We start from the raw sequence: 43,216 nt of genomic DNA, 5'->3' as shown, positions 1-43,216 counted from the left end.
TTCAGAGCAAACCGCAACGCCGTTTGCTGCGTTCTTCGGCCTCCTGATAGAGCGTAAACTCATCCAGCACCGGGCAGCCGAGGGCCGCTTCAAAGGCATCCCGACTGGCGTTGCCGTGGGTGCGGGCCTGGGTTTGATTGCCGAGGTTGGACTGGAAAATCCCCGCCGCGCTCACCGGCAGGAAGTCCTCATAGGTGATGGGCTGGGCAACCACCCAGCCGCGCTCAATCAGCGGCTGCGGATCGTCACCGGGGCTGAACGCCTGACGGTGTGACTCCCCGGCGGGCGTCAGACGATAGCGGAAATAGGCCAGCGCCTGCCGACGCAGGAAGATGTCGCTGTCCGGAAACGCCTGAAACACTTCCTGCAAATGCATCTGATGCAGCAGGTTGTCCTTCCCGGTTCCGGCCTCTGCCAGCAGGCGGTCGTACAGGTCGCGTCCTTTCGGGGTTAAGGCCACGCCGCGCTGTTCAATCTCACCAAAGCGCGCGGTGTGGGTACCCTGATGCTCCCCGGCAAAGAACACCGGTTCTTCCAGCGCCTTAAAGCTGGTCTGGCGCAGCAGCAACGGCGTCTCCCGGCGCGGTGGTCCCTCGATCAGGGCTTTCGGCTCGATTCCGTATTCCGGCATCAGGGCCTGCACGCGGTCGATATCCAGCGTGCGCGGGGTGAGGTGATTAATATGACAGCCGGGGAAGCACACCACGTCGGCAATCAGCCGGTGCTCGTTGTGTAGCGCCAGATAGGTGGCCTGATCCACCGTGGCGTGGCGATGCCAGCGGAAAGTCTCCAGCGCCTCCGTCACAAACTCCTGCGCCTCTGCGTCAGTAAATTCCCCTTCCGTTTCGTGCAGGGCGATAAGCCGCAGGCAGCCCGGGGTGAAGATATTACGTTGGGCGAGGATTGCTGCCGCCTGCTCGCGCAGGGGAGCATTGTCAATCAGCTCCAGGCGCAGCAGCGAGGTAAAGATGCGAAACGGATTGCGCGACAGGGCGGCATCGTCCACCGGACGAAACGCGGTGGAGTGAACCGGCACCCCGGCCTGGGAGAGATCGTAATAGCTGACCGGATACATGCCCATAATGGCAAACATGCGGCGCAGCGTATTCAGTTCCTGAGCACTACCGACGCGAATAGCGCCGTGGCGTTCGACGTTAAGGCGGGCCAGTTCGTCCGCGTTGGCCAGTTGTTCATGCAGCTTCGGGTTATTCTCCAGCACCGCCAGATTCACGTCCGCCACCAGCTCCAGTAAGGTGCCGTACTGCGGAACTTCCTGCTGGTACATCGCCGACATTGCCTGCGAAAATTGTTCCCGAATATCATCAGCCGTGATGGTGTTCGCCATGATGTCATGCCTCCAGTGAATATTACCTGGAGTGTAGAGAAGGCCATCGACGGCGGCGGGAAGAATTTACAAACTGTGATCTGGATGGAGCGATTCTCATTTGCAGATTTATCGGGTATTCGCCGGTTAGGGCACCAGCACGAATAAATGCCGCTATTTCCAAAAAAATTCTTGTTACTCAAATAGATCAAATGTTAATAATATTTTGCTAGCTGGTTAGCAAAATTAAACAACTTAACTTGTCACCCTGGCCTCTCTGTTCTTAACATCGCCTATGGAAAAAAATGGTTTGTTTAGTCAGCGCATTCGTCTGCGCCATCTGCACACTTTTGTGGCCGTCGCTCAACAGGGAACGCTGGGGCGTGCGGCTGAAACTCTTAACCTCAGCCAGCCTGCGCTTTCCAAAACCCTGAACGAGCTGGAACAACTGACCGGCACGCGGCTGTTCGATCGTGGACGGCTGGGCGCACAGCTGACTCTCGTCGGCGAGCAATTTCTGACCCACGCCGTCAAAGTGCTGGATGCCCTGAATACGGCGGGCCAGTCCCTGACGCGCCGCATCGATCAGCCTGCAGATGTGGTGCGCATCGGTGCCCTGCCGACTGCTGCGCTGGGCATTTTGCCCGCGGTAATTGGCCAGTTTCATAAGCAGCAGCGCAACATTACCCTGCAGGTTGCCACCATGAATAACACCATGCTGCTGGCGGGGCTGAAATCCGGTGAACTGGATCTGGGGATCGGCAGAATGTCCGACCCGGAGCTGATGAGCGGTCTCAATTACGAACTGCTGTTTCTGGAATCGCTGAAGCTGGTGGTTCGTCCGCGTCACCCGATCCTTCAGGACACCGTCACCCTCAGTCGGGTAATGGACTGGCCGGTGGTGGTGTCGCCAAAAGGCACCGTTCCGCGTCAGACCGCAGAGACTCTGCTGCAGGCCCAGGGGTGTAAACTGCCTGCAGGCTGCATTGAAACCCTGTCGGCATCTTTATCGCGTCAGCTGACGGTCGACTATGACTACGTCTGGTTTGTCCCGTCCGGGGCGGTGAAAGACGATCTGCGTCAGGGCTCGCTGGTGGCTCTGCCGGTGACTACGCCAGGCCCCGGCGAACCGATTGGGGTGCTGACGCGCGTGGAGGCCTCCCTTTCACCCGCCGCCCAGACCCTGCTGAGCGCGATACGTAAATCTATGCCGGTGTGATCGCACTTCCCTCCTGCCCGTCTTGATGACGGGCTTTTTATTTGCCTTACTCAAATAATGCGAAATCATTCATTAACAATTGCATCAAACAATTTAACAGATTTATCATACCCGCCGATTTCACCAAATGGTTCACTCGAATAACAACCCGGTGACTATCATGCCGCTTCATGGCGGCTTACATCGCATATTTCATCATAACCCTTTTCGATTGTTATCCATTTGGTTCGGATGCCGCCACGAAAAGGGTGTTTCAGGAGACAGAAATGGCTTTAGGTAATTCGCTACGTGGGTTCCCCCGGATCCTGCAGTGGCTGCTGGTCGGGCTGATGGTCATCATCGGTCTGGCCGTCGGGGGGCTGGGCTTTAAGCTCGCTACTGTCGGGGGAAGTTGGTACTTCCTGATCATGGGCGTGGTGATGCTGATTGCCGCGTTCCTGATTGCGCGCAACCGCCTCAGCGGGATTGTGCTGTACGCCGTGGCGTTTATCGCCTCGCTGTTCTGGGCGGTGAGCGACGCGGGCTGGGATTTCTGGCCCCTGTTCTCGCGCCTGTTCACCTTTGCGGTGCTGGCGTTCCTTGCGGCAGTGGTCTGGCCGTTCCTGCGCGCGGTTAACCGCAGCGAGCCGGTTAACAAGACCCCGGCGTTTGCGCTGGCCGCCGTGCTGGCAGTGGTGATGCTGGTAAGCATGGGCTGGATGTTCAAACCGCAAACCCTGGTCAGCGCCAGCGAGCCGGTGCCGGTTAAACCGGTCGCAGCAGGCGAGCAGCAGAAGGACTGGGCACACTGGGGGAACACCACCCACGGCGACCGTTTTGCCGCGCTGGACCAGATTAACAAGCAGAACGTTAACCAACTGAAAGTGGCCTGGACGGCGCACACGGGTGACATCCCGCAGAGCAACGGCTCCGGCGCGGAAGATCAGAACACCCCGCTGCAGATTGGCGACACCCTGTTCGTCTGTACCCCGTACAGCAAGGTGCTGGCGCTTGACGTCGATACCGGGAAAGAGAAATGGCGCTACGACTCGAAGGCCACCGCGCCAAACTGGCAGCGCTGCCGTGGTCTGGGCTATTTTGAAGACACCCCCAGCGTGACAACGTCACAGGGCGATACTCAGCCTGCGGCCTGTTCGCGTCGCCTGTTCCTGCCTACCACCGATGCCCGTCTGATTGCCATCAATGCCGATACCGGCAAGCTGTGCGAAGACTTTGGCGACAAGGGTTCGGTCGATCTTGGCGTGGGCATGGGTGAGATCAAACCTGGCTACTATCAGCAGACCTCGACCCCGCTGGTGGCGGGCAATGTGGTGGTCGTCGGCGGACGCGTGGCGGACAACTTCTCCACCGGCGAACCGCCGGGCGTGGTGCGCGCCTATGACGTGCACACCGGCAAACTGGCGTGGGCCTGGGACCCAGGTAACCCGAACATCACCGGCCTGCCGCCGGAAGGCCAGACCTACACCCGCGGGACGCCAAACGTCTGGTCAGCCATGTCTTACGATGCGAAGCTGAACCTGATCTACCTCCCGACCGGTAACGCAACGCCGGACTTCTATGCCGGGGAACGTACCGCGCTGGATGATAAATACAGCTCCTCAATTGTGGCGGTGGATGCGACTACCGGCCAGGTGCGCTGGCATTTCCAGACCACCCATCACGATCTGTGGGACTTTGACCTGCCTTCCCAGCCGCTGCTGTACGATCTGCCGGACGGCAAAGGCAATACCACTCCGGTGCTGGTGCAGACCAGCAAGCAGGGCATGATCTTTATGCTTAACCGCGAAACCGGTGAGCCGGTCGCGAAAGTGGAAGAGCGTCCGGTGCCGGCCGGAAACGTAGAGGGCGAACGTTACTCCCCGACCCAGCCGTACTCGGTGGGGATGCCGATGATCGGCAACCAGACCCTGACCGAAGCCGACATGTGGGGCGCAACCCCGGTCGACCTGCTGCTGTGCCGTATCCAGTTTAAAGAGATGCGCCATCAGGGCGTCTACACCCCGCCGGGCCTGGACCGCTCCCTGCAGTTCCCGGGATCGCTGGGCGGCATGAACTGGGGCAGCGTCTCGGTTGATCCGAACAATAGCCTGATGTTCGTCAACGACATGCGTCTGGGTCTGGCGAACTACATGGTGCCGCGCGCCAACGTGGCGAAAAACGCCAGCGGGATCGAGATGGGGATTGTGCCGATGGACGGTACGCCGTTTGGTGCAATGCGCGAGCGCTTCCTGTCGCCGCTGGGCATTCCGTGCCAGAAACCGCCGTTCGGCACCATGTCAGCCGTGGATCTGAAGTCCGGCAAGCTGGTGTGGCAGGTACCGGTGGGTACGGTTGAAGATACGGGCCCGCTGGGAATTCGCATGCACATGCCAATCCCAATTGGTATGCCGACCCTCGGCGCGTCGCTCTCGACCCAGTCCGGCCTGCTGTTCTTTGCCGGAACCCAGGACTTCTACCTGCGCGCGTTTGATACCGCCAACGGGAAAGAGATCTGGAAAGAACGCCTGCCGGTAGGCAGCCAGTCTGGCCCGATGACCTACGTGTCACCGAAAACCGGGAAGCAGTACATCATCATCAACGCCGGGGGCGCACGTCAGTCGCCGGATCGCGGTGATTACATTATTGCGTACGCACTGCCTGATAAGCAGTAATGACCCAGCCGGCCACCTTGTGTGGCCGGTTTTTTGTCTATGGGGTCTGATGCTAAGTGGAACGAAAACTCACGTTAAGAGATTTTGGTTATGCGATTACAAAAGACTTCGCGCCAAAAAGGATCTCAAGAAGATCCTTTCAGCTGATTATTTATTTCAACAATAATAATCTTTGATAATCGGGATTAACCTTCCGAACATGCTCTTCATCTCCTCCCGGATAGGTTATAACCATCCCGAAACCTCGTTTTTTATCAGCCTCAATTGACACGCTTTTTTGGGCATGAAACATCGGGGCTATTGTAATAAATTCCGTATTTATGAGTTGATAACGTCGACTCCACTTTTCTGAATCCGTTTCCCCACCAAAAAGTTTCAGCGTAGTCTTGTTAAGCATATGACTTATATATGTGATAGGGAAAAAGTTTGTCTTAAGTTCCAGTCTCTCCCCGCTGAATACTCTAGCCCGCCCAGTCCCATAGCCGTCACTGAGACCATAGTCACCGAAATCAAAGATATAGCTGGTATCGATAACCTCTTTCCCCTTCACAAGTGGAACATCATCCGCAATCCTGAAGCTCACCATCAGCGAGTTCAACTGCCACTGGCATGGACCGCCGCCATCCACTGCAACTTGCAGACGCCGGACATTATTGCCATCAGGCACACCGAATGGCCGCTCAACATCGTTATAGCCCGGTATATCATGCGGTTCATTACTTGAGTTATAGCGGACAGACTTACACTGCGCCGAACGATATACCAGCTCAGCGGGCTGCAGCGAGATCCCTTCAGGGACCCAGAAAGTCACGTCCACCCACTTTGCACCCTCCGGAGGAGAAATTGTTTTATCAGGACGGTTATCACACCCGAAGAGCAGCGTCACAGCGCATGCAATAAAGGCGGTTTTACTGAGAGAGTTCAACTTCTTCCTCCGTTACCGCCGCAAAACGCAGCAGAGCATTTTTTCCTGTTTCTTCCGCCTGTGTCCGCCTCAGCGCCACCGGCAGCATGTCTTGCAGCGCAAGAAACTCACGGTTACGTTCAACCTCATACGGGTTGCTGTAGATTGCCCCTTTCTCAACCTCTTTCCGGAACATGACCCGCATCTCTTTCCGGTTCATATCGCGGGCCGGATCGGCCAGTTCCAGCACCTGATTGTGAATATAGGGCAGGTAGCGGTGCGCCATAGAGTGGCTACGGGGATCGGTTCCGATGCCGTTCAGCGCCGGATTAGTATTCTGCGGGAAGGTCTTTGCCAGGCTGGCCGGGTTCAGGCACTGGATAAACGAGGCCTGATGTTCACCGGTGGATTTCAGGCACTCCTCATTCAGGGACGGCACCGCATACAACTTGGTGGCCACAAAATGCCGGGAGTAGGCTTGCCCGTCGACCAGGCTACTCTGGTACGGACTGGCGGCCCGCATCACGCACTGCTGCGCCCGGAAAAATATCACCGTGCTGCCGTGATGCCAGTACGGCTCTTTTTTCTCTGCAAGCCCTGTTGACTGGTACGTCAGGTCCCGCACGGCAACGCTGAGTCCGGCAGCCGAGGTCAGTGACCAGTCAAATCCCAGCTTGTCGCCCAGAGGCCCCCACGTTCTGTAAAATTCAATATCGAGATCGGCATCCGGCGGGATCTGCGTGATAGTGTCATTGTCGTTAACGTGCCGGTAATGTTTGATATCCCCCAGAGAGGCTATCGCCGAACGGGTGAAGGTCCGGGGCATCCCGTAGGTGTATAGCACGGGGTTAAAGGATTTCATTTCGGCGGAATACAGCAGTGCCAGCGCCCCGCCCAGACTATGGCCGCAGACAAATAGTTTTTTCGCACCGCCACTTTCTTCCAGAGATTTATTAACTCCATCCAACTTATCCCCAAACTTCCTCTTTGCCAGCTGATAGGCTTCCAGAAAACCGCCGTGAACATTTCCCGCTCCGGCCAGCTCCGGCAGACACCGCTTCGGGGCGAAGGACAAATCGGTCAGAATGTTCAGCAGACTGTCTGTACCGCACCAGGCGATCAGCACGTGCGAGGCACATTCCACCGTAAACAGGCGGGTATCACCTTCTCCCGTGTCACCCTCTCCGGTGTTCATGTACACCGGTGGCAGGTAGTGATCGCGGAACGGTACATCCACCGCCAGTGTGTGAAAATAATTAGGATATTCCGCAAGCTGCGGGAGGCATGACAGATCCTGGCACTGCCGCCGGAAAAAATAATCGATGGTCGGGTTACTCGCCTCTGCGGCATACACAAGATCGGCCATGATGCCGAGGTTCAGCCCATTGGCGAGGTCATACTCTTTTGTATCGTGTAGCGACAGCCCCCATGCCCGGAACGGGCAGATTTCTATCACATGGCGCTGTTCCAGCGCCTCCCGCGCGATTTCCGTCCCTTTCAGCCTCGTCCCGGTGGGAAAATGAAACACCGGGGGGGCAGGCTCGGTCCAGCCCGGCATATCCGGTAGCCGGTCGCACAACTCCCCGATGGTCACATAGTGATGACGGTAACCGGCGGCTTCAGCTTTCTCCTGCACGTCTGAGCGCCATGTGATATCACGGGTTTCCGGCCGGAAAATATTATTACTCACCGGCTGGCTGTTCGGGTTACGCCGGATACCCAGCGGACGCTGTTCCATCTCATCAGCCAGTTGCTGGCCGTGTGTTTTCACGTCTACCCCTATCCAGTACAGGTCATCGAACCGCACCAGTCCCTGACTGTCGGTGACGCCAGCGGGCGGATTAGGCGGTGGCGTGGGATCAAACCGGGTTTGCCCGCCCCTGGCCCACAGCGCCAGCTCCGCCTCCGTTGCCAGCTGATGGTATTCCAGCTGTACCTTCACGCCGGAAACGGGGTGGTTGTTCTCATCCACAAACTGCAGCTCCAGCCAGTGCATCCGCTGCTTACCGCAGGCGACCTCTTTGTACTTCATTTTGTGGCTCAGACAGGTCACTGTCGTGTTGTCACCAAAAAAAACCATGCGTGTAATTCCTTTCACTTTGAGCGGTTAAATATCGGCCTATCATACACAGGTCATGACTTAACCAAAATTATGGCGATAACTGACAGGCACATGACCACCATAAAAAGATGGTTATTGTCTTGAGATTCACACATAAATCCCAAGATTAAAAAAGATATAAAATGATAAAAAGCTCAAGCGGATGGTGGCATTAACTTGACTCAAATGGTTGATTTCTTCATATGAAACAGTCACTCAGCTTTCAGACTGAATCGCCACGGGTTTAACAGACATCTCAGAGTCATTTAAGATGACGTAAAAAGAGGTGCCCATGAGCGGTAAGCGTTATCCCAAAGAGTTTAAAATTGAAGCGGTAAAGTAGGTTGTTGATCGCGGCCATTCTGTTGCCAGCGTGTTAACACATCTCGGTATTACCACCCACAGTCTTTATGCCTGGATAAAGGCATATGGCCCGGATTCCGCCACCAATAAAGTCCAGTCAGACGCTCAGGCAGAGATCCGATGGCTCCAGAAGGAGCTGAAACGGGTTACAGACGAACGGGACATATTACGCGGCGTACTTCGCAAAGCTGTCCGACTGAGGTACGCCTTTATCCGTGACAACAACAGTTGCTGGCCTGTCCGTTTGCTCTGTCGGGTGTTGGATGTTCATCCGAGTAGTTTTTATGCCTGGCTTCAGCAGCCGGAGTCACGGCGGCATCATGCTGACCTGAAGCTGACGGGGCAGTTAAAGCAGTTCTGGCTGGAGTCAGGTTATGTTTATCGCTATCGCAAGATCCGCCTCGATCTGCGGGATACCAGATAACAGTGCGGAGTTAACCCTGTCTGGCGGCTAATGAAGCGTGCCGGGATAAGGGCTCAGGTCGGGTACCGTAGCACACGGGCACGTAAGGGTGAAACCAGTAGCTCCGGGATGGGCAGGCTACATGGCATCACTATCAGGGAACAGGTCCGCACCTAAGAGCGGAAGAAATGGAAGCCTGGATAGATACCTGTGGAACCGAGAATGAGCAGGATGCTCCATGCCCCAGGTAATCGTCTCCGCACTGTCACAGCGGGATTTACAGCGCCTGCCGGACTTTCTCTCAACCTAAAACCGGCTGGCGGCCAGAAAAGCCGATGAGGTAATCGTCCTGGGTATCCAGCAACTGAAAACGCAGCCGGATATGGCAGCCAGGTTTCTCTTCTCTCATTCCACTGAGCGTCAGCCCCCTCTTTATGGCGTGCCCGATAAGGCGTTCTGAACCCAGGTCGCCGTCTTACCGCTCTGGTAATTGATGACCCAACTCTGCCCGACGCCCGCTGGCCAGCAGCTGCGCATAACGGCCCGTTTCGTCTCTTCAAAGAAAGGTTTATCCCCCGCCGCTTCGTAATCCGCTGCCCGCCCGTTCAGCTTGACGTTAAACGAGACCGTCACTCTGCCAGAATATTTCTGCGCCGCGGCCTGCTCAGGGTAGCGAGGCTGCACCCGGTAAATATCGCCGTCACAGTCGGTCTGACCGGCGCTTTCTGCACTCGACATGCTGCCGCCCACCGGGAAGGATAAACCGACCCCCACCCCGCCGCTGCCGCCCCCGCCGCCGATGCCTACCCCTCCGATCCCCACGCTACCGCCGGAAGCACACCCGGCCAGTAGTCCTGCCGCGCAGATTATCTGCATCACGCGTTTGGTTGATTGCATCGCTTTGCTCCTCGTTCGCCTTTTAACGATCATAGCGGGGAATAAAAAAAGGGTTCATGTCGGAACATGAACCCTGAAGGTTTTACGCCAGGTGGCACTGCACGAGACTTTATGCCTTAGAAGGTTTCCCAGTTATCCCCATCAACCACCGCCGGGCGCAGCGGTGAAGCCGGTACGGCTGGGGTGATGTTATTGCTACTGCTGCTGCGGGCCTGGGTGATGCCGTGCAGACGGAACGTCCCCACCGCTTCGGTCAGACGCGCGGCCTGATCTTCCAGCGAGGCGGCCGCGGCGGAAGCTTCTTCCACCAGCGAGGCGTTCTGCTGAGTCACTTTATCCATCTCGGAGATGGCCTGACTGACCTGCACAATGCCACGGCTCTGCTCGTCGGAGGCGGCGGCGATTTCCAGCATGATATCGGTGACGCGTTTCACCGCATCAACAATCTCACCCATGGTGTTACCGGCAGCCACTACTTCGCCGGAGCCCTGGTCAATCAAAGAGACCGACTCGCTGATCAGGCCTTCAATCTCTTTCGCGGCGTTGGCGCTGCGGCTTGCCAGAGTGCGCACTTCGCTGGCGACCACGGCAAAACCACGGCCCTGCTCACCGGCACGGGCGGCTTCAACGGCGGCGTTCAGCGCCAGGATATTGGTCTGGAAGGCAATGCTGTTGATCACCGCGGTGATTTCAGAAATTTTCTTCGAGCTGCTGGAGATATTGCTCATGGTTTTCACCACCCCGGAGACCATCTGGCCGCCACGGCTGGCTTTCCCGGACGCATCTTCCGCCAGCTTGCTGGCATGGTGTGCGTTGTCGGCGTTTTGTTTTACCGTCGCCGTTAACTGTTCCATGCTGGCGGCGGTCTCCTCAATCGCCGCCGCCTGCTGTTCAGTACGGGACGAAAGGTCGGTATTGCCTGCCGAGATTTCGCTGGTCCCGCGATAGATCTCTTCCGCGCCCTGGCGAACCGTGCCTACCGTCTTCACCAGCGAGTGCTGCATGGTTTGCAGGTCGTGCGTCAGGCGGCCAATTTCGCTGCGCCCGGTCAGATCGTCGGCGAGGGTCAGATCCCCTTTCGCGATATGCTCAATACGGCGCGCGGCGCGCTGCAGCGGATTAATCACCGTGCGACGCAGCACCATAAAGGTGATCACCGTCAGCACCAGGGCCAGACCAAAGGCGCCCACCATAAACATCAGCCCCAGCTGAGTGCGGGTATGCGCCTGTTCGGTCAACAGATTAGCGCGATCGGTACGGATTTTAATCGCCTTCAGCAGCACCTCGTTATAGGCATCATCCAGCGGACGCGCCTCTTCATTTTCGTGGTTGATGATGGCTTCAAACATGCCGTTTTTGGCATATTTCAGCATCGGCTGCATGCCGTCGATATACGCCTGGAAACGTGTTTTCAGATCGCCATCCAGCGCTTCATCCGCCGGGGTACGCACGCTACGGTTCATATACAGGGCAAAGCTATCCTGAGACTGCTTAATCCGTTTTTCCGCTTCCGCGATGTTTTGCTTCATCGCGTCCATTTCCGCAATACGGCTGGCGGCGCCCGCGTGGATCATATTAATACGCGAGGTACGCAGGTGGTTTGAGCTGTTTGACAGCCCGGTGCGCACCTGGATTTCGGCGGTGACGTCCTGCAGATCCCGGTCGGCCTGCAGCAGGAAATAGCCCGCCAACCCGGCACTGAGCGCGAACAGCAAAATAATGCCGCCAAGAATGGAGGAGATAAGGGGAAGCAACCGAATTTGGTGCAGGAAGCCCAGTTTTTGCTGCGCCCGCACCGTTGATTTTTTTTCCATACCGTTGACTCTCTTATAGGTAGATGCGCAGAAGCACGCCTGTAAAATAGTCATCGGCACTACAGGGGATTTGATTATGGCTAAAATAGAACCCAGTTCACACTTTAGAAATGATTATTAAAGAAATGTCCTCCCCGCTACCGGCGAACGGCAGCGGGGAGGATTTTTAACAGAAATTGCTGACAGAATAATCAGTTATCGCCGAAATGAATAACGGTGCGGATAGACTTCCCGGCGTGCATCAGGTCGAACGCTTCATTGATTTGCTCCAGCGGCAGACGGTGGGTAATGAACGGGTCGAGCTGGATTTTACCCGCCATCGCATCTTCCACCATTCCTGGCAGCTGGGTACGGCCTTTGACGCCGCCAAACGCGGAACCGCGCCAGACACGACCGGTTACCAGCTGGAACGGACGGGTTTTGATCTCCTGACCTGCGCCCGCCACGCCGATGATGATGCTCTCACCCCAGCCCTTGTGGCAGCACTCCAGCGCCGCGCGCATCACGTTGACGTTGCCGATACATTCAAAGCTGAAGTCGACACCGCCGTCAGTGAGCTCAACGATCACGTCCTGCACAGGTTTGTCGTAGTCGTTCGGGTTGACGAAATCGGTCGCGCCCAGTTCACCCGCCAGTTTGAATTTCTCCGGGTTGGTGTCCACCGCCAGAATACGTCCGGCTTTGGCCTGCACCGCACCCTGGATCACCGCCAGACCGATCCCGCCGAGACCGAACACCGCCACGGTATCGCCCTCTTTCACTTTCGCGGTGTTATGTACGGCACCGATCCCGGTGGTGACACCACAGCCCAGCAGGCAGACTTTTTCCAGCGGCGCCTGCGGGTTCACTTTTGCCAGCGAGATTTCTGCGCAGACGGTGTATTCGCTGAAGGTACTGGTGCCCATATAGTGATAGATCGGCTCGCCGTTATAGGAGAAACGGGTGGTGCCGTCCGGCATCAGGCCTTTACCCTGGGTGGCGCGTACCGCCTGGCAGAGGTTGGTTTTGCCGGATTTACAGAACTTACACTCGCCGCATTCGGCGGTGTACAGCGGGATGACGTGATCGCCTGGCTGCAGGCTGGTGACGCCCTCTCCGACTTCCACTACCACGCCGCCGCCTTCGTGTCCGAGCACTGCCGGGAAGATACCTTCCGGATCGTCACCCGACAGCGTGAACGCATCGGTATGGCACACGCCGGTATGGGTGATTTTGACCAGCACTTCACCTTTCTTTGGCGGTGCTACATCAATTTCAACAATTTTCAGCGGCTGGCCTGGGCCAAATGCAACAGCAGCACGTGATTTCATCTTGCTTTCCTTTTAGTGATGTCAGGTTTTTATTTTAGATAAGAGCGCAGCAAATGGCCGACTTCTGCCATTCTAACGGCCCGCTGGTCGGCCGTGGTCTCGCCGGTTACCAGCTCATCTTTGAGGTGAATTTCAACCATCTCGCCCATCAGGCCGTTGGCGGCCCCGCGCACGGCGGCAATTTGCTGCAGGATGGCAAGGCAGGGTTCGCCGGATTCGAGCGCACGCTCCAGGGCATCAACCTGCCCGCGAATGCGCCGCACGCGAGTCAGGACGCGTTTTTTATCTTCAGGGGAATGTGGCATGGTGGCCTCCTGGATACTGTAGGGGGGTATACTATAGTATTCTGCCGCGTCATGTAAACCGAGATATTTGTCAGGGTATCAGGGGTTGGCCATGCCGGACGTCAGCCGCTGAATGGCTTTACCCAACTTTAATTTTTCTTACCTCCGCGCTCGAACAGATATAAAACCGGTGTGTCATCATGTCCGTGAATATCATCACCCCATAAGGCCTGCAATATTATGATAAGACCGACCCCGGCACTCCTCCTGGCGGGAAGCCTTCTGCTCGCTGGCTGTGATATGGAGCTGTCACAGGACGCGAAAGCCAAAGTTGAAGAAACCACCCAGGCGGCCGAGTCGTTAAAAAATAGCTTCAACAGCGAAGTCCAAAAAGCCAAAGAGGGCGCGCTGACCAAAACCCAGGAGACGCTCACCTCGAGCCTGTCGGAAGAGACCAATAAACAGATCGACAGCGTTAAACAGAAAGCGGAAGACATTGGCAATATGAAAGTCTCCGATCTGCTCAGCTTTGGTGGCGATAGCGAAGCGGAAAGTGAAGCGGAAGAGAGTCAGTAGCGAGTACCCATAGCCATGTTACAGAGGGCGCAGCAGTGCCCTCTTTTTACGTTCTTTTCCTTAAAAAACCAGTTATAAACAAACATCTCAACATTTAATTTTTGGGATGTCGTTTACTTTCTCTGAAAAAAACCATGACTAATAATTTACCAAAGAGATATCAAATATCGAAATATAGATAATTTGCATGGCACATATTGCCTTGGCGATTTTTTATTTAATCGCTTTACTGATGTCCCTGTCACATCCTTCTAAATTAACAAGGAGTTTCACATGGCTATACCAGCATATCTCTGGCTCAAAGACGACGGCGACTCAAACATCAAAGGTGCTGTTGATGTACAAGACCGTGAAGGAAGTATTGAGGTTTTGGGATTCGGCCACGGTTTATATCTACCTACCGACAACAACACTGGAAAAATAACCGGTACGCGCGTGCACAGTGCACTTGTTTTTGAAAAGGAGTTCGATTGCTCCAGCCCTTACCTTTATAAGGCTGTAGCAAAAGGACAAACCTTAAAAAGCGCTGAGTTTAAATGGTACAACATCAACGATGGCGGTCAGGAAGTGGAATACTTCAACATGTTGCTCGAAAACGTCAAAGTGGTGTCAATTTGCCCGATTATGCATGATGTCAAAAACCCGGCGATGGAAAAGCACAATCACATCGAAAATATCTCGTTACGATACGAAAAAATCACATGGAAGCACTGCGATGGTAATATTATTTTCGCTGACTCATGGAATGATCGCTGATGAACTTGCTGCAGTGCTATTTTCATCTGAACGGCGGAAAATACGGAACGCTTGCCTGCCCGGGAGTGGGGTTTTTCCCCGCATTCTCCGGAAATGGTAGCGCAACGAATAATCCGGATAGCGCGCATATCCCCGACGTGGGCCCGTTACCTCCAGGGCGTTACTACATTCTGCTGAGAGAGCGTGGGGGAACATTCACACAAACTAAGGATAGCGTGAACGCTTTTTTTACGGGATCAAACCGCAATGAGTGGTTCGCGTTATATCGTGATGACGAGATAATAAACGATGAAACATTTTTTCAGGGCGTGAGGCGTGGTGAGTTCAGGCTCCATCCCATCGGTCCATCTGGGTTAAGTAAAGGGTGTATTACTTTGTACAGCCAAAGTAACTTTAAGGTTTTGTCTGCCGCATTACTGCGCACAGGAGGAATACAATTGGGTAATTATAAAATCGCTCATGGTGTAGTGCAGGTTTATTAATGAAACCATTAATGCTTATAATCACCTGGGCTTTAATGGCATTTTTGGCTCTGACGCTGTTATATGCCTACATCCCGCCTGAAACACAGTACGCAATGGCTGAGCATTTCGAATTCTATGGTGATGAACAGGTCATGGATTTTGTTTTGTTCGTTTTCTCGGGTGCAGCGCTTCTCGTTGCATCTCTCTTAACGCTCGGTTGTTATCTACTTTTCAAACATAAATAGAAAAACCAAAGGGCGCAATCAGGCGCCCTCATCACATCAGAAGAAATATTTAAACCGTACACGGGCACCGTAGCGGTCCTGAGAATCTTCCCCGCCCTTCTCTTTCAGCCACGACCAGTAACTGCCCAGATAGATATTAAAGTTCTTCATATCCATGATATTGGGGATTTGGTAAGAGGCATGCACGGTGTGAATGTCGTAGGTGCCGGTGTCGGTGATCCAGCAGCCGTCGTCGCACCCGGCCAGCGCACTTTGGTCGAACTGTTCGATCTTGTTATGGGCATAGATATAGCCCAGTTCAACGCGGTGCCACAGGGCATTGATTCCGGCTGAAAAATCTTTCTCCTGCTCGGCATCCAGCCAGGCGGTGTTCAGGTTCAGGACCACGCCGTTATCCGGATCCTTCTTCAGCCCATTCCACGTCATCACCGCGCCGTAGCCGGTGCGTTGAGACTGATCTACCCAGTTGCCCTGCGGATCATAATAGCCGTAGGCGTTATTCACCACGTTCGATTCCATGGCCGCCGACAGACTCAAGGCATCCTGCGTCCAGGAGATCACCGGTCGCAGGTAAACGACGTTTTTATCGTTAGTCAGCTGCCGGCCATGGTAATTGCCATCAACGAACAGCGAACTGCCATTTTCCACCAGCGTGTTCATTTCGAAATACCAGTTGTCGAGCTGCTTGCTTACCAGGAAATTGCCGCCGGAATCTGAGCGGCCGCGCGCCTCTTTCATCATGTAAATATAACCGTGGCCGTCATCGTAGAGATCGTTGGCCGTATCGCCGGAGTGTTGAATAAAGGTGTCCTGATTCAGCGGGAACATGTCGAAGGCTTCGAAACGGCCAACTTTAATTTTCCAGTCGCTCTCCCGACCAAAAAATAACGCGGCATCATCTAATTTCATCCCGCCGTTCATATCCGCCAGGGGTTGGGCGGTAAAGCCGGCAAAATGCCCATTATTTAGCGTGCGATAGCCATCGAAGCCGAGCAGAATACGGCCATTAATATCCCATTTCTCATTGTCACTATCGCGATCGCCAATTAACGCCCCTTTGCGACTTTCCGCATCAAGGTTAAATTCGACATCGCCGTACAGCTTCAGGTCGCCGAATCCGCTCAGTTTCAGCGTCGGGGCGGCGAGATTATTTTTTGTCTCTGCAGCAGGCGTGGCGCTGACCACCGCCACCGCTGGCATGGCTTGCGTGGCGGGCACCGTGTGTTGCGTCTGCTTTAACTGCTGGATCTCGCTTTCGGCATTCTGCGCCCGGGTTTCGGCCACCTGCAAGCGCTGTTCCATCTGCTGCAACCGCTGTTCCAGAGTGGAATTTTTTGTTTGCGCCCCGACAACAGGCGCGGCCAGAATTAACCCGACAGAGAGGGCTATTATTGTTTTTTTCATTATCGTGTCCATGAGGTAAGGTAAAAGGTATTGCTCGAAAACGGTAAATATCAGGCGCGAATAGCCGCGCCTGATATTTATTAATTACAGACTGTATTCAAAGCGATATTCACCCGACCCCACGCTGGCCTGTAATGCATTATTCAGCACGTTGAAATTCATATTAGCCGAATCTTTTAAGCGGCATTCCGCTGGCAGAATAACGGTGGCGGTGGTGTTGTGCGGCACGGTGACGCGTAATACGACCTCACGCTGTTTTACCTCCCAGCTGACGGCGATATCGCCATAGCCGGAACGGTAGCGGGCGTTGACCCACTCCAGCTCACCACCGATAACAGGTTGAATGCGAATATGCTTAAAGCCTGGCTGCTCTTCATCGGCATCAATCCCCGCCACCCCGCGGTATAACCATTCGCCAATCGCGCCGTAGGCATAATGGTTAAACGAGTTCATGTCAGGGCTCCACATTGAACCATCGGGCTTGATGCCGTCCCAGTGCTCCCAGATGGTGGTGGCCCCGGCTTTCACTTGATACAGCCACGACGGGAAATCGTCTTTTAACAGCAGTTGCCAGGCCTCTTTCGCGCGGCCATTTTCACTGAGAACGTGGCAGAAATAGGGCGTACCGACAAAACCGGTCACCAGATGCCCGTCGTGTTCCGCCAGCAGCTCCACCAGCGTCTCCACGGTGCGCGCTCTGAACCGCTCCGGCACCAGGTCAAAATGCAGCGCCAGAATATGCGCCGTTTGGGTTCTGGCCGCCAGCCGTCCGGCCGGGGTAAAGAACTCCTGCTGGAAGCTTTTCACGATTTCACCGTGCAGCGCAGAATACGTGGCGTAGTCCTCTTCGTTACCCAGCGCTTTCGCCGCTTTGGCAAACAGCAGCGTTGACCAGCTGTAATACGCCATGCAGGTTAAGTCGTTCGGGGTGGCACCAAAATAGCTCCCCTCTTTGGCGTCCAGCGCCACCCAGTCGCCAAACTGCAGCTTATAGCTCCATTTATTATCCACCGCGTGAGTGCGCATAAATTCAATCCACCCCTTCATGCTGGCGTATTGATTGCGCAGGGTTTCTTTGTCGCCATACATCAGGTACAGCGTCCAGGGGTTGATCACGGCAGCATCCGCCCAGGCCGCCGCAGAGTGGGTGCCCTGCGACAGAAAGCGATCGTTCTCGCTCCAGCCGGTAAGGATATCCGGCACCACATGCGGGACCCCGCCTTCGGGCGTCTGATCGTATTTGAGGTCGGTCAGCCACTTGGCAAAGAAGTTACGGGTCTGCATCAGGTAACTCGCGGTCCGGCAGAATATCTGCGCATCCCCGGTCCAGCCCAGCCGCTCGTCGCGCTGCGGGCAGTCGGTCGGGACATCGACAAAGTTGCCTTTCAGCCCCCACAGAATGTTGTGGTGCAGCTGATTCAGATCCGGGTTGGAGCACGAAAACTCCCCGGTGCGTTCCATCTGTGAATGCACCACCACGGCCTTAACGTTCTCCAGCGCGATCTCGCCCGGCCATGCTTCAACGTGAACATAGCGGAAGCCCTGGAAGGTGAAGTGAGGGTGATAGACTTCGGTCTGTGCGCCGCTGAGGGTGTACTCAACGCGCTGCTTTGCGGTGCGCAGGTTCGCAAGGTAGACGTTACCGTTCGCATCCAGCACTTCAAAATGGCGCAGAATCACCTTGTCACCCGCTCTGCCGCTCACGCTAAATTCTACCCAGCCGGTGAGGTTCTGACCGAAATCGATGACCCGATCGCCCTCTGGCGTGACGATCAGCGCCTGAGGGCTGAGGGTCTCAATCGCCTGCACGGTACTGGCGCCTTGCGCGCCCAGCACGCTTTTATCCGACGCGACAACGTCGACAGCCCGCCAGGGTGCGACATCGCAATCAACCGTGTTCCAGCCGGAGACCTCCCGCCGTGCGTCGTAGGTTTCGCCGTCGTAGATTTCAGAAAATAGCACCGGAGAGTCTGTGCCGCGCCATGATTCATCCGTCCCGAACATCACCTGGCGTCCATCCTGATAATTCACCACTACCTGGCAAATAAACGCGGTGCGATCGCCGTAGTAATTACGGGCACGATTAAAGCTCATGTCGCCTTTATACCAGCCCGCCCCGACGATGGCGGCAAGGGTATTATCCCCGGCGGCTAACAGGTTGGTTAAATCATAGGTCTGATACAGCAGATGATGCTGATAGCTGGTCCAGCCGGGCGTCAGTTCATCCTTACCGACTTTTTTGCCGTTGACATACAGCTTATACAGCCCCAGGGCGCTGGCATGCACAATAACGGAAGCGACCGCCCCGTCATCGGGAAGGGTAAAGTCTTTTCTGAGCAGCGTGCCTTTTGAGCTGGCGTTATCCTGCGGCCCTTCGGCCGAGATAAATTCTGCCTGCCATTGCGCGCCGGGAAGGCCAGTAATAAAGGTCGCATGTTCGCTCCAGTCGCTGTGCTGCCCGTGGTTATCGCTGATTTTTACCCGCAAGAAGTAGTGCGTGGAGTTTTTAAGGTCGATTGCGTTCAGGGTAATATTTTGCGACTGTCCGCTGGCAACCGTACCGCTGTCGAAAATAATATCGTTGAATGCGCTATCCTGGCTTATTTGCATGTGCCAGCTCATCTGCTCGACATTGTTGTTATCACTGCCAATCACCCATCCCACTACCGGCATGGATTCAACACCGTTCAGTTCCTGGGCATAATTTAGGGTGACATTTTTAATCGTTAACATGGTAATACTCCTGTTAATTCTCACCGACATAGCGGCTGTTAAGGTGTGCTTCGTCTGTATGGGTCGCCACTATTTCGGCTTCGGCATTAAATTCGTTACGCTGTTTACCCCGGAAACAAAGCCAGGCGATCAGCAGGCCGATTCCCACCGTGGAGGCAAGCATGGCGTACAGCGCCATCGGGCCAACTTCGAGGAGAACGGGGGTGACAAAGGCGAGTAAACCGCAGGAGAGACGCGCGACGGCAACGATGATGCCCTGGGCGGTGGATCGCAGCATGGTCGGGAAAGACTCCTGGGACCAGACTTTCATGATGCCTTCAAAAGCCAGGCCGTTGCCCATATTGGTAAATAACAGACAGCAGAACCAGGCGGCTGGGGCGAAATTAAAGATCATTGGCAGCGCGTAACCGCCCGTGAGCATTACCGCACCCAGAATAAAGAACGGCATCCTTTTGGAGGTATCGACAATACGCATAAATACTATGCCCGAGGCGATCCCCACCGGCATGATCATCAGGTTCCACAGGGAATGGGTGCTGACGGAGATCCCCACGACATTGACTGCCACATAGGTACCAAACTGCCCGCCCGTATTGGCCGCCAGGTTGGTAAAGGCGTAGAAAAGGCACAGGGCAATAAATGGCCAAAGATATTTCCCGCGCAGCAGGTCTTTATACGATGTTTTTTGCGCCCGCACGGTGGCGACACCGCGACGCAATTCATCCCGCGCCACCAGCCATAACGGCGATTCAGGAATAGACCAGCGCAAAATTAACAGCACCAGCGCCACCAGTCCGACATGCATATACATAATTTGCGCGCCCACTCTGCCCCACTCTCCGACGACAGCGGCAATCGCCATGGTGGCACCAATGCCGGCAGTCCACAGCAAATTAGAGAGCGCAATAATTTTACCGCGGTTGTTATCCGTCGCGGCTTCGGAAATGGTGGCCAGTGATACCGGCAGGTCGGCACCGGTGGCTAACCCAATCAGCAAGGTGCCGATCAATAGCGCGGTGAACGACAGGCCGAAAGCGAGCAGTAATGTTCCCGCGAGGATCATCGCCATGGTAATAATAAACACCTTCCGGCGGCCTATTCGATCGCCAAGCCGACCGCCGGTGAAGGCACCGAGGGCAATACACAAGGTCAGCACGCCGGAGAGAATGCCTATTTCGATGGCCGTTGTGCCAATGGTTTTACTGTAGATAACGAGCGCGGTGCCATTCGATATAATCGCGGACGAATCAATATATGACGCCATCCCCGACACCACCCCGACATACCATGGGTTGGGTGTTTTCTGTATTGACATAATGCTTATCCTTTGTAGGGTATATTTTCTTTATTAGAGGAAATACTACGTCAACTGCATAATTACCTTGCCAGCCTTATTATGGCCTGCAGGGATTTTTACTTGCCCTGCTTTTTCGTCAGCAAAACCTCCTCCCGGACATTATTCATGTCGGGCATATTCATTGGTAGATATAAACTCTGGCGTCAGCGCATTAACTTACGTTCCAGAGAGGGCGTATAGCAGAACTGCTTTTTATACGTTTCGGTGAAGCGTATGGTATTGAGAAAGCCGCAGTTGACGGCCACTTCATTAATTGTTTTATCCGTGGTGCGTAATAATTCCTGCGCTTTTAATAAGCGGAACAGAAGCTGAAACCGCGCAGGCGTATAGCCGGTCACATCCTTAATAAAACGGAACATGGTTCGCCGGGTCATCCGACTCTCATCGCACAGATCTTCCCAGTTGATATGGCGTAGGTAATTATGCTTTATGGCGTTAATCAGATACTTGCGGCCGCACTCTTCCGGCTGCGCGCGTAAGGTTTTCTTGCGTGCCCGCTGGCACAGGGTGTCGATGATACCCAGCAACGCCGTTTCTGCCGCAGAGAAATAAAGCTCATCAAATTCATCATCCTGCATTGCATTAATGATGTGCGTCAGGGCAATGATTTTATCCAGATCGTCCTGCGTCAGCGAGGTATCGTATGTGCATCTCAGGCTGTTATTCTGCTTAATAATGTCGATCAGCTTGTCGATATTTGCCAGAAAGAAAAAACTGCGATCTTTGCGGATCAGGACATTAATAACCGACAGGTTATTAGTTGAGAGATAACAGTGTGTATCGTTAACTGACACAAAGAAAAAATCTCCTTTATAAATAAACTCCACGCTGCCGTTAATAATATGAAAACCACTACCTTCGCTTACGATGACAATTTCATCAAAGTCATGCCCATGCATCTCTTCCATATTTTGCCTGCCCAGCATAAACAGACAGAACGCATGTTGCTCTGTTAGAAAAAACTCCTGGCTCTGCAGAATTTTCATATTACCACCCTGTTGAACAGTTAATTTCCCACACGTTTTAATGGCCTCCCTGCTCATGCTTTATGTTTACGTTCCTTTCCCCAGAAATTAATTTTCGCGTGTTATTTATTTAACAGTATTAGTTATGACAAGTCTACCCGGTGAGATGGCACTCAGAAGTAACTGCATGTGATTTAACCACCAGTTTTCAACAGCACGGCCACAGCGTCGACCACATAATATTTAAGGGTTATTATTTCTTTGCCGGGAAAATGTGAACCTATACTTAACTCAACTGCTGGAGGTCACGATGTGTGGACGTTTTGCCCAGGCGCAAACCCGGGAAGAGTACCTCGCCTTTCTTGCCGATGAAGCGGAATGCGACATCCCCTACGACCCGGAACCGATCGGGCGCTACAATGTGGCACCAGGCACCAAAGTCCTGCTGCTCAGTGAACGCGATGACGTATTGCATCTGGACCCGGTATTCTGGGGTTACGCCCCGGGCTGGTGGGACAAGCCGCCGCTGATCAATGCCAGGCTGGAAACCGCCGCCAGCAGCCGAATGTTTAAACCCCTGTGGCAGCATGGCCGGGCGATTATCTTTGCCGACGGCTGGTTCGAGTGGAAAAATGAGGGTGACAAAAAGCAGCCTTACTTTATCTCTCGCACTGACGGTCAGCCTGTTTTTATGGCCGCCATTGGCAGCAGGCCATTTGAACGCGGAGATGCTGCGGAAGGCTTTTTGATCGTCACCGCAGCGGCGGATAAAGGGCTGGTGGATATCCACGACCGACGCCCGCTGGTGTTAACGCCGCAGGCTGCACGCGACTGGATGCGCGAGAGAGTGAGGGGTAAAGAGGCAGAAGAGATCGCCCGGACGGGAGCGATCTCTGCAGATCGGTTCCACTGGCATCCGGTTACGCGGGCGGTTGGTCATGTCAAAAATCAGGGCGCCACGCTGATTGCGAAAATCAGCCCGGATTAAATAACGAAAACAGGGTTACGCTTCCCGAAAGGATTATTTACCGCTGTCAATACGACGTTTCCATGAATATTTTCGCGACAATCATACCCGGTGATTTTATGCAGATATCAGCATCCGCGCATATATCTCCTGACAGATAAACAGAGTCTCGGTCATCACCAAAAAAAGCATCAGAGAGGCCCGGACTGAGGCCCCTTGTTAAACCACCTGTTTTGGCCAGCGCCGCCGTCGCAAAGTTTGCAGCGTTGGCAGGCATGAATGGGCGGTGAGTCGGGCCCCACATACGGAGCAGACTGCGCCATGAGGTTGGGTTTGCGTAGGGTTAAAAGAGGTAAAACGAAACCTTTTATTTTGGCAAACCGGGCACTCGAATTTGATGTTGGGGATATTTCCTCCAGTCAGATGAATGGCATCACCACCATAACGTACTCCTGTCTCGTCCAGGAATATATCGTGTAAAAGAAACGTTTCGACGGAATTTATTTTTTTAGCCCCCTTTTTTGCCGTGAACATGAAGATACACCTGAGCGTCACAGAGAGGATTGGGAACGGCGCGAACCGCAATATCTGTATCAGTAAACCGGGCAGATACTACGGGTGTTGCTACGGCGCGTTGTCATCACAGGATCTGAGCCACCCCTTATCAGAGCGTGCAGGGGGTATCTCTGTAACAGGCCTATTACTGATTGAAAAATAATCATTTCATTAGCGCGCGGGATCCGCCTGAATAATAAAATTGCTTTACCGCCAACCACTTTCAAAAAAGACACCTGCTCAGCCTTGATCAAATCACCTAATCACGGATACTGTATTTATATACAGTATCAATTAAAGGATTTGATTATGTCTTTTTATCAACCCGCAGAAATCTGCCCCGTTCTTGAGTTGCCATTATTCCACAGCCTCGTCCCTTGTGGTTTCCCGTCACCGGCGCAGGACTACGTTGAACAGCGTATTGATCTGAACAAACTGCTGGTGAGCCATCCGGGGTCAACCTACTTTATAAAAGTAAGCGGTGACTCCATGATCGAGGGCGGAATTAACGATGGTGATATGCTGGTTGTCGACAGTTCTCTGAAAGCGGGACACGGTGACCTCGTGGTGGCGGCACTCTCCGGAGAATTCACGGTAAAATTGCTGATGTTGCGCCCTTACCTGCATCTCAAACCCATGAACGCCAATTACCCCATTATTCCTGTTGCTGATGCCGATCAATTTGAAATCTTCGGCGTGGTTAAGCATTCGATCAAAACCTGGTACAAATGATGTTTGCCCTGGTGGATGTCAATTCGTTTTATGCATCTTGTGAAACCATTTTCAGACCCGATCTGCAAGGCAAACCCGTTATTGTTTTAAGTAACAACGATGGCTGCGTTATTGCGCGATCGGCCGAAGCGAAAAGTCTGGGTATTAAGATGGGCGCGCCCTATTTCAAGCTTAAAGATGAGCTACATCGTTATAAGGTCAATGTATTCAGCTCTAACTACGCCCTGTATGGCGATATGAGCAATCGGGTGATGACAACGCTGGAGGAATTAGCCCCGGCCGTGGAAATATACTCCATCGACGAGGCCTTTATAAACCTTACCGGCGTGCAAAACTGTCGGGTGCTGGAAGAGTTTGGCCGGGAAATTCAGGCGCGAATAAAGCGTGATACGCATCTGGCCGTCGGGGTGGGCATTGCACAAACCAAAACGCTGGCCAAGCTGGCCAATTATGCAGCCAAAAAATGGCCTCAGACCGGCGGCGTAGTGGATCTGTCCGCGAGCGCACGCCAGCAAAAATTGCTGGCGCGGGTCCCGGTCGAAGAGGTATGGGGTGTCGGCAGACGGATCGCTAAAAAGCTCAACGCAATGGGCATTACCACCGCAAAGGAGTTGTCCGAACAGAGCACCTGGGTTATGCGTAAACATTTTAATGTGGTGCTGGAACGCACCGTCCGGGAGTTGCGCGGTGAACCCTGCCTGGCGCTTGACGAGTTCATACCCGCCAAACAACAGATTGTCTGTTCACGTTCGTTTGCAAGGCGTATTACCCGGTATGCCGACATGCGTGAGGCGATCTGTAATTATGCGGTTCGTGCCGCAGAAAAACTCCGCGCTGAACGCCAGTACTGTCGCCAGATTGGCGTGTTTGTTCGCACCAGCCCCCATGCGCTTGATGAAGAGTTCTATAGCAACCAGGCCATGAGTCAGCTGCTGACCCCCTCGAATGACACCCGGGACATCATCCGCGCGGCCATGAATGCGCTCGATTGCATCTGGATCGACGGGCACCGCTATATGAAAGCGGGCGTTATTCTGGGCGATTTTTTCAGCCAGGGTGTGGCCCAGCTTAATTTGTTTGATGACGATAAACCTCACCCTAACAGCGAATCGCTGATGCGCGTGATGGACGGAATCAATCAGAGCGGAACAGGGAAATTATGGTTTGCCGGGCAAGGAATTCAGAAACAATGGGCGATGAGGCGCGAGATGCTTTCTCCGGCCTATACCACCCGATATGCCGAGCTGCCGGTTGCAAAATAGCGGGCAATATCGCGCGTAACGCTCCCCGTATCGTCAAAAGTCATCCACACCTGTCTCCCTTCGCCATTTAGTCAAATTGATATTTGCCAACCTGTTCACAAAATGGACAGGTTAAATATCGATCAACATCACGTTAATGTTTTCTTAACATATCTACCATTGGTATTACCACTTAAGACCACTGGTGAACCCGATGGATATCAAGCGTGAAGTAACGGAAAACTGTAGCGGGCATGACCGCGTTGTTAAATTTTTACGCGATCAGCTGTTAAGCGGATCGCTGAAAGCAGGTGACAGCCTGCTGCCTGAGCGCGAACTGTCGTTGAGATTAGGGGTGAGTCGCCCGGTACTGCGCGAAGCGTTAAGAGCGCTGGCGATGATCGGTGCCGTCGAGATCCGCCACGGTATCGGTACGGTGGTGACAAAACCGGATGTTTCGCTGTTCGGGGATTTCTTCACCTTCGTGCTGGCCCACCAGCCGAATGTGGTCGATGACGTGATGCAGGCCCGAATCGCCATTGAACGTCAGGCTATCCGCCTCGCCTGCCGCCGGGGAACGCAGAGTGACTACGACCGCTTAGCGGACTGCCTGCGCGACATCAGCGAAACGATCCATGCCCCGGAAGCAGGAGGACGCGCAGACTATCGCTTCCACGAAACCATCGTCAGCGCGTCAGGTTCACCCACGCTTATCAGCATTTATCAGTCGATTGGCGTGCTGATGCAGCGCTCTCACCTTGACCGCCGTGAACAAATTATTCAGGTGGAAGGGATTGAGGCATTCCTCATTGATCACCACCGCGCCATTTTTGCCGCCATCGTCGAACGAGACGAAGACAAAGCCGATGAGTTATTAAGTCGCCATTTTGAAATTGGGGCCGATTTCCGTCGTCGCGCCACCATTCGCATGTTCGACTCCCCACCCATTACTCAAACACCGTAAAGGAAAAGCAGATGCAGATAGTCATTGGCAGTGACCACGCCGGATTCCACCTGAAGCAGGAGCTGATTCAGTGGCTTCAACAAGCGGGCCACTCGATTAACGATGTGGGGAGCTACAACCCCGATCCGGTGGATTTCCCGGATATTGCGTTTGCCGTGTGCGACAAGGTGCGCCAGGGCGAAGGTCAGCGCGGGATCCTGGTATGCGGGACGGGCGTCGGCGCCGTAATCGCCGCGAATAAAATCAAAGGCATTCGCGCCGCCGTGGGTCATGACGTGCACTCCGCGCACCAGTCCGTCGAGCACGATGACGTGAATGTGTTGTGCATCGGTGCACAGATTGTGGGGCCCTGGCTGGCACGCGATCTGATTGATGCCTTCCTGCAGGCAACCTTTGTACAGGATGCTGACTTTGTGCGCCGCGTTGAGAAACTAACGCAGCTCGAGCAACGTAACTGATTAACCTCAAGGAAAATCACCATGAAGACCCCTACTTCCGGCGTTGTCGGCTTTCTTGGCCTGGGTGTGATGGGCCGCGAGATGGCACGCAATCTGGCTCAGGCCGGGTACACCGTTCGCGCGTTCGATATTGTCAGTGGTGCCGGTGAGGCGTTGCGCCAGTACGGTGTTGAGGTGGTGAACGATATCCCCTCCGCCGTCAGCGATGCCGATATCGTCATCTCCATGCTGCCGGACACGCCTCAGGTGGAAGAGATCGTGCGTGGCCCGCAGGGACTGTTATCCGTTCCGCCACGCGGAAAACTGTACGTTGACATGAGTACCATTGCCCCTGAAGCCACCCGTAACCTGAGCCAGGCGCTTGCAGCCGTTGGGGTCACCATGCTGGATGCGCCTGTCTCTGGCGGACCGATTGGCGCCAAAAATGGCACGCTGACCATCATGGTAGGCGGCGATGCGGCGGGGTTTGCACAGGCCACGCCGTATCTGCACGCCATGGGCACCACCTTAAATCATGTGGGCGGCTCCGGTGCCGGACAGACCGTGAAGCTGTGTAACCAGCTGATCTGCGGCATCAATATTCAGGCCATTTGCGAAGCACTGGCGCTGGCGCGCGCCTGGGATATCAATTTGCCACAAATGCGGGAGGTGCTGCTGGGCGGTTCCGCCGCCTCGTGGATGCTCGACAAACTGGGCCCGGCGATGATCGACGGTGACAGTTCAGCCGGTTTCCGCATTGATTTGATGATGAAAGATCTGCGTCTGGTTTTAGAGGCTGCGCAGAAACATCCCGTTCCCCTTCCGGCGACCGCCCTGGTGGCGACCCAGTACCAGAATGCGCAGGCATACGGTGAAGGTGCGAACGGTAATCAGGCACTGTTCAAAGTCTATGACCGGTTAACCGGGCAGCAGACCGCAAAAGCAATCTAACCGGGGCAAACGTCATGATGCTCGATTTCACAGCAATACTTTCACAATGGCAGCTGATGCTGGACGGTGCGGCATTAACCGCCAAACTGGCCTTAGTGACGACGGTGACGGGTTTTCTGATCGGCACGCTGTGTGCCGTGGCCCGCCGCTCTCAATCCAACGTGTTTTCGAGGATCGCGGCAATCTATGTTGAATCCATCCGCAATACGCCGTTCCTGGTGCAGATCTTCCTGGTCTACTTCGGCCTCTCCAGTATGGGGTTCTCATTTACTGCCTTCACCGTCTCGGTGATTGCCCTGACGATCAACGTGGGTGCCTATACCGCAGAAATCATGCGTGCGGGATTTGAATCGGTGCATAAAGGCCAATGGGAAGCCGCAGAAACGCTGGGGTTAACCAAATGGCAGCAATACTGGCACGTTGCCTTACGCCCGGCCATCGAGCGTGTTTATCCGGCGCTGACCAGCCAGTTTATTTTATTGATGCTGGCCTCCTCGGTGACCTCGCAAATATCGACGGAAGAGCTGACCGCAACCGCGAACTTTATTCAGTCAGAAACCTACCGTCCTTTTGAAACGTTCGTCATTGTGGCGGGCATTTATATCGCGCTGTCGCTGTTAATGCGGCTGATATTCTGGCTGTTTGGGCTGGCTATTTTCCCTCGCCGTCGTCGGCTTGGCACAATGATTTAGGGAGTGATGACGATGAATATTTCTCTCAATTTCGCACATATTCAGTTTTTGCTTGAAGGCACGTTCTGGACCCTGATCCTGTCCCTGATGGCCTTCGGCGGCGGTGGATTAATGGGCTTTCTGATTGCGCTTGGCCGCATCGCGCCGGTACGTGCGCTACGTGTTGTCATTGCCGCCTGGGTACAGTTAATTCAGGGCACGCCGCTGCTGATTATCATGTTTATGGTCTATTTCGGCTTGCCGCAGCTGGGCCTGTCTATCTCGCCGCTACTGGCCGCCGGGGTATCGCTGACGATTTATGCCAGCGCCTATCTGGGCGAGATATGGCGAGGGTGCATTCAGGCGGTGCCCCGCGCCCAGTGGGAGGCGGCTGAATGCCTGGCCCTCTCCGGCGTGCAGCGGATGTTTAAAGTCATCCTGCCGCAGGCCATCAAGCTGGCGACACCGCCAACGGTCGGGTTTTCGGTACAAATCATCAAAAACACGTCACTGGCGTCTGTGGTGGGGTTTGTCGAGCTGGCGCGCGCCGGGCAGTTGATCAACAACTCTATTTTCGAGCCCTTTATCATCTATCTCATTGTTGCCACATTGTATTTTTGTCTGTGTTTCCCGGTCTCGGTGTTAAGTCGTCGGCTTGAACGGGGTGCCCCCGAGAAAAAAATCAAGCCGGTACCCACCGTGAGCCCACGAATCAATTAAGTGCTGAAGGTTAATACTATGTCCATCATTACATTGAGAAATGTGCAAAAAAGCTTTGGCCACAATCCGGTGCTGAAAGACGTCTCTTTTTCAGTGAATCAGGGACAGGTGGTGGCGCTGATTGGCGCCAGTGGCTCAGGTAAAAGTACGGCGTTACGCTGTATCGACCGGCTGGAAACCATCAATGGCGGCAGCATTGAGGTCTGTGGCCATAAAGTTGAAGATCCCCACGTTAATCTGCGCAAGCTGCGCCAGGACGTCGGGATTGTCTTCCAGAGCTACAACCTGTTTCCCCATCTGACAATTGAACAAAACATCACCTTAGGCCCGGTCTCGGTCAAGAAAATGGCGAAAGCAGAGGCCAGAAGGCTTGCACTGTCGGTGCTGGAACAGGTGGGCCTGGCCGATAAGGCCGACAGCTACCCGGAACAACTCTCTGGCGGACAGCAGCAGCGCGCGGCCATTGCCCGCTCGCTGGCGATGAAGCCCAAAGTGATGCTGTTTGATGAAGTGACATCGGCATTAGATCCCAAACTCACCGGCGAAGTTCTGCGCGTCATTGAGCGCCTGGCGGGAAGTGGCATGACCATGATTATGGTGACCCACGAAATGAACTTTGCCCGCCGGGTCGCCGATAAAATCATCTTTATGCATCAGGGAACCGTCCACGAAAGCGGTACGGTCGAGATCCTCAAAACGCCGGGTACGGCGGCCTTACAGGAATTTATATCTAACGATTTGTGAGTCATTCAACCTGCGAAATATCCCTACCAAGGAGAATAATAATGAGACCTGCAAAAAAAATCATACTGCTCGCATCGCTGCTGTCGGCCATCGTCACCCTCCCCGTCTCGGCTAATGCCCTGGAGGAGATTCAAAAACGGGGTGAAATACGTGTTGCTACCGATATGTCCATTCCGCCTTCAGGGATGCTGGATGCATCAATGAAACCGGTAGGTTCCGATGTGGAAACGGCCCAGCTGTTAGCCAAAGACTGGGGGCTGAAACTGAAATTCATCGAAACCACCGGCCCGACCCGTATCCCGAATTTACAGACCGGCAAGGCCGATATCGTGATATCCACCCTCTCTGTCACGCCGCAGCGCGCGCAGGTGATTGATTTTAGCCGCGCCTACGCGGGCTTACGCTCGGTAATCGGCGCACCGGCAGCCACCAAAATTAGCGACTGGGCCGATCTCAAAGGACGTGCCATTACCGTCACCCGCGGAACAACGCAAGATTCGATGTTGACCAAAGATGCAATGAAAAATGGCGTCACTATTCAACGCTACGACGACGATGCCACGCTGGTGACGGCGGCAGTGAGTGGTCAGGCTTACGCGGTCGCCACCTCCGCCACGCTGGTTAATCAGATTAAGAAGCAAAATCCCGATCTGGCATTCGAACCCAAAATGACGCTGACCGTGTTTGATTTAGCGATTGGGTTGAAAAAGAATGAGCCGGAACTAAAAGAAAAACTCGACCAGTGGATTGCCGCTAATCTCCAAAACGGCAAACTGAATGCCATCTACGAGAAGTATCACGGCGAGCCCATTCCGGCCGAGATCATTAACAGGCCTTAATTTAACTGAGGCTAGTGTTCTTAAAGCGTAACGTCAGTGCGTCCTGATAGTATATCCCGGAACAGGGTGATATCTGGACGCACGTTTTGGTTAAGGAATCATGCCACCCTGACGCTTATTTCACCCTAAGCAGCGCCGCCTCCATTATTTGCCCCAGCATTGTCTGCGCCCGCTGTTGCGCGTCGTTCCCGTGCTTCTGCTCCAGGGTAATCCCCAGGCTTCCCGCCGCAGGCAGGCTGTTCCCCACCACGCGTAAATGACCCGGCATGCCGATACGCGTTCGCAACGTGATGCCGAGCCCGGCCTGCACCGCCGCCCAGATCCCGCTCAGGCTGTGGCTGACGAACACCACCCGCCAGGCGATACCCGCGCGGTTTAAGCAGTCGATGGCATGCGAACGCATCAGGCACGGGGTGTCGAACATCACCAGCGGCAAGGGCTCGCCCTGAGCCAGCAGCGCGTGGATGTTCATATCCGGGGGCTGGATCCACTCAAGCGGACGCTGGCCGATCAGCCTGCCGGTACGCTGGGTATTCTCGGTCTGCCACAGCAGCACCATATCGAGGGCGTTTTCATCAAACGCAGTGAGCAGCGGCTGATTACGATCCACGCGGGCAATGATCCGCATCCCGGGGTGATGGCGTTTGAATTCGCCCAGAATGCCCGGCATCAGCGACTCACCAAAATCCTCCTGCATACCGATGCGGATCTCCTCGAGTAACAGCTCGCCTTTGAGCGCGCGCTGCACCTCATCATTCATCGCCAGCATCCGGCGAGCATATCCCATGACGATCTCGCCGTTACGGGTTAACGCCAGGTGGCGGCCCTGCTTCACCACCAGCTCTGTTGCGCATTGTTGCTCCAGCTTTTTCAGCTGGGCGCTGACCGCCGAGGTGGAACGACACAGCCGGCTGGCGGCCAGGGCAAAGCTGCCGCATTCGATGCCGGTCACAAAACTGCGCAAGGCATCGAGGTCGAGCGTGGGGGGGAGTTTAATCATGATCGTCCTGAAATGCGGGATGGTAGGCCGCAGATAATTTGATTTTCAGGATCAACATATGCCGCCAGAATCGTTTTACTGTCAATACGGAGAGAACACCATGACGCAATCGCTCGATCTTGAATCCCTGATCCGCATCGCCCCTAAGCTGGCCGAACTGAGTCAGGAGGTGCTTTTTAACGATATCTGGAAACGTGACGCGCTCTCCCCACGCGATCGCAGCCTGGTTACGCTGGGCGCGCTGACGGCGCTGGGACGGGCGCAGCAGCTCCCCTGGCATATCGACTTCGCGCAGCGAAATGGCCTGACGCAGACTGAGATAACCGAAGCTTTTACCCATCTGGCGTTCTACGCAGGCTGGCCTGCAGCGGTGTCGGCTCTGGCTTGTCTGGACAAGGAGTAACGCCGATGCCCTTCACCCGTATCATCCTGCGTCAGGGATACAGCGACGCGCAAATAACGCAGATTTCCGACATTCTGCAACAGAGTTTAGAGGCGGAATTCGCCGTCCCAGCGGGCGATCGCTTTCAGATTTTCGAGCCCCTTCCTGCGGGTCAGCGCGTGTTCGATCGTCACTATCAAAGCGGCGGGCGCAGCGACAATTTTATTCAGTTTCATATTCTGGCGGGCAAGCCGCGCTCGCATGAGCAGAAGCAAAACCTCTGCGGCGCGCTGTGCGAACGGCTGCATGCGACCCTGGATATTCACCCGGATGATGTCATGGTGATGATCCAGTTTAATACCGCCGATGACTGGAGCTTCAGCGGCGGGCGGATGCTCCGTTAAGCTGCCGCCATTCGTCGCGGGTGATTTCCCACAACTCTGTGTCGAGGACGCCAGCGACGTATTCCCCCTTTTCTACGCGCAGCAAACGCATCCCGCTGCGCTCAGAAAGGTTTCTGGAACGGCTATTGATAGCGGCTTTTGGGGCGCGTAGCACCTCGCGATCCAGTTCGGTAAACCAGAAGTTCGTCACCGCATGGCAGGCCTCCGTCATATACCCCTGGCCTTGCCATTCGGGTACCAGCCAGAAACCGCGATTATTGTCGGGGATATCCATCAGGCAAATAACGCCGATCACCTCCTCCGGCGCCTCCTTCCGCCTCAGCGTCCAGTACCAGCCTTTACCTTCTTTGCTGGCGGCCAGGGCAATGATATCGACGTAGTGCTGCGCCGCATTGTCCGGATAAGGCCAGGGAACACTGGCGATCAGGTAGCGCACAATTTCCCAGCGCGGAAAGGTGCGCTGGATGTGTACTGCATCGTCAGAGGAAAGCGGTTTAAGCAGTAGCCGTTCGGTTTCAAGCGCGGGGGTCACCATGTCTGAACTCTCCTTTTTAAGCAGATAATCACTATACCCACGTTCACCGTCGGGCAAAAGAGGTCGTTCAGGCGACGTCAAACCCCGCTTCACGCAGTATTTTTTGCGCCTCTTGCGACTGTAAAAAGGCGGCCAGATGGTGCGCCCGGACCGTTATTTGCGCGGCGGCATACTGCGCCCGCGGGTTAAAGGGTTCCGGGATATCGATGACCGTTAATCCCGCAATCTGGCGGAGCTTTTCTGCGTAGCTGGCATACCCGATAAACATCTCCGCCTGCCCACTGCGAATGATCCACTCTGCCGCCAGTGTGTTTGCTGGCACCGGGGCCGAGCGCTGCCCACCGACCAGCGCGAGCGCGCGTTCCCGTACGGCATCGCCTGCCTGTCCCATACGGGCGAACAACTCCTGCGCATAGTCGCCCGAAGGATCGCATCCCGCCGTGGACGTCGCGAGGCGCAAATCAGTACGGGTGAGCAACGCGCGCCAGTCGTCGTTACCGTGCAGCCTGTCGCTGCAGACGGTGATGCACAGTTTATTGCTGGCAAAAGGTACCACGGCCAGCGCCCGACCGGCCATCAGCAGCGCCTGCGGATGGGCCAGATTAGCTGACGCAAACAGGTCGCAGGATTCACCGGCTTCAATACGCTCATGCAAGATCCCCGCCGGGCCAAACTGTGTTTCAACCGGTTCGGGGAAATGCACCATAAGCTGCGGCCATACTCCCCGCAGGCTGCCCGCGGCCAGCACGCGCATCAGTTGTTGCCCTGATAGTTTGTGCGATAGAACCGCTGATACCAGTCGTTCGCGACTTTCTGCATATCCACATCCTGGAATTTTGCGGGATAGAGTTTTTTCGCCATCCACAATTCACCGATGCCCATCGCTTCCGGCATCGGGTAGCCCCAGGCTTTGGCGTAGTCCGGCATCAGGTAGACACGCTGGTTTTTCAGCGCATCAATCACCTGCCATTGGGGAGAGTGTTTGATTTCATCGACCACAGAGGGATAACGATCCTGGACGAAGATCACCTGCGGGTTCCAGGCAATCACTTGCTCCATGGACACCGTTTTGAAGCCTTTAACAGTGGCGGCAGCCACATTGAGTGCGCCAGCATGCGCCATCATCAGGCCGGTGTATTTTCCTGAACCGTAGGTGGTGAGCTCCGGGTTCGCCATATAGGCGCGAATACGGTTTTCGGCGGGAATGTCTTTCAGGCGATCGCGGACCATTTTGCGCCCGGCAAAGGTCGCATCGTTCAGGGCTTTCGCTTCTTTTGGTTTATTAATGATGTCGCCAATCAGCGTTATGCCTTCGCGCAGCCCCTGGTCGTAGGCCTGTTCCTCATCCGCCAACGTTGGGTTCATTTTCGCGTTCTCACCTGCGGGATCATGGCGCAGCGAGATAGCCACAACCGGGATCCCCAGACTGCTGATGCTGTCGATCATCTCCTGCGGCGCATAATTTGTGACAAAAACCACCTGCGGATGCAGGGCGACCAGTTTTTCCGCATCGACGTGGGTCAGATCGCCGAGCATCGCTTTCTGATTCAGCTCTGGTGCCAGCCGGGCGTAGCCCTCGCCAAGCTGTTGCTTCCAGTTCGCCAGAATACCGACAATTTTGTCGCTGGCGTTCATTTGCACCAGCAAGTTCAGGGTCTGATGCTGCAGCACCACAACCCGATTCACGTCATCAGGGATCGTCACCTGGCGACCAATTTGGTCGGTTATCTGACGCGATGCTTCTGCGGACAACGGTATAACAACCAGTAAACTCAACAACGCGCCTTGCCAAAATTTTTGTTTCATAGGTCCTCACTTTTCGTTATGCAAATAATTATATAACGAAAAGTTCAGCCGCGTCTCGACCTTCTGGAAACCCACAATGTACGCAGACGTAACGTCTATATAGATGCATGCTTGAGTACACTGACTTACAGGAAGCTTAATTTTTATACAGGCACAATATAATTCAGCATTACTCACATAACTGTACAGCGTCACTTAATCATCATTAAAAAACAGCAAGAGGTTAACGCACTGATTTTAAATGATTTAAATAAGAATTAACTGATTGCGTCAATAATAACCAGTCAGTATATAAATAGCATAATAACTAAATTATAATTGTGTTAAATCGGTAGCAAGTTGAGGTTAAAATGCGGTTAATTGTTATGCTGTTAAGCTTACTGGTCTCTACCCATGTCTGGGCGGGTGAACTTTCCAAACCTGCCGGTAAAGTCCTTTTAACGCTGTCCGGTAAGATAGAAAATACAAATGAAGACGGGAAAGCTGTTTTCGATATCGCCAGCCTTGAGAAACTGGGCACGGTAACTTTCCAGACCACCTCACCCTGGTATAATGGGCGCACTACCTTTACGGGTATACCCATGCAAAAGCTTATGGAGTATGTCGGGGCAAAAGGTTCTGTCCTTAAGGTGACTGCGCTCAATGACTATACCACCGATATCCCTCTCGATGATTTCAAGAAATACAATGCTATCCTTGCGTTGAAAGTCAACGGCGAATATATGCGTATTCGTGATAAAGGTCCGCTATTCATTGTGTATCCCTACGATAGCCTGCCTGAACTGAATAATAAGATCTATTATTCAAGATCAGCATGGCAAGTCAGCAAAATGAATATTGAGTAGGCGTTCAGAGGAGCATCATGAACAGGATACTGGCGGGCATCATATTTTCCCTTTTTATAGCTACCGGCTATATCTCTTTCCTCGTGCATGAAAGGCAACAAGAGTTACAGAAACTGACTCACTACACCGACTCCTGGTCTGCTGCACAACTGGTATCTGAATATTATCGGCTGGAATCATGGCTGGGTCTTTACACGATTGAAAACACGATGAAGATCGATGATGTGCGCCTGCGCCTCGACATTATGCTCAGCCAGAATGATTTAATGAAAGAAGGCGATCTGGGACATTATATAAAAAATAATGAAGCGCATCATGAACTTGCTATGCAACTTGAAAAGACGCTTAACTATCTGGATGTTCACCTTGAGAAAATGAACCGTTCAGAACTCCAGGCCTACCTGAAAATAATGCATACGCTTGATGCGCCACTCAGTCGTCTTTCATCCGTTGCATTAAGCAAGGATGTTAACTCAATTAATAACGCCAACCTCAAAATCCAAACTCTGTACTATATTTATTCAGCAATGTCCGTACTGCTGATCATCCTGAGTGCGATACTGGGCGTGCTGATATTCTATCAGAACAGAAATATTCTGCAGGCGCATCTTCAGGTTAAGAATCTGGCTGAAGCGCTGCAGAAATCGAAAGAACAACTGCAAATCCAGAATACAAAACTGGAATATGACGTCTATCATGATTCTCTTACCGAGATGAATAACCGCCAGTTTTTCTGGGAAAATTTATATAAAACCATCGAGGCCGCAGAAAAAAACAACCGTTCTGTGGCTGTGATGTTGTTTGATTTAGATCGATTCAAGGAGGTAAATGATACGTACGGTCATGATGTCGGTGACATGTTATTACGCCAGATATCCAATCGCCTGACGTCGCTGAGCCTGAGTTCAGATACACTTTATCGCTTAGGGGGGGATGAGTTTGCCTTTCTCTCGAGTGGTCTGACAGAGAGTCGTGCTGTTTCGCAAGCCCAAAAAATATGTACTGCCCTCAACCAGCCCTACACTATTTATAACACGATTATCAACATCACCACCTGCGTTGGCATTGTTATCTCTGAGACTGAACGCCGCTCCGATTATCTGTATAAATTTGCCGATCTGGCGCTTTATGAAGCCAAAAATGAAGGCGCTGGTAAGATAAAAGTGTTCCGGCAATGGATGTTAGATAAGCTGCAGGAAAGCAGAACCCTTGAGCATGATATGGCCGTGGCATTAGTGAATAAAGAATTCGTGGTTTATTACCAGCCCATTGTCGATTCATTCAGCCGGGAAATTTACAGCTATGAAGCCCTTATTCGTTGGATTCACCCTCTGAAAGGCCTCCTGTCGCCGGATAGTTTTATTCCGGTTGCTGAAAAAACAGGAATGATTAATGAGATGGGCAAATCGGTGCTTGAAATGGCCTGCCGGGAAGCGGCTTGCTGGGCGGTTCCGGCTAAAATTTCAGTCAATGTCTCCCCTGTTCAGCTAAGCAGCAAAGCCTTTGCCGGAATAGTGCTGTCCATTCTGAAAGAAACAGGCCTTCCGGCAGACCGTCTTGAACTGGAAGTGACGGAGTCTTCCCTCTTTACCGAGAGCAATACGCCGATAAATACCCTTAACAAGCTCAGAGAGTGGGGCGTGAAGATCTCCATCGATGATTTTGGTACGGGATACTCTTCGCTTTCGCGGATGAGTAAGATTGCCTTCGATAAAATTAAAATCGACAAGTCCTTTGTGAGTTCGATATCGACCCAGGAAGACACCCTTAACATTATTAAACTCATCACTGGCATGGCGAAGTCCCTTAATATGAAGGCGGTTGCAGAAGGTGTTGAAACGCAGGAACAACTGGAAAGTCTTCAGGCACTGGGCTGCGATCTCGCACAAGGATATTTGTTTGGTAAGCCCCAGCCTTATATCGACAGAAAAATCAGATACGGTGAAATCACGAGCATTGCCCATGCCAGTGGATTCAGGCAAGGCTAAGCCGCCTCCCGGCGGCTTAGCACGGCTATTGCGCAATACGTACCACACTCTCAGGTTTGCCTGCCTGAGTGGCTTCACCGTCATTTTTTACCGTTACAAACAGCGCGTGGTCGCGCGTATCCAGCGTCAGGCTATTCGGATGCGGAGGCAACGTCAGGGTCTGGAGACGTTTTAGCGTGGTGGCATCAAAGACCGCCAGCGTACCTGTACCCTGCTCAACGCGAACCCCGTTGCGGTTGGTGACATACACCCGTCCGGCGCGCTCATCCAGCAACACACCGATAGGCACCTCGTCCGTGGGCTCGCTCGCCAGCAGCTTGCCGCTGTCGGCATCCAGCGCAAACAGGCGATGACCACTGCTGCGGCGAGTGTAGGTCTGCTGCAGGAAATGGTTGCGATACTTGTCGCGGTCGATCCCCTGATCGACCCCCAGCACCCGGTTGCGGGTTGGATCGTAGACCAGGTTCAGCAGCTGGTCGGCCTGGATCTCGGTGGTGCTTGTCAGTTCCAGGGTATCGGCATTCACCGTCATCAGTTGACCCTGCATGTTCGAGACAAACACCCGGCGGCCTTGTTCATCAAGCGCAATTCCCACCGCATAAAAGCCAAAGCCCGGCAGCATTTTTTCGAGCTTACCGGTACGCGTATCCACGACAAACAGCACGCTATCAACCCCATAACCCAGCCCCGGCAGGAACAGTCGGCCTGTACGGGCGTCGTACTTCGCCTCGCGCACTTTATACAGATAGTCATCGGTGATTTTAAAGCGCTGCAGCTCGCTTAACAGGAACTTCAGGTTTTCGCCGGTCAGGCCGTGTTTGAGGTACGCCTGCTGCAGATTAACCTTCTTCTGAAGCAGGATCGCATCCAGGCTGCGGTTGGTCTGGGTATCTACCACGCCAACGGCACCGTTAAAACCCTCGGTCAGATACAGGCGATGGTTCTGGTCATCCAGCGCCACGCCGAATCCTTTTACCGCGAGGGGGATTTCAGCCTGCACCTCAAGGGTGTTCGGATCGAGGCGCAACACCCGGGAGCGGGCTTCTTCTTTCCAGTCTGGTGCGCTGACGAACACCGCATGTTGGCTGGGACTATACGCCAGCTCAACCAGGGCAGGCGCCAGGCTTTTGCGCGTAATATCATCGGCCTGAATCAGGGCGTCCGCCGCCTGCGCCGGGGCGGCGAAGGTCAGGGTTGTTGCCACCAGCAGTGAGGTCAGGGTGCGCGTCGGGAACGGAGTAACAGACATCAGGATCTCCATGTCGCAAGGACAGTCAGGGGAAATAACGGGGGAAAGCCCCCGTCGCGGTTATCAGAACCAGATTTCCAGCGAGGCACCGACGAGGCGTGAACGCTGTTCGGTCGCGCTGTAGATATCGTTGCCGCTGATCATCACTTTACGATCGGCATCAAACAGGTTTTGTGCGAAGACGGTGGCGCGGCCATACATGAAGGTGTACGCCAGCTGGGCATTGGCGGACCAGTACGAGCCGATACGTCCGCGCGAATCGTTATCGTAGGCGGAGTAGTAGGAGTCCGAGAAGGCGACATTGCCGCTCAGCTCCCAACCTTGCCCCAGACGCCAGTTTGCGCCCGCGTTAGCCGTATAGGCTGGCGCGCGTGCCAGGTCGTGGCCTTCAACGCCGCTGCCCGGGAAGTCGGAAATACGGGTTTTCAGCAAGCCGACATTACCGAACAGTTCGACATCCCATAGCGGCGTCCAGGTTGCCCCAAACTCAGCGCCCCAGGTTTCTACTTTGTCGGCATTGCGGATGACCGTCGAATTAGCCGCCAGGTAGTAAGGTAACTGCATGTCTTTGTAGTCGTTGTAGAAAAGATTCCCCGTCAGCACCAGGTTCGCATCATCCAGCTTGTGGCGGGTATAAAGCTCATAGTTCCAGACATACTCCGGGTCATAGGTATAGCTGGTAATAGGCGCGTTCAGGGTAATGCCTGCGCCACCGGCATTATAGCCACGGGCGATACGGGCACCCCAGGTCTGGTTTGGATCGGGTTTCCAGGTGACGTCGAGTTTCGGCAGGAAAACGTTATAGGTTTCGTCGAGATCCACGCGCACGGTTCTGCTGCCGCCAATGCGCTTGCGGTGCTCGCTTTCTACGCGGCTGGAGCCGGTGATATCCACCTGCGGTGTCACGGCGTAGGTCAATTCTCCATAGGCGGAGCTGGTGCGGGTATCGTCGGTAAAGGTCGAGCCGCCGAAGATATAGACCGACTCATCCTGAGAGGCATCAAAATAGCGCAGCCCCGCCAGGCCCCGGAAGGTGCTGTCCGCCGTACCGAAATGCGCCACGGGCTCCACGTGCACTTCACGCCCGTCGATTTTGGCCCACGGCAGACCGGTCGCCACATAACGGTTGATGTGATACCCGGTATAGATAAGCTTGTTCTCAAGCGTCAGGGCGTCGTCGGCCTGCCAGGAGAGATCCCAGATCCCGCTGTTGACGTTGCTTTTGAACACCGCCCGCCGCCAGTCGTATCGCGGATTGGTCGGGTGCGGCATCGGGTTTTGGCTTTCGTTCTGCGGCGAGCCGCTGTCGGCGTGGTTGAACGTCAGTTTGGTGGTCAGATCCTGCAACCCCGCAGGATTAAACAACAGTTTGGCCCGGGCGTTGGTGGTCTGGACTTCGCGCGGATCGCCGACCGGATCGTAGACAGGCAGGTCGATATCACTGCGACGACGCTGGCGATCCACGCTGACACGAAACGCCAGCTGATCCTCCACCAGCGGGCCGGTGGCCATCATCGCCAGCTCGGAAGCGTGCTGATTCCCTGCCCCGCCTTTGAATGCGCTTTCCCATTCAAAGCTCGGATCTTTGGAGGTCATCACAATCGCACCGGCAATCGCGTTACGTCCCTGAATGTAACTTTGCGGCCCGCGGAACATCTCCACGCGCTCCATATCCCACAGCGTTTGCGGCCCATAAGCCTGCTCGTTATAGGTCAGTGAACGACCATCCAGAGAGAGGCTGAGACGAGGTCGGGTACCGCTCAGAAACGCCCCTGCACCGGTGCTGGGCCCGGAGCCGTCAACCCCGCGCACGGTGGGCAGATCGTTACCGATGCCAATATCGACGGTGTTGGCGGTCAGGCGCATCAGGTCCGTCACCGTTTCTGCCCCTGGCAGGCTATCGATACGGCGGCTGTCGAAGACTTCGACACTCGACCCGGTATCGAGAATCGAACGCGCGGTTTTTTCACCGGTCACGATCAAGGTCTCTTGATCCTGATAACTCTCTTCACTCGCTTCGGCCGCGCAGGCGCTGCCAGGAAGAGCCGAGAAAAGACCCAAAAGAAGAGGCGTGACCCCTCCGGCAAAATTAGAACGTACTTTTTTCAACGTGACCATAATGTGTCTGAGCCGCAGCGGACTCTCTCCCTTGTCCAGAAAAAAACATTCCTGTTGGTAATAAGAATGTCGTGAAACGACAATGTCCTGCGACCAGCACGCCCGACCCTGTGGCTTATTTCAGGCAAAAGCAGCCCTTGCCCCTCTATGTGGGAGCGATGAGTAATGTTGACGGGCGTAAAATTATGTTACAAACGATAAATGCTTACATTTGTTAATGCAAATCATTCTCAACCACCATTATTAGCAGTTTCTTCGATAGTGTTCTGCAGATATATAGCGAGCTTTATGCTGCGTGAGTGGCTAAGGTATTAATCGCGCGAACAAACAGCAGAGGAACGATGCCGAGTGCCCCAGCAACAACGTCCTGCGTGGCAGTATCGACATCGAAAGATGTTCTACTTTAAGGATTCCGATATGACCCCCTTTCATCAACTTACTGCCACCAGCCTGCGTGGCGAGCTTATCCCGATGGCCGACTACGCGGGCAAGCTGGTGCTGGTTGTGAATACCGCCAGTCATTGTGGCTTTACGCCACAATATGCAGGCCTTGAAGCGCTCTACAAGAAGTACTCTGCCCAGGGGCTGGTGGTACTGGGTTTCCCCTGCAACCAGTTCGGTAAGCAGGAGCCCGGCAGCGCCGACGACATCGCGCAGACCTGTCATATCAACTACGGGGTGAGCTTCCCGATGTTCGAGAAAGTGGAGGTCAACGGCGCCGGCGCGCACCCGGTATTTCGGTACCTGAAAGACGAATTGCCCGGCGTGCTGGGTGGGCGGATCAAGTGGAACTTCACTAAATTCCTGATCGGACGCGACGGTAAACCGCTCAAGCGTTTTGCCCCCTTTACCACGCCGGAGAAAATGGAAGCCGCCATCCTGGCTGCACTTAAAAGCGACCTGGCTCCATAATTCGAACAGCTGCTGAAAGATCGCTAAGGATTAATGTTAAACCATGGAAAATACCCAGCAATTATATGCCTCGGTGATAGAGAGTGCTTATGGCCTGTCAATGGGGGCCTTATGGCAGCATTTGAGCATCGACTGCGCGGATGTTACTGAGGATTACCTGTTCAGAAAGAAAGTGTTTTTTGAATTTCTGACGCGTTTATTAAAAGAGAAAAAAATTAAACTCGCTGCAAACAGCGTGTATTTGACCGGGACCATCTCGGAGCAGTTAACCCTATTAAAAAATGCCTGGCCGCCCTACCCCTCTGATGATGAGGATGACGACCTGGACGAGTCTGGAATGTGGTTTTTGGTTAAGGCACCCGCGGGCCTGGTATGGTTAACACCTGATGGCAAAGAGGTCTGGACGTAGCCGGGTATCCGGGTCTCTTGTAGAAATTATGGCAACTCTGATCGGAACAGGTAGCTGTTCTCTTATAGCCTCACGGGAACCATTATATTTCTTTTCGTAAAGGAGATAAAAATGGACACCTTATTCACACCCTTTAAAGTGGGTGACGCAGAATTGGTTAACCGCGTTGTCATGGCGCCGATGACGCGCTCACGCGCCACGGCGGGTGATACTGCCGATGAGCTGACGGCAAAATACTATCAGCAGCGTGCATCAGCAGGATTGATTATTACGGAAGGATCGCAAATATCCGTTCAGGGACAGGGTTATCTTTTTACGCCCGGTATCTATAACGATGCACAGGTGAAGGGATGGCAACGGGTGACTCAATCGGTCCACGAAGCCGGCGGCAAAATTTATATCCAGCTCTGGCATGTTGGCCGAATTTCTCACCACAGTTTGCAGCACGACGGGCAGGCTCCGGTCAGTTCAGTGGCCGTAAAAGCGAATAACTCGACCTGCTACGCTCGCAATGAACACGGCCAGCCGGGCCCGGTTCCTGTGTCTGAACCTCGCGCCCTGGCAGTCGTTGAAATTAACGCAATCGTACAGGATTACGTGCAGGCCGCTAAAAATGCCGTGCGTGCAGGTTTTGATGGTGTTGAGATCCACGCCGCAAATGGCTATCTCCTCGAGCAGTTTATTAACGGCGGACTGAATACCCGCCAGGATGAATACGGTGGTGCAGATCCTGAGAATCGCCTCCGCTTTGTGCTGGAAGTGACGGATGCTATTTCCGAGGCCATTGGGGCCGGAAAAACGGGGATCCGCCTGGCCCCCTTTGGACGTCTGTTTGATATGCACGCCTTTGACGGCGAAGAAGAGACCTGGTTACGGCTGGCAGAGAAGCTCAGCGAACGATCGCTCTCGTATGTGCATTTGAGCGATCAGCAAACGTTGGGTGAACAGGCTATTCCTGCCGGATTTATTGATAAATT

41 protein-coding genes and 1 pseudogene are annotated in these 43,216 nt (G+C 54.1%); 24 read left to right on the top strand and 18 right to left on the bottom strand.

The window, feature by feature from the left end; translation table 11 throughout:
* Nucleotide 1 precedes the first annotated feature (1 nt).
* Nucleotides 2-1,345 carry a 2-oxoadipate dioxygenase/decarboxylase HglS gene (hglS, locus tag ACRDD5_RS03715; protein WP_438675973.1) on the bottom strand — a complete coding sequence of 448 codons (1,344 nt, stop codon included), beginning with the start codon at nucleotides 1,343-1,345 and terminating at the stop codon, nucleotides 2-4.
* A 274-nt stretch (nucleotides 1,346-1,619) separates the two neighbouring features.
* On the opposite strand from hglS, the gene ACRDD5_RS03710 reads away from it, so the two are divergent.
* Together ACRDD5_RS03710 and ACRDD5_RS03705 are read left to right on the top strand one after the other, a co-directional pair.
* Nucleotides 1,620-2,543, top strand: a complete 924-nt coding sequence (locus tag ACRDD5_RS03710; protein ID WP_271281211.1) for a LysR substrate-binding domain-containing protein — start codon at nucleotides 1,620-1,622, stop codon at nucleotides 2,541-2,543.
* 266 nt (nucleotides 2,544-2,809) lie between these two features.
* Nucleotides 2,810-5,194, top strand: coding sequence for a glucose/quinate/shikimate family membrane-bound PQQ-dependent dehydrogenase (locus tag ACRDD5_RS03705; RefSeq protein ID WP_438675972.1), 2,385 nt, complete (start codon nucleotides 2,810-2,812; stop codon nucleotides 5,192-5,194).
* A 151-nt stretch (nucleotides 5,195-5,345) separates the two neighbouring features.
* On the opposite strand, the gene ACRDD5_RS03700 is transcribed toward ACRDD5_RS03705, so the two are convergent.
* Both ACRDD5_RS03700 and ACRDD5_RS03695 read right to left on the bottom strand, forming a co-directional pair.
* Complete coding sequence (locus ACRDD5_RS03700) at nucleotides 5,346-6,119, bottom strand: hypothetical protein (RefSeq protein ID WP_438675971.1); 774 nt, start codon at nucleotides 6,117-6,119, stop codon at nucleotides 5,346-5,348.
* Nucleotides 6,103-8,178 carry a lipase family protein gene (locus ACRDD5_RS03695; protein ID WP_438675970.1) on the bottom strand — a complete coding sequence of 692 codons (2,076 nt, stop codon included), beginning with the start codon at nucleotides 8,176-8,178 and terminating at the stop codon, nucleotides 6,103-6,105. The genes ACRDD5_RS03700 and ACRDD5_RS03695 overlap by 17 nt, the downstream gene beginning before the upstream one ends.
* A gap of 313 nt (nucleotides 8,179-8,491) precedes the next feature.
* On the opposite strand from ACRDD5_RS03695, the pseudogene ACRDD5_RS03690 reads away from it, so the two are divergent.
* Nucleotides 8,492-9,079, top strand: a pseudogene (locus tag ACRDD5_RS03690) (transposase); the annotation flags it as partial.
* A 318-nt stretch (nucleotides 9,080-9,397) separates the two neighbouring features.
* Here ACRDD5_RS03690 and ACRDD5_RS03685 read toward each other — a convergent pair.
* The 4 genes from ACRDD5_RS03685 to ACRDD5_RS03670 all read right to left on the bottom strand — a co-directional run bounded on the left by ACRDD5_RS03685 (nucleotide 9,398) and on the right by ACRDD5_RS03670 (nucleotide 13,291).
* Nucleotides 9,398-9,862, bottom strand: a complete 465-nt coding sequence (locus ACRDD5_RS03685; protein WP_438675969.1) for an energy transducer TonB — start codon at nucleotides 9,860-9,862, stop codon at nucleotides 9,398-9,400.
* 116 nt (nucleotides 9,863-9,978) lie between these two features.
* Nucleotides 9,979-11,676 (bottom strand): methyl-accepting chemotaxis protein, encoded by a 1,698-nt coding sequence (locus ACRDD5_RS03680; protein WP_438675968.1) that lies wholly within the window; start codon nucleotides 11,674-11,676, stop codon nucleotides 9,979-9,981.
* 191 nt (nucleotides 11,677-11,867) lie between these two features.
* Nucleotides 11,868-12,986 (bottom strand): S-(hydroxymethyl)glutathione dehydrogenase/class III alcohol dehydrogenase, encoded by a 1,119-nt coding sequence (locus ACRDD5_RS03675; protein WP_271281215.1) that lies wholly within the window; start codon nucleotides 12,984-12,986, stop codon nucleotides 11,868-11,870.
* 29 nt (nucleotides 12,987-13,015) lie between these two features.
* Nucleotides 13,016-13,291 (bottom strand): metal/formaldehyde-sensitive transcriptional repressor, encoded by a 276-nt coding sequence (locus tag ACRDD5_RS03670; RefSeq protein WP_032610935.1) that lies wholly within the window; start codon nucleotides 13,289-13,291, stop codon nucleotides 13,016-13,018.
* A gap of 279 nt (nucleotides 13,292-13,570) precedes the next feature.
* Here ACRDD5_RS03670 and ACRDD5_RS03665 point away from each other — a divergent pair, with 279 nt between their 5' ends.
* From ACRDD5_RS03665 to ACRDD5_RS03650, 4 genes are all read left to right on the top strand, one after another.
* The gene (locus tag ACRDD5_RS03665) at nucleotides 13,571-13,846 is read left to right on the top strand and encodes a hypothetical protein (RefSeq protein ID WP_271281216.1); all 276 of its coding nucleotides are present in this window, start codon (nucleotides 13,571-13,573) and stop codon (nucleotides 13,844-13,846) included.
* 273 nt (nucleotides 13,847-14,119) lie between these two features.
* On the top strand, nucleotides 14,120-14,602 hold the full coding sequence (locus tag ACRDD5_RS03660; RefSeq protein WP_438675967.1) for an Hcp family type VI secretion system effector: 483 nt from the start codon (nucleotides 14,120-14,122) through the stop codon (nucleotides 14,600-14,602).
* The gene (locus tag ACRDD5_RS03655) at nucleotides 14,602-15,084 is read left to right on the top strand and encodes a DUF2778 domain-containing protein (protein WP_438675966.1); all 483 of its coding nucleotides are present in this window, start codon (nucleotides 14,602-14,604) and stop codon (nucleotides 15,082-15,084) included. The genes ACRDD5_RS03660 and ACRDD5_RS03655 overlap by 1 nt, the downstream gene beginning before the upstream one ends.
* Entirely contained in the window at nucleotides 15,084-15,311 is a 228-nt protein-coding gene (locus ACRDD5_RS03650) for a hypothetical protein (RefSeq protein ID WP_438675965.1), read from the top strand. The genes ACRDD5_RS03655 and ACRDD5_RS03650 overlap by 1 nt, the downstream gene beginning before the upstream one ends.
* 36 nt (nucleotides 15,312-15,347) lie before the next feature.
* Here the strand turns inward: ACRDD5_RS03650 and ACRDD5_RS03645 are convergent, their stop codons facing one another.
* From ACRDD5_RS03645 to ACRDD5_RS03630, 4 genes are all read right to left on the bottom strand, one after another.
* On the bottom strand, nucleotides 15,348-16,715 hold the full coding sequence (locus tag ACRDD5_RS03645) for a carbohydrate porin (RefSeq protein ID WP_438675964.1): 1,368 nt from the start codon (nucleotides 16,713-16,715) through the stop codon (nucleotides 15,348-15,350).
* 84 nt (nucleotides 16,716-16,799) lie between these two features.
* Nucleotides 16,800-19,448, bottom strand: a complete 2,649-nt coding sequence (locus ACRDD5_RS03640) for a family 78 glycoside hydrolase catalytic domain (protein ID WP_438675963.1) — start codon at nucleotides 19,446-19,448, stop codon at nucleotides 16,800-16,802.
* 13 nt (nucleotides 19,449-19,461) lie between these two features.
* On the bottom strand, nucleotides 19,462-20,763 hold the full coding sequence (locus ACRDD5_RS03635) for an MFS transporter (RefSeq protein WP_438675962.1): 1,302 nt from the start codon (nucleotides 20,761-20,763) through the stop codon (nucleotides 19,462-19,464).
* A 185-nt stretch (nucleotides 20,764-20,948) separates the two neighbouring features.
* The gene (locus ACRDD5_RS03630; protein WP_438675961.1) at nucleotides 20,949-21,791 is read right to left on the bottom strand and encodes a helix-turn-helix domain-containing protein; all 843 of its coding nucleotides are present in this window, start codon (nucleotides 21,789-21,791) and stop codon (nucleotides 20,949-20,951) included.
* A 289-nt stretch (nucleotides 21,792-22,080) separates the two neighbouring features.
* On the opposite strand from ACRDD5_RS03630, the gene ACRDD5_RS03625 reads away from it, so the two are divergent.
* Nucleotides 22,081-22,758 carry an SOS response-associated peptidase gene (locus tag ACRDD5_RS03625; RefSeq protein ID WP_438675960.1) on the top strand — a complete coding sequence of 226 codons (678 nt, stop codon included), beginning with the start codon at nucleotides 22,081-22,083 and terminating at the stop codon, nucleotides 22,756-22,758.
* Between the two features lie 198 nt (nucleotides 22,759-22,956).
* On the opposite strand, the gene ACRDD5_RS03620 is transcribed toward ACRDD5_RS03625, so the two are convergent.
* Nucleotides 22,957-23,271, bottom strand: coding sequence for a hypothetical protein (locus ACRDD5_RS03620; RefSeq protein ID WP_438675959.1), 315 nt, complete (start codon nucleotides 23,269-23,271; stop codon nucleotides 22,957-22,959).
* A gap of 330 nt (nucleotides 23,272-23,601) precedes the next feature.
* Between ACRDD5_RS03620 and umuD the strand changes: the two genes are divergently transcribed.
* From umuD to ACRDD5_RS03575, 9 genes are all read left to right on the top strand, one after another.
* Nucleotides 23,602-24,024, top strand: a complete 423-nt coding sequence (umuD, locus tag ACRDD5_RS03615) for a translesion error-prone DNA polymerase V autoproteolytic subunit (protein WP_271281222.1) — start codon at nucleotides 23,602-23,604, stop codon at nucleotides 24,022-24,024.
* Nucleotides 24,024-25,286 carry a translesion error-prone DNA polymerase V subunit UmuC gene (umuC, locus tag ACRDD5_RS03610; protein WP_438675974.1) on the top strand — a complete coding sequence of 421 codons (1,263 nt, stop codon included), beginning with the start codon at nucleotides 24,024-24,026 and terminating at the stop codon, nucleotides 25,284-25,286. The genes umuD and umuC overlap by 1 nt, the downstream gene beginning before the upstream one ends.
* A gap of 193 nt (nucleotides 25,287-25,479) precedes the next feature.
* Nucleotides 25,480-26,229 (top strand): FadR/GntR family transcriptional regulator, encoded by a 750-nt coding sequence (locus tag ACRDD5_RS03605; RefSeq protein WP_271281223.1) that lies wholly within the window; start codon nucleotides 25,480-25,482, stop codon nucleotides 26,227-26,229.
* An 11-nt stretch (nucleotides 26,230-26,240) separates the two neighbouring features.
* A complete protein-coding gene (gene rpiB, locus ACRDD5_RS03600; RefSeq protein ID WP_438675958.1) occupies nucleotides 26,241-26,687 on the top strand; it encodes a ribose 5-phosphate isomerase B in 447 nt (148 codons plus the stop codon).
* 21 nt (nucleotides 26,688-26,708) lie between these two features.
* Nucleotides 26,709-27,617: an NAD(P)-dependent oxidoreductase gene (locus tag ACRDD5_RS03595; RefSeq protein WP_438675957.1), complete on the top strand. Its 909-nt coding sequence runs from the start codon at nucleotides 26,709-26,711 to the stop codon at nucleotides 27,615-27,617.
* Nucleotides 27,618-27,631: 14 nt separating this feature from the next.
* Entirely contained in the window at nucleotides 27,632-28,309 is a 678-nt protein-coding gene (locus ACRDD5_RS03590; protein WP_271281226.1) for an amino acid ABC transporter permease, read from the top strand.
* 12 nt (nucleotides 28,310-28,321) lie between these two features.
* Nucleotides 28,322-29,008 carry an amino acid ABC transporter permease gene (locus ACRDD5_RS03585; RefSeq protein ID WP_271281227.1) on the top strand — a complete coding sequence of 229 codons (687 nt, stop codon included), beginning with the start codon at nucleotides 28,322-28,324 and terminating at the stop codon, nucleotides 29,006-29,008.
* An 18-nt stretch (nucleotides 29,009-29,026) separates the two neighbouring features.
* Complete coding sequence (locus ACRDD5_RS03580) at nucleotides 29,027-29,752, top strand: amino acid ABC transporter ATP-binding protein (RefSeq protein WP_271281228.1); 726 nt, start codon at nucleotides 29,027-29,029, stop codon at nucleotides 29,750-29,752.
* Between the two features lie 41 nt (nucleotides 29,753-29,793).
* A complete protein-coding gene (locus tag ACRDD5_RS03575; protein ID WP_271281229.1) occupies nucleotides 29,794-30,591 on the top strand; it encodes a transporter substrate-binding domain-containing protein in 798 nt (265 codons plus the stop codon).
* 115 nt (nucleotides 30,592-30,706) lie between these two features.
* Here the strand turns inward: ACRDD5_RS03575 and ACRDD5_RS03570 are convergent, their stop codons facing one another.
* The gene (locus ACRDD5_RS03570; protein ID WP_438675956.1) at nucleotides 30,707-31,591 is read right to left on the bottom strand and encodes a LysR substrate-binding domain-containing protein; all 885 of its coding nucleotides are present in this window, start codon (nucleotides 31,589-31,591) and stop codon (nucleotides 30,707-30,709) included.
* 100 nt (nucleotides 31,592-31,691) lie between these two features.
* On the opposite strand from ACRDD5_RS03570, the gene ACRDD5_RS03565 reads away from it, so the two are divergent.
* Together ACRDD5_RS03565 and ACRDD5_RS03560 are read left to right on the top strand one after the other, a co-directional pair.
* Nucleotides 31,692-31,994: a carboxymuconolactone decarboxylase family protein gene (locus tag ACRDD5_RS03565; RefSeq protein ID WP_438675955.1), complete on the top strand. Its 303-nt coding sequence runs from the start codon at nucleotides 31,692-31,694 to the stop codon at nucleotides 31,992-31,994.
* A gap of 5 nt (nucleotides 31,995-31,999) precedes the next feature.
* Complete coding sequence (locus tag ACRDD5_RS03560; protein WP_438675954.1) at nucleotides 32,000-32,377, top strand: tautomerase family protein; 378 nt, start codon at nucleotides 32,000-32,002, stop codon at nucleotides 32,375-32,377.
* Here the strand turns inward: ACRDD5_RS03560 and ACRDD5_RS03555 are convergent.
* The 3 genes from ACRDD5_RS03555 to ACRDD5_RS03545 all read right to left on the bottom strand — a co-directional run bounded on the left by ACRDD5_RS03555 (nucleotide 32,352) and on the right by ACRDD5_RS03545 (nucleotide 34,718).
* A complete protein-coding gene (locus ACRDD5_RS03555; RefSeq protein WP_438675953.1) occupies nucleotides 32,352-32,912 on the bottom strand; it encodes a GNAT family N-acetyltransferase in 561 nt (186 codons plus the stop codon). The genes ACRDD5_RS03560 and ACRDD5_RS03555 overlap by 26 nt on opposite strands.
* 67 nt (nucleotides 32,913-32,979) lie before the next feature.
* Nucleotides 32,980-33,666 (bottom strand): molybdate ABC transporter substrate-binding protein, encoded by a 687-nt coding sequence (locus ACRDD5_RS03550; RefSeq protein WP_438675952.1) that lies wholly within the window; start codon nucleotides 33,664-33,666, stop codon nucleotides 32,980-32,982.
* Nucleotides 33,666-34,718 carry an ABC transporter substrate-binding protein gene (locus ACRDD5_RS03545; protein WP_438675951.1) on the bottom strand — a complete coding sequence of 351 codons (1,053 nt, stop codon included), beginning with the start codon at nucleotides 34,716-34,718 and terminating at the stop codon, nucleotides 33,666-33,668. Before ACRDD5_RS03545 ends, ACRDD5_RS03550 begins: the two co-directional genes overlap by 1 nt.
* 350 nt (nucleotides 34,719-35,068) lie before the next feature.
* Between ACRDD5_RS03545 and ACRDD5_RS03540 the strand changes: the two genes are divergently transcribed.
* Entirely contained in the window at nucleotides 35,069-35,563 is a 495-nt protein-coding gene (locus ACRDD5_RS03540; protein ID WP_438675950.1) for a molybdopterin-dependent oxidoreductase, read from the top strand.
* A gap of 17 nt (nucleotides 35,564-35,580) precedes the next feature.
* On the top strand, nucleotides 35,581-37,551 hold the full coding sequence (locus tag ACRDD5_RS03535) for a putative bifunctional diguanylate cyclase/phosphodiesterase (protein ID WP_438675949.1): 1,971 nt from the start codon (nucleotides 35,581-35,583) through the stop codon (nucleotides 37,549-37,551).
* Between the two features lie 25 nt (nucleotides 37,552-37,576).
* Here the strand turns inward: ACRDD5_RS03535 and ACRDD5_RS03530 are convergent, their stop codons facing one another.
* Together ACRDD5_RS03530 and ACRDD5_RS03525 are read right to left on the bottom strand one after the other, a co-directional pair.
* Nucleotides 37,577-38,800 (bottom strand): YncE family protein, encoded by a 1,224-nt coding sequence (locus tag ACRDD5_RS03530; protein WP_438675948.1) that lies wholly within the window; start codon nucleotides 38,798-38,800, stop codon nucleotides 37,577-37,579.
* A 63-nt stretch (nucleotides 38,801-38,863) separates the two neighbouring features.
* On the bottom strand, nucleotides 38,864-40,918 hold the full coding sequence (locus ACRDD5_RS03525; protein WP_438675947.1) for a TonB-dependent receptor: 2,055 nt from the start codon (nucleotides 40,916-40,918) through the stop codon (nucleotides 38,864-38,866).
* Nucleotides 40,919-41,335: 417 nt separating this feature from the next.
* On the opposite strand from ACRDD5_RS03525, the gene ACRDD5_RS03520 reads away from it, so the two are divergent.
* The 3 genes from ACRDD5_RS03520 to ACRDD5_RS03510 form a co-directional block, all read left to right on the top strand.
* A complete protein-coding gene (locus tag ACRDD5_RS03520) occupies nucleotides 41,336-41,830 on the top strand; it encodes a glutathione peroxidase (protein WP_438675946.1) in 495 nt (164 codons plus the stop codon).
* 43 nt (nucleotides 41,831-41,873) lie between these two features.
* Entirely contained in the window at nucleotides 41,874-42,239 is a 366-nt protein-coding gene (locus tag ACRDD5_RS03515) for a DUF596 domain-containing protein (RefSeq protein WP_438675945.1), read from the top strand.
* A gap of 111 nt (nucleotides 42,240-42,350) precedes the next feature.
* The coding region (locus ACRDD5_RS03510) for an alkene reductase (RefSeq protein WP_438675944.1) at nucleotides 42,351-43,216 on the top strand (866 nt) is incomplete at its 3' end.

It is taken from the genome of Silvania sp., assembly GCF_051656365.1.
Classification (GTDB): Bacteria; Pseudomonadota; Gammaproteobacteria; order Enterobacterales; family Enterobacteriaceae; genus Enterobacter; species Enterobacter hatchlandensis.
This window is presented reverse-complemented; position numbering and strand designations above follow the sequence as displayed.

What these genes read in the sequence shown, in the direction of transcription:
- hglS (WP_438675973.1), bottom strand. Translation starts at nt 1,345, where the DNA reads ATGGCGAACACCATCACGGCTGATGATATTCGGGAACAATTTTCGCAG.
- ACRDD5_RS03710 (WP_271281211.1), top strand. Translation starts at nt 1,620, where the DNA reads ATGGAAAAAAATGGTTTGTTTAGTCAGCGCATTCGTCTGCGCCATCTG.
- ACRDD5_RS03705 (WP_438675972.1), top strand. Translation starts at nt 2,810, where the DNA reads ATGGCTTTAGGTAATTCGCTACGTGGGTTCCCCCGGATCCTGCAGTGG.
- ACRDD5_RS03695 (WP_438675970.1), bottom strand. Translation starts at nt 8,178, where the DNA reads ATGGTTTTTTTTGGTGACAACACGACAGTGACCTGTCTGAGCCACAAA.
- ACRDD5_RS03685 (WP_438675969.1), bottom strand. Translation starts at nt 9,862, where the DNA reads ATGCAATCAACCAAACGCGTGATGCAGATAATCTGCGCGGCAGGACTA.
- ACRDD5_RS03680 (WP_438675968.1), bottom strand. Translation starts at nt 11,676, where the DNA reads ATGGAAAAAAAATCAACGGTGCGGGCGCAGCAAAAACTGGGCTTCCTG.
- ACRDD5_RS03675 (WP_271281215.1), bottom strand. Translation starts at nt 12,986, where the DNA reads ATGAAATCACGTGCTGCTGTTGCATTTGGCCCAGGCCAGCCGCTGAAA.
- ACRDD5_RS03670 (WP_032610935.1), bottom strand. Translation starts at nt 13,291, where the DNA reads ATGCCACATTCCCCTGAAGATAAAAAACGCGTCCTGACTCGCGTGCGG.
- ACRDD5_RS03665 (WP_271281216.1), top strand. Translation starts at nt 13,571, where the DNA reads ATGGAGCTGTCACAGGACGCGAAAGCCAAAGTTGAAGAAACCACCCAG.
- ACRDD5_RS03660 (WP_438675967.1), top strand. Translation starts at nt 14,120, where the DNA reads ATGGCTATACCAGCATATCTCTGGCTCAAAGACGACGGCGACTCAAAC.
- ACRDD5_RS03655 (WP_438675966.1), top strand. Translation starts at nt 14,602, where the DNA reads ATGAACTTGCTGCAGTGCTATTTTCATCTGAACGGCGGAAAATACGGA.
- ACRDD5_RS03650 (WP_438675965.1), top strand. Translation starts at nt 15,084, where the DNA reads ATGAAACCATTAATGCTTATAATCACCTGGGCTTTAATGGCATTTTTG.
- ACRDD5_RS03645 (WP_438675964.1), bottom strand. Translation starts at nt 16,715, where the DNA reads ATGAAAAAAACAATAATAGCCCTCTCTGTCGGGTTAATTCTGGCCGCG.
- ACRDD5_RS03640 (WP_438675963.1), bottom strand. Translation starts at nt 19,448, where the DNA reads ATGTTAACGATTAAAAATGTCACCCTAAATTATGCCCAGGAACTGAAC.
- ACRDD5_RS03635 (WP_438675962.1), bottom strand. Translation starts at nt 20,763, where the DNA reads ATGTCAATACAGAAAACACCCAACCCATGGTATGTCGGGGTGGTGTCG.
- ACRDD5_RS03630 (WP_438675961.1), bottom strand. Translation starts at nt 21,791, where the DNA reads ATGAAAATTCTGCAGAGCCAGGAGTTTTTTCTAACAGAGCAACATGCG.
- ACRDD5_RS03625 (WP_438675960.1), top strand. Translation starts at nt 22,081, where the DNA reads ATGTGTGGACGTTTTGCCCAGGCGCAAACCCGGGAAGAGTACCTCGCC.
- ACRDD5_RS03620 (WP_438675959.1), bottom strand. Translation starts at nt 23,271, where the DNA reads ATGTTCACGGCAAAAAAGGGGGCTAAAAAAATAAATTCCGTCGAAACG.
- umuD (WP_271281222.1), top strand. Translation starts at nt 23,602, where the DNA reads ATGTCTTTTTATCAACCCGCAGAAATCTGCCCCGTTCTTGAGTTGCCA.
- umuC (WP_438675974.1), top strand. Translation starts at nt 24,024, where the DNA reads ATGTTTGCCCTGGTGGATGTCAATTCGTTTTATGCATCTTGTGAAACC.
- ACRDD5_RS03605 (WP_271281223.1), top strand. Translation starts at nt 25,480, where the DNA reads ATGGATATCAAGCGTGAAGTAACGGAAAACTGTAGCGGGCATGACCGC.
- rpiB (WP_438675958.1), top strand. Translation starts at nt 26,241, where the DNA reads ATGCAGATAGTCATTGGCAGTGACCACGCCGGATTCCACCTGAAGCAG.
- ACRDD5_RS03595 (WP_438675957.1), top strand. Translation starts at nt 26,709, where the DNA reads ATGAAGACCCCTACTTCCGGCGTTGTCGGCTTTCTTGGCCTGGGTGTG.
- ACRDD5_RS03590 (WP_271281226.1), top strand. Translation starts at nt 27,632, where the DNA reads ATGATGCTCGATTTCACAGCAATACTTTCACAATGGCAGCTGATGCTG.
- ACRDD5_RS03585 (WP_271281227.1), top strand. Translation starts at nt 28,322, where the DNA reads ATGAATATTTCTCTCAATTTCGCACATATTCAGTTTTTGCTTGAAGGC.
- ACRDD5_RS03580 (WP_271281228.1), top strand. Translation starts at nt 29,027, where the DNA reads ATGTCCATCATTACATTGAGAAATGTGCAAAAAAGCTTTGGCCACAAT.
- ACRDD5_RS03575 (WP_271281229.1), top strand. Translation starts at nt 29,794, where the DNA reads ATGAGACCTGCAAAAAAAATCATACTGCTCGCATCGCTGCTGTCGGCC.
- ACRDD5_RS03570 (WP_438675956.1), bottom strand. Translation starts at nt 31,591, where the DNA reads ATGATTAAACTCCCCCCCACGCTCGACCTCGATGCCTTGCGCAGTTTT.
- ACRDD5_RS03565 (WP_438675955.1), top strand. Translation starts at nt 31,692, where the DNA reads ATGACGCAATCGCTCGATCTTGAATCCCTGATCCGCATCGCCCCTAAG.
- ACRDD5_RS03560 (WP_438675954.1), top strand. Translation starts at nt 32,000, where the DNA reads ATGCCCTTCACCCGTATCATCCTGCGTCAGGGATACAGCGACGCGCAA.
- ACRDD5_RS03555 (WP_438675953.1), bottom strand. Translation starts at nt 32,912, where the DNA reads ATGGTGACCCCCGCGCTTGAAACCGAACGGCTACTGCTTAAACCGCTT.
- ACRDD5_RS03550 (WP_438675952.1), bottom strand. Translation starts at nt 33,666, where the DNA reads ATGCGCGTGCTGGCCGCGGGCAGCCTGCGGGGAGTATGGCCGCAGCTT.
- ACRDD5_RS03545 (WP_438675951.1), bottom strand. Translation starts at nt 34,718, where the DNA reads ATGAAACAAAAATTTTGGCAAGGCGCGTTGTTGAGTTTACTGGTTGTT.
- ACRDD5_RS03540 (WP_438675950.1), top strand. Translation starts at nt 35,069, where the DNA reads ATGCGGTTAATTGTTATGCTGTTAAGCTTACTGGTCTCTACCCATGTC.
- ACRDD5_RS03535 (WP_438675949.1), top strand. Translation starts at nt 35,581, where the DNA reads ATGAACAGGATACTGGCGGGCATCATATTTTCCCTTTTTATAGCTACC.
- ACRDD5_RS03530 (WP_438675948.1), bottom strand. Translation starts at nt 38,800, where the DNA reads ATGTCTGTTACTCCGTTCCCGACGCGCACCCTGACCTCACTGCTGGTG.
- ACRDD5_RS03525 (WP_438675947.1), bottom strand. Translation starts at nt 40,918, where the DNA reads ATGGTCACGTTGAAAAAAGTACGTTCTAATTTTGCCGGAGGGGTCACG.
- ACRDD5_RS03520 (WP_438675946.1), top strand. Translation starts at nt 41,336, where the DNA reads ATGACCCCCTTTCATCAACTTACTGCCACCAGCCTGCGTGGCGAGCTT.
- ACRDD5_RS03515 (WP_438675945.1), top strand. Translation starts at nt 41,874, where the DNA reads ATGGAAAATACCCAGCAATTATATGCCTCGGTGATAGAGAGTGCTTAT.